51 protein-coding genes (2 of these 51 cut by a window edge) are annotated in these 57,671 nt (G+C 70.7%); 34 read left to right on the top strand and 17 right to left on the bottom strand.

The features are described 5' to 3' along the window. The 6 genes from D0T12_RS15605 to D0T12_RS15580 all read left to right on the top strand — a co-directional run. A protein-coding gene (locus D0T12_RS15605; protein ID WP_117400269.1) for an IucA/IucC family protein crosses the window boundary here: on the top strand, window positions 1-1,346 show its 3' portion. The gene continues 247 nt to the left of window position 1, outside the view; only the last 1,346 of its 1,593 coding nucleotides appear in the window; the start codon falls outside the window, past its left edge; the stop codon is at window positions 1,344-1,346. A gap of 47 nt (window positions 1,347-1,393) precedes the next feature. After that, window positions 1,394-3,055 (top strand): IucA/IucC family protein, encoded by a 1,662-nt coding sequence (locus tag D0T12_RS15600; protein WP_117400268.1) that lies wholly within the window; start codon window positions 1,394-1,396, stop codon window positions 3,053-3,055. After that, window positions 3,052-4,128, top strand: coding sequence for an alanine racemase (locus tag D0T12_RS15595; RefSeq protein WP_117400267.1), 1,077 nt, complete (start codon window positions 3,052-3,054; stop codon window positions 4,126-4,128). Before D0T12_RS15600 ends, D0T12_RS15595 begins: the two co-directional genes overlap by 4 nt. A 29-nt stretch (window positions 4,129-4,157) precedes the next feature. After that, on the top strand, window positions 4,158-7,838 hold the full coding sequence (locus D0T12_RS15590) for a CHAT domain-containing protein (protein WP_147339523.1): 3,681 nt from the start codon (window positions 4,158-4,160) through the stop codon (window positions 7,836-7,838). A gap of 33 nt (window positions 7,839-7,871) precedes the next feature. Then, window positions 7,872-8,243, top strand: a complete 372-nt coding sequence (locus tag D0T12_RS15585) for a hypothetical protein (RefSeq protein WP_117400265.1) — start codon at window positions 7,872-7,874, stop codon at window positions 8,241-8,243. Between the two features lie 191 nt (window positions 8,244-8,434). After that, complete coding sequence (locus tag D0T12_RS15580; protein WP_233526077.1) at window positions 8,435-9,931, top strand: AMP-binding protein; 1,497 nt, start codon at window positions 8,435-8,437, stop codon at window positions 9,929-9,931. Between the two features lie 71 nt (window positions 9,932-10,002). Here D0T12_RS15580 and D0T12_RS15575 read toward each other — a convergent pair whose 3' ends face one another. From D0T12_RS15575 to D0T12_RS15545, 7 genes are all read right to left on the bottom strand, one after another. Then, the gene (locus tag D0T12_RS15575; protein WP_117400264.1) at window positions 10,003-10,311 is read right to left on the bottom strand and encodes a hypothetical protein; all 309 of its coding nucleotides are present in this window, start codon (window positions 10,309-10,311) and stop codon (window positions 10,003-10,005) included. A 62-nt stretch (window positions 10,312-10,373) separates the two neighbouring features. Then, window positions 10,374-11,153: a class I SAM-dependent methyltransferase gene (locus D0T12_RS15570; protein WP_117400263.1), complete on the bottom strand. Its 780-nt coding sequence runs from the start codon at window positions 11,151-11,153 to the stop codon at window positions 10,374-10,376. 99 nt (window positions 11,154-11,252) lie between these two features. Then, complete coding sequence (locus D0T12_RS15565; RefSeq protein ID WP_117400262.1) at window positions 11,253-14,633, bottom strand: ATP-dependent helicase; 3,381 nt, start codon at window positions 14,631-14,633, stop codon at window positions 11,253-11,255. Between the two features lie 81 nt (window positions 14,634-14,714). Next, on the bottom strand, window positions 14,715-17,888 hold the full coding sequence (locus D0T12_RS15560; protein ID WP_117400261.1) for an ATP-dependent helicase: 3,174 nt from the start codon (window positions 17,886-17,888) through the stop codon (window positions 14,715-14,717). A gap of 81 nt (window positions 17,889-17,969) precedes the next feature. Further along, the gene (locus D0T12_RS15555) at window positions 17,970-18,278 is read right to left on the bottom strand and encodes an MGMT family protein (RefSeq protein WP_117400260.1); all 309 of its coding nucleotides are present in this window, start codon (window positions 18,276-18,278) and stop codon (window positions 17,970-17,972) included. Window positions 18,279-18,296: 18 nt separating this feature from the next. Continuing rightward, on the bottom strand, window positions 18,297-19,697 hold the full coding sequence (locus D0T12_RS15550) for a S8 family serine peptidase (protein ID WP_199487470.1): 1,401 nt from the start codon (window positions 19,695-19,697) through the stop codon (window positions 18,297-18,299). Window positions 19,698-19,708: 11 nt separating this feature from the next. Continuing rightward, window positions 19,709-20,590 carry a hypothetical protein gene (locus D0T12_RS15545; protein ID WP_147339522.1) on the bottom strand — a complete coding sequence of 294 codons (882 nt, stop codon included), beginning with the start codon at window positions 20,588-20,590 and terminating at the stop codon, window positions 19,709-19,711. A gap of 168 nt (window positions 20,591-20,758) precedes the next feature. Here D0T12_RS15545 and moeZ point away from each other — a divergent pair, with 168 nt between their 5' ends. The 3 genes from moeZ (at window position 20,759) to D0T12_RS15530 (ending at window position 23,140) form a co-directional block, all read left to right on the top strand. Next, window positions 20,759-21,940 carry an adenylyltransferase/sulfurtransferase MoeZ gene (gene moeZ / locus D0T12_RS15540; protein WP_117400258.1) on the top strand — a complete coding sequence of 394 codons (1,182 nt, stop codon included), beginning with the start codon at window positions 20,759-20,761 and terminating at the stop codon, window positions 21,938-21,940. Window positions 21,941-22,025: 85 nt separating this feature from the next. Continuing rightward, window positions 22,026-22,544 (top strand): hypothetical protein, encoded by a 519-nt coding sequence (locus D0T12_RS15535; RefSeq protein WP_117400257.1) that lies wholly within the window; start codon window positions 22,026-22,028, stop codon window positions 22,542-22,544. Between the two features lie 83 nt (window positions 22,545-22,627). Then, entirely contained in the window at window positions 22,628-23,140 is a 513-nt protein-coding gene (locus D0T12_RS15530) for a hypothetical protein (protein ID WP_117400256.1), read from the top strand. Window positions 23,141-23,143: 3 nt separating this feature from the next. On the opposite strand, the gene D0T12_RS15525 is transcribed toward D0T12_RS15530, so the two are convergent. Then, window positions 23,144-23,833 carry a sulfotransferase family protein gene (locus tag D0T12_RS15525; RefSeq protein ID WP_117400255.1) on the bottom strand — a complete coding sequence of 230 codons (690 nt, stop codon included), beginning with the start codon at window positions 23,831-23,833 and terminating at the stop codon, window positions 23,144-23,146. A gap of 92 nt (window positions 23,834-23,925) precedes the next feature. On the opposite strand from D0T12_RS15525, the gene D0T12_RS15520 reads away from it, so the two are divergent. The 7 genes from D0T12_RS15520 (at window position 23,926) to D0T12_RS15490 (ending at window position 32,624) form a co-directional block, all read left to right on the top strand. Then, window positions 23,926-25,449, top strand: a complete 1,524-nt coding sequence (locus D0T12_RS15520; protein ID WP_117400254.1) for a class I adenylate-forming enzyme family protein — start codon at window positions 23,926-23,928, stop codon at window positions 25,447-25,449. Between the two features lie 70 nt (window positions 25,450-25,519). After that, window positions 25,520-27,094 carry an NAD(P)-binding domain-containing protein gene (locus D0T12_RS15515; RefSeq protein ID WP_117400253.1) on the top strand — a complete coding sequence of 525 codons (1,575 nt, stop codon included), beginning with the start codon at window positions 25,520-25,522 and terminating at the stop codon, window positions 27,092-27,094. A gap of 5 nt (window positions 27,095-27,099) precedes the next feature. Further along, window positions 27,100-28,146: an alpha-hydroxy acid oxidase gene (locus tag D0T12_RS15510; RefSeq protein ID WP_117400461.1), complete on the top strand. Its 1,047-nt coding sequence runs from the start codon at window positions 27,100-27,102 to the stop codon at window positions 28,144-28,146. After that, a complete protein-coding gene (locus tag D0T12_RS15505) occupies window positions 28,140-29,546 on the top strand; it encodes a cytochrome P450 (RefSeq protein ID WP_117400252.1) in 1,407 nt (468 codons plus the stop codon). Before D0T12_RS15510 ends, D0T12_RS15505 begins: the two co-directional genes overlap by 7 nt. Further along, window positions 29,518-30,828: a cation:proton antiporter gene (locus D0T12_RS15500; RefSeq protein ID WP_117400251.1), complete on the top strand. Its 1,311-nt coding sequence runs from the start codon at window positions 29,518-29,520 to the stop codon at window positions 30,826-30,828. The genes D0T12_RS15505 and D0T12_RS15500 overlap by 29 nt, the downstream gene beginning before the upstream one ends. A gap of 120 nt (window positions 30,829-30,948) precedes the next feature. Beyond that, window positions 30,949-31,635: a response regulator transcription factor gene (locus D0T12_RS15495; protein WP_233526076.1), complete on the top strand. Its 687-nt coding sequence runs from the start codon at window positions 30,949-30,951 to the stop codon at window positions 31,633-31,635. Further along, window positions 31,632-32,624, top strand: a complete 993-nt coding sequence (locus D0T12_RS15490) for a sensor histidine kinase (protein ID WP_117400250.1) — start codon at window positions 31,632-31,634, stop codon at window positions 32,622-32,624. Before D0T12_RS15495 ends, D0T12_RS15490 begins: the two co-directional genes overlap by 4 nt. Here D0T12_RS15490 and D0T12_RS15485 read toward each other — a convergent pair. Further along, window positions 32,539-33,288 (bottom strand): TetR/AcrR family transcriptional regulator, encoded by a 750-nt coding sequence (locus D0T12_RS15485; protein ID WP_117400249.1) that lies wholly within the window; start codon window positions 33,286-33,288, stop codon window positions 32,539-32,541. The two genes, D0T12_RS15490 and D0T12_RS15485, sit on opposite strands and share 86 nt — an antisense overlap. A gap of 178 nt (window positions 33,289-33,466) precedes the next feature. On the opposite strand from D0T12_RS15485, the gene D0T12_RS15480 reads away from it, so the two are divergent. From D0T12_RS15480 to D0T12_RS15470, 3 genes are all read left to right on the top strand, one after another. Further along, on the top strand, window positions 33,467-35,656 hold the full coding sequence (locus D0T12_RS15480; RefSeq protein WP_117400248.1) for an MMPL family transporter: 2,190 nt from the start codon (window positions 33,467-33,469) through the stop codon (window positions 35,654-35,656). A 172-nt stretch (window positions 35,657-35,828) separates the two neighbouring features. Continuing rightward, window positions 35,829-36,131 (top strand): hypothetical protein, encoded by a 303-nt coding sequence (locus D0T12_RS15475; RefSeq protein ID WP_117400247.1) that lies wholly within the window; start codon window positions 35,829-35,831, stop codon window positions 36,129-36,131. A 143-nt stretch (window positions 36,132-36,274) separates the two neighbouring features. Further along, window positions 36,275-36,787 (top strand): superoxide dismutase family protein, encoded by a 513-nt coding sequence (locus D0T12_RS15470; RefSeq protein WP_117400246.1) that lies wholly within the window; start codon window positions 36,275-36,277, stop codon window positions 36,785-36,787. An 81-nt stretch (window positions 36,788-36,868) separates the two neighbouring features. On the opposite strand, the gene ku is transcribed toward D0T12_RS15470, so the two are convergent. Next, window positions 36,869-37,822: a non-homologous end joining protein Ku gene (gene ku / locus D0T12_RS15465; RefSeq protein ID WP_117400245.1), complete on the bottom strand. Its 954-nt coding sequence runs from the start codon at window positions 37,820-37,822 to the stop codon at window positions 36,869-36,871. 113 nt (window positions 37,823-37,935) lie between these two features. Here ku and ligD (D0T12_RS15460) point away from each other — a divergent pair, with 113 nt between their 5' ends. From ligD (D0T12_RS15460) to D0T12_RS15425, 8 genes are all read left to right on the top strand, one after another. Next, window positions 37,936-38,910, top strand: a complete 975-nt coding sequence (gene ligD, locus D0T12_RS15460) for a non-homologous end-joining DNA ligase (protein ID WP_117400244.1) — start codon at window positions 37,936-37,938, stop codon at window positions 38,908-38,910. A 21-nt stretch (window positions 38,911-38,931) separates the two neighbouring features. Beyond that, window positions 38,932-39,840, top strand: a complete 909-nt coding sequence (gene ligD, locus D0T12_RS15455) for a non-homologous end-joining DNA ligase (RefSeq protein ID WP_117400243.1) — start codon at window positions 38,932-38,934, stop codon at window positions 39,838-39,840. A gap of 109 nt (window positions 39,841-39,949) precedes the next feature. Continuing rightward, window positions 39,950-41,296, top strand: a complete 1,347-nt coding sequence (locus D0T12_RS15450; RefSeq protein WP_117400242.1) for a dihydrolipoyl dehydrogenase family protein — start codon at window positions 39,950-39,952, stop codon at window positions 41,294-41,296. Then, entirely contained in the window at window positions 41,293-41,520 is a 228-nt protein-coding gene (locus D0T12_RS15445; protein WP_117400241.1) for a hypothetical protein, read from the top strand. The genes D0T12_RS15450 and D0T12_RS15445 overlap by 4 nt, the downstream gene beginning before the upstream one ends. A 144-nt stretch (window positions 41,521-41,664) precedes the next feature. Further along, window positions 41,665-42,294: a TetR/AcrR family transcriptional regulator gene (locus D0T12_RS15440; protein ID WP_117400459.1), complete on the top strand. Its 630-nt coding sequence runs from the start codon at window positions 41,665-41,667 to the stop codon at window positions 42,292-42,294. A 320-nt stretch (window positions 42,295-42,614) separates the two neighbouring features. Then, window positions 42,615-42,839: a DUF3107 domain-containing protein gene (locus D0T12_RS15435; protein ID WP_117400458.1), complete on the top strand. Its 225-nt coding sequence runs from the start codon at window positions 42,615-42,617 to the stop codon at window positions 42,837-42,839. 109 nt (window positions 42,840-42,948) lie between these two features. Continuing rightward, window positions 42,949-43,257: a GlsB/YeaQ/YmgE family stress response membrane protein gene (locus D0T12_RS15430; protein ID WP_199487469.1), complete on the top strand. Its 309-nt coding sequence runs from the start codon at window positions 42,949-42,951 to the stop codon at window positions 43,255-43,257. Between the two features lie 542 nt (window positions 43,258-43,799). Next, a complete protein-coding gene (locus D0T12_RS15425) occupies window positions 43,800-45,269 on the top strand; it encodes a DEAD/DEAH box helicase (RefSeq protein WP_199487468.1) in 1,470 nt (489 codons plus the stop codon). A gap of 57 nt (window positions 45,270-45,326) precedes the next feature. Here the strand turns inward: D0T12_RS15425 and D0T12_RS15420 are convergent, their stop codons facing one another. Next, window positions 45,327-46,007 carry a glycerophosphodiester phosphodiesterase gene (locus D0T12_RS15420; RefSeq protein ID WP_117400239.1) on the bottom strand — a complete coding sequence of 227 codons (681 nt, stop codon included), beginning with the start codon at window positions 46,005-46,007 and terminating at the stop codon, window positions 45,327-45,329. A 69-nt stretch (window positions 46,008-46,076) separates the two neighbouring features. Between D0T12_RS15420 and D0T12_RS15415 the strand changes: the two genes are divergently transcribed. Further along, window positions 46,077-46,967, top strand: a complete 891-nt coding sequence (locus D0T12_RS15415) for an alpha/beta fold hydrolase (RefSeq protein WP_117400238.1) — start codon at window positions 46,077-46,079, stop codon at window positions 46,965-46,967. Here D0T12_RS15415 and D0T12_RS15410 read toward each other — a convergent pair. Continuing rightward, on the bottom strand, window positions 46,946-47,419 hold the full coding sequence (locus D0T12_RS15410) for a hypothetical protein (RefSeq protein WP_117400237.1): 474 nt from the start codon (window positions 47,417-47,419) through the stop codon (window positions 46,946-46,948). The genes D0T12_RS15415 and D0T12_RS15410 overlap by 22 nt on opposite strands. 93 nt (window positions 47,420-47,512) lie before the next feature. Between D0T12_RS15410 and D0T12_RS15405 the strand changes: the two genes are divergently transcribed. Next, complete coding sequence (locus D0T12_RS15405; RefSeq protein ID WP_117400236.1) at window positions 47,513-48,349, top strand: helix-turn-helix domain-containing protein; 837 nt, start codon at window positions 47,513-47,515, stop codon at window positions 48,347-48,349. Window positions 48,350-48,401: 52 nt separating this feature from the next. On the opposite strand, the gene D0T12_RS15400 is transcribed toward D0T12_RS15405, so the two are convergent. Continuing rightward, window positions 48,402-49,232, bottom strand: coding sequence for a S1 family peptidase (locus D0T12_RS15400; protein WP_117400235.1), 831 nt, complete (start codon window positions 49,230-49,232; stop codon window positions 48,402-48,404). Between the two features lie 311 nt (window positions 49,233-49,543). On the opposite strand from D0T12_RS15400, the gene D0T12_RS15395 reads away from it, so the two are divergent. Beyond that, window positions 49,544-50,008 (top strand): hypothetical protein, encoded by a 465-nt coding sequence (locus D0T12_RS15395; protein WP_117400234.1) that lies wholly within the window; start codon window positions 49,544-49,546, stop codon window positions 50,006-50,008. 399 nt (window positions 50,009-50,407) lie between these two features. Here the strand turns inward: D0T12_RS15395 and D0T12_RS15390 are convergent, their stop codons facing one another. The 3 genes from D0T12_RS15390 to D0T12_RS35350 all read right to left on the bottom strand — a co-directional run bounded on the left by D0T12_RS15390 (window position 50,408) and on the right by D0T12_RS35350 (window position 53,168). Next, a complete protein-coding gene (locus D0T12_RS15390) occupies window positions 50,408-52,246 on the bottom strand; it encodes an eCIS core domain-containing protein (RefSeq protein ID WP_199487467.1) in 1,839 nt (612 codons plus the stop codon). A 149-nt stretch (window positions 52,247-52,395) separates the two neighbouring features. After that, complete coding sequence (locus tag D0T12_RS15385) at window positions 52,396-52,887, bottom strand: ATP-binding protein (protein ID WP_267900406.1); 492 nt, start codon at window positions 52,885-52,887, stop codon at window positions 52,396-52,398. Continuing rightward, the gene (locus tag D0T12_RS35350; RefSeq protein WP_158581507.1) at window positions 52,884-53,168 is read right to left on the bottom strand and encodes a hypothetical protein; all 285 of its coding nucleotides are present in this window, start codon (window positions 53,166-53,168) and stop codon (window positions 52,884-52,886) included. The genes D0T12_RS15385 and D0T12_RS35350 overlap by 4 nt, the downstream gene beginning before the upstream one ends. 201 nt (window positions 53,169-53,369) lie before the next feature. On the opposite strand from D0T12_RS35350, the gene D0T12_RS15380 reads away from it, so the two are divergent. From D0T12_RS15380 to D0T12_RS15365, 4 genes are all read left to right on the top strand, one after another. Next, the gene (locus tag D0T12_RS15380; protein WP_117400231.1) at window positions 53,370-54,230 is read left to right on the top strand and encodes a helix-turn-helix domain-containing protein; all 861 of its coding nucleotides are present in this window, start codon (window positions 53,370-53,372) and stop codon (window positions 54,228-54,230) included. 27 nt (window positions 54,231-54,257) lie between these two features. Beyond that, complete coding sequence (locus D0T12_RS15375) at window positions 54,258-54,566, top strand: DUF397 domain-containing protein (RefSeq protein ID WP_117400230.1); 309 nt, start codon at window positions 54,258-54,260, stop codon at window positions 54,564-54,566. A gap of 124 nt (window positions 54,567-54,690) precedes the next feature. Further along, window positions 54,691-54,948, top strand: a complete 258-nt coding sequence (locus D0T12_RS15370) for a DUF397 domain-containing protein (protein ID WP_117400229.1) — start codon at window positions 54,691-54,693, stop codon at window positions 54,946-54,948. A gap of 85 nt (window positions 54,949-55,033) precedes the next feature. Next, a complete protein-coding gene (locus D0T12_RS15365; protein ID WP_117400228.1) occupies window positions 55,034-57,280 on the top strand; it encodes an NACHT domain-containing protein in 2,247 nt (748 codons plus the stop codon). A 3-nt stretch (window positions 57,281-57,283) separates the two neighbouring features. Here the strand turns inward: D0T12_RS15365 and D0T12_RS15360 are convergent, their stop codons facing one another. Continuing rightward, a protein-coding gene (locus D0T12_RS15360; protein ID WP_117400227.1) for a DinB family protein crosses the window boundary here: on the bottom strand, window positions 57,284-57,671 show its 3' portion. Its footprint extends 116 nt past the window's final position; only the last 388 of its 504 coding nucleotides appear in the window; its start codon lies beyond the right edge, outside the window — the gene reads right to left on this strand; its stop codon occupies window positions 57,284-57,286.

The following is a 57,671-nucleotide window of genomic DNA, read 5'->3' as shown; positions in this document are numbered from 1 at the left end:
CCGCGTTCGAGCGGGAGTGCCTGGACGCCCTGGCGACGATCAAACTGCACCGGGACGCGCGACCGGCGGTCCACCGGCGGCTGGCCCGCCTGCCGGACGAGTTGAGGACAGGCCCCGGGGCCTTCTACGAGACGCTGGCGGCCTACAACGACCATCCGGTACACCCGACCGGCCGGAGCCGCGCCGGGCTGTCCATGGCCGATCTGAGCCGCTACGCGCCCGAGTTCGGGCCGTCGTTCCCGCTGCGCTGGGCGGCGGTGCGGAACCCGACGCTCGCCGGGTCGCCGCCCGGCTGGTGGCCGGCGCCGTCCGACGTCGGCCTCGACCCGTCCGGCGCACCGTCCCCGGTCCGTCTGTTCCCCGTCCATCCGCTGGCGGCGCGGCAGGTGAGCGAACTCCCCGGCGTGACCCTCGCGCCCGACCCGTACCTCCAGGTCAGCCCCACGCTCTCGATGCGAACCGTCACCGCCGCGCCCCTCGACCATCTGAAGATGCCGTTGCCGACCAGCACGCTCGGCCTCCGCAACCGCCGCACGATCATGCCGGGGACCCTCCCGGACGGCGCGCTCGTCGAACGCCTTCTCCGCGACGTCCTCCGACGGGAACCGGACCTTCCCGTCCTCCTCGCCGACGAGCAGACCTACGGCCACGCACAGCACCCGCTCCTCGGCTACCTGGTGCGGCGCTTCCCACCCGAAACCGCGCACGCGCACATCGTCCCCATAGCGGCGTTGCTCGCCGAGTCCCCCGACGACGACGGTCACGTGATCGAACGCTGGGACGTCCCCTCCCTCTTCGACGCGTACCTGTCGGCGCTGTTCTCTTGGAACGTCACGCTGTTCCGGTACGGCATCGCGTTAGAGGCGCACCAGCAGAACGTCGCCCTGGTCCTGGACGATGGACCGCCTCGCATCCTGGTCAAGGACAACGACGGCGCGCTCATCAACACTTCGCGCCTCCGCGAGCACCTCACACCGTCCGCCGAGACGGACCCTCGCGACCTCATCGACCACCGCATGACGACCAGGGACGACGAGGCACTGGCCCGCGTGTTCGTCACCATCACGCTGCACCTGTGCGCGGCCGCCCCCGCCCTGGGCATGGCGGAAAGAGGACTGCTCCCCTGGCGGACCGGGTCGACAATGATCCGTGACCGGCTCGACGAGGCGCTCGGCCCGGACGAGGCGTTCCTGCGCTCCCGCACGCTGGACGCCGACACGCTGCCCGGCAAGGCCATGGTCACCGCCGGAACACTCGTCGACAAGGCCAGGACCGGCGCGGCCGACATCAACAAGCACTACGGCCCACCGGGCCCCAACTACCTACGGGACGCGACGTGCCCGTGACACGACCCGACCCTCCACACCAACCCGCGCTATCGACCGGATGCGACGTGCTGCTGTCACAACCCACAGAACTGACGGAACCGGCCATCTCCGCCGACGAGACGACCTCCACCGCGCTGCTCAACTGCCTGATCCGCGAGGTGTGCGCGCCCGAGCACCAACTGTGGCCGGACGACGCGCACCTGCTGGCGCGTCTCCCCCGTGCCGGAGTCATGCTGCGCACGGGCCTGGCCCGTCCACCGGTCGGCGCCACCCACCGTCTGGCGCCACCGTATGAGGAGCGCCGCGGCGACGACTGGATCCCCGCGCCCTGGGACAGGCTGGCGGATCTGGTGGCCGGTGAGCTGGAACTGGCGACCGGCCGTCCGAACCCGGAGTTCCTCGCGCAGGTGCACGACAGCCACTCCGCCCTGGCAGCGATCATCAACGCGCGCCGCGAACACAGCCCGTCGAACGACCTCTACATCGACTCGGAGCAGTCCCTGGTAGCGGGCCACCGCTTCCACCCGTCCCCGAAGTCCCGGCAGGGTTCACCGACCGACTGGCTCCAGTACGCGCCGGAGACCAGGGCCCGGTTTCGTCCGCTGTGGCTGGCGGTACCGGAGCACCTCGTCGCCGAGGAAGGGGCCGGGGAGGCGTTCACGGCTCTGGAGACCTACGGCCCCGGCGTCCCCCCTGGCCGCAGGCTGCTGCCCGTCCACCCGTGGCAGTTCTCCCTGTTGGCGGACAACCCCGCCCTTCAGCGGGCGTTGGCGCGGGGCCTGGTACGGAATCTGGGTCCGTCCGACCTCGAAGCGGTGCCGACGTCATCCGTCCGCACGGCGTATCTGCCGGACGCGGACGTGTTCTGCAAGTTCAGCCTGGACGTGCGCATCACCAACTGCGTCCGCAAGAACGCCTGGTACGAACTGGCCAGCGCGATGACCCTCAACGACCTGGTGCCGCCCATCTTCAGGAAACTGAACTCCGCCCTAGCACCGCACTCAAGCGACGGCGAGAGGTTCTCCTTCCTGACGGAACCCTCATACCGCAGCCTTAACCTCGCCGACCGTCGCCTGTACGAGGGTCTGGGTGTGATCCTGCGTGAAGGCATCAGGAACCTGCCCGGTACGCCTCTCCTCGCGGGCGCCCTCGCCGACCCCTACGGCACGTTCCTCGCGGACCTGCCCGCCCTCACCGCCCCCGACACCGCCCAAGCCTGGTGGGACGCCTACGTGGCGCACGTGGCGCCCCCGGTCCTGGGCGCCTACCTCGACCACGGCATCGTCCTGGAACCACACCTTCAGAACGTCCTCATCTGCGTGGACGCCGAAGGCATGCCCGTCCACGCCGCGTTCCGCGACCTGGAGGGCACGAAGCTCACGGCGGGCCACTGGGACCTGACGCACCTTCCGTCCCGCGTCGCCGAAAGCCTCACCTACGCCCCCGACCGAGGATGGAACCGCATCGTCTACTGCCTGGTCGTCAACCACCTCACCGAAATCGCGGCCGCGATAGCCGACCTCCATCCCGTCCTGGAGAAGACACTGTGGCGAACAGCGAGAAAGCATTTCACCGCGTACGACGACCATCCGCAGATAAGGGCCTTGCTGGCCGGCGTGCCGCTGCCCGCCAAGGCGAACCTCCGCACCCGCTGGTCGCGTACCCCCGACCGAGGCGCCACCTACGTCCCGGCCACCAACCCGCTCGCCGCTCCTCGACCGCTATGAACGAACACGCCATCGACCTCAACAGCTACCCGGCCTACATCTACGACCTCGCCGGGCTGGAAGACCACATCGCCGTGATCCGCGCGTCACTACGCTCCACGGACCTCTTCTACGCCGCCAAGGCCAATCCCGACGCCGAGATACTCCGCACGCTCGCCCCCCATGTCGACGGAATAGAGGTGTCGTCCGGCGGCGAACTCAACCACGTCCGGAAAACACTTCCCAAAACACCCACGGTCTTCGGTGGCCCCGGCAAGACGAACGAGGAACTCGCCCTCGCCCGCCGGGCCAGCCGGATTCACGTCGAGAGCCCGAGCGAACTGGCCCGCCTGGCCCCGCTGGGCTCCGCGGACGTCCTCCTCCGGGCGAACCTCCCGCTGCGGACGCCGAACGCCGCACTGACCATGAGCGGCCCTTTCGGCATGGACGAGGACGCCCTCAACGAATGCGCCTTCCTGCTGACCGACCACCCGCAAATCACCCTCCACGGTATCCACGCCCACCTCGCCTCAGGCCTGGACGCGCCCGCCATGCTCAAGCTGGCGTACCGCATAGCCGAATGGGCGCTCCCCTGGCTGAAGGCCCAAGGCGTGGACAACCCCGAATTGAACTTGGGCGGCGGAATGGCCGTCGACTACTTGCGGCCACACAACCGTTTCGACTGGGAAAGTTACGGCGCGGGCCTCAGCCTCATCCCCGCCAAGACCCGCATCGAACCCGGCCGGGCGATAACCGCCTACCACGGCTGGTACGTCACCGACGTCCTGGACGTCAAAACAACACACGGCGAGACTTACATCATTCTTCGGGGCGGCACCCACCACCTGAGAACGCCCGTGACGAAGGGCCACAACCAGCCTTTCAAGGTCCTCACGACAAGCGGCCCGGAAAGCCCCGCGACCCTGGTGGGCCAACTGTGCACGCCCAAGGACGTCTTCGCCCGCGACGTCCTCGTCCCGCCCCTGACCCCCGGTGACGTCATCGCCTTCACCATGGCGGGCGCCTACGCCTGGAACATCTCCCACCACGATTTCCTCATGCACCCCAAACCAGCATTCCACTACATCCGCTGAGCAAGAGGCGCGACCGGTAAAATAAGCCCGTGGTACTCGCGGAACACGACGATACGGGCGATACGGATCTTGAGGGGCGGTTGGGCCGGGCGGTGATTCGCGAGGTCGAAGGCGAAACGCACCGCGACATCGGCCTTCCGGAATTGATCGAAGAGTGCACCCGGAACGGGGAATACCCGCCGGGTGACGATCCGCCCGGCGATGGCGAGCGGGCCACGGCGATCGGCGCGGCCGCGCTGCGCGCGAGTCGCTGGTGCGCCGATCCGACCCTGCTCGACGCGATGGACGAAACGGAACGGGCCAAGGCCCTCATCGAGTTTCGCCACCTGCTCGGCTACCTGGCGCGACTTCGCGCGGGCCGCCTGGCCCCGCGGCCGGTGACGGCATATCCGGAGGTGATCGCCCGGCTCGGCGACGGTGCCGAGATGGCGCTCACCTGGGCGATCGCCGAGGCCGTCCTCGCGCAGTCCGGCGGGCCCGACGACCTCGCCGCCGTCCGATCCCTGCTGGAGGAGAAACTCCGCGGTGCGCCGCCCGGCACGGTCGAGGCGTTCCACGCGAAGGAGATGCGGATCGCCGCCGCCCCACCACTGGCGGTGGGCAGGGCTCTACAGAAAGAGGCGCACCAGGCCCACCGAAACCACCCCGACCTCAAGTCTCTGATCGAGGTCAGCCTTGGCGAACTCAACGAGCACGGCCCGGACGAAGAAATCGAGGAGGCCGACCACCTCCTCGACCTGGGCCATGCGGCCATGCTTTCCGCCGGCCTGTGCATCGAGCCCGGAACGCTCGACCGACTCCCGGAAGAGGGCCGTACACACCTGTTGCAGGCGTTATCGGCGTACCTGGAGTTCGTTCTCGTCAACAAGCTGTGGCATCTGGCCCCGCGTCCCCTGTCGGTCTACCGGGAGATCCTCGAAAGGTTCGACCGCGACGCCGACGTCGGACGGGCCTGCATGCACGCGGCGTCCGTCGTCAGAGACTGCGGCGAGTTGGAAGAGTCGCTCACCGTCCTGATGCTGACCGAACGCCACGTCGACGCCCTACCCGCCGAAGAGGTCACCACCTACCACACGCACGTCGCGAACACGCTTCGCGACCTGCGACGTTTCACCGAAGCAGGGCAGCGTTACACGGCCGCCGAACGGTCGGCGGAGACACTCGCCCCCGAAAGGCGCGCGATCGCCCTCCCAGAGATCGCACACCAGCGTTATCGCCTGTCGCTCTATATACGGGGCGAGGAGGGCCTCGCCGAGACCGATACGGAAACGGAATTCGATCCGAACCCGTTCCGGCCGGGCTCGATCTTCAACGATCCGGAGCGTTGGCGGAAACAGCCGTGGCAGCTACTGACCCTGGCCCAGGTCGCGGTGCGCAACGGTGACCATCTCACCGGCTTTCAGGCGCTGACCGAACTGGCCGATGTCGTCGCTCCGTCCGACTACGACCTGCTTGCGACACTGCACAACGAGGCGGCGGAACTGGCGCATCTGATCGGCGCGCCCCCGAGGACGGTGCGCTGGCACGGTTTCCTGTGCCTGTGCGCCACGGTCCTCAGTGGCAACAGCCGGGAGTTGGCGCCGAGGCTGTCCAGGCAGGCCTCGCAGTCGGCCGTCCAGGGTGACCATCTCACCGCGTTCAACCTGGCGCAATGGTCGTCGGCCGCCGACCGCGTGCCGCTGTACTCCTCCGGTGTCCTGGCCGACATCGGATACGTCCTCTACCGGAACGGGACCTTGGACGCCGCCGAGCGGAAGTTCGCGGAGTCCCTGGCGATCGACCCGGACGCCGGGCTGGTGCGGGCGCAACACGAGATGGTGACCGTTCTGCTGGGCGGGGCCTCCGGTTCGCGGGATCAGGGCGAAGGGTGGTCCGCGGTCGGGGAGGTGTCCACCGGCCGCTGGCACGCCGCCGCCCGGCTCCTGGCCGGCCCGGCCGACGACGTGGCCGCCTGGCCGGATCTGCTGCTGTACTCCAAAGGGCCGATGTCCGCCTGGTCACCGGCCTTGCAGCTGCTCGTCGAGAGCTTGAACCCGCTCGTCGAAGGCGACACCCCGAACATGTTCGGCAACGCGCCCATCGACAACGCCAAGGCCCGGCTGACCGAGCCCCTGTTCGCCTCCGGGGTGCTCGGAATGCTCGACAAGTTCTGGAGCGTCCCAGCGTGGGGCGGTGCGGCTTGGGCGCTGTCCGCTGGCACGCTCTCGGCCGCCGGACGCGAACAGATCGCCTTGGAGATCGCCGCCCCGACCCCCGGACGACCGTCCATGGCGACGCTGGAGGCGGCCGACGCGCCGAACCTCACCGACGCCCGGCGTCGCGAGATCGCCGCGCGGGTCGATCGGCTGCTCGCGTTGACCTTCCTGCCCGGCCGGGCATCGATCGACTTCGGGGACGGCACCGCGGCGGCCGAGGCACGAAGCTGGGCCGCGACGTTCGTGGCCACGTACGGAAAGAGGCTGACGTTCCGGCTCCGGGAGGGGTTCGGGCTCGGGATCGGCGACCGGACCGCCGAGGGACAGCAGCGGTTCCTGGAGGCCGCGGAACGGCTGCCTCTCGGGCTCCAGTACGCGCTGTCGGCGATGCAGTCCTACAAGCAGGCGGCCACCGAGCGGGGCCCGGTCCGCGACTTCAGGGAACTGGAGGACGTGTTCCTGGCCGCCCTCGACCCCGCCGACGCGCAAGAGCTTCGGCGACTGCTCGACTCCCGGGTCCGGACCAAGGACCTCCTCGTCTCGCGAACCGACGCGCTGCGCACCGAGGTCGCCTCGTGGTTCACCCGTCCCGAACAGGCCACGATGGACGTGGTCCAGGGACCAGGCGCCGCCCATGCGATCGTGCTCCGGCGCGGCGGCGACGGCCTCGATGTCCGCGTCGGCCCCATCGAGGTCGCGCGGGCGCGGGCCCAGGCGGCGGTGGCGGGCGCACGGCTCGGCGCGTCGTCGTCCGAGGAGGTGACCCGGTTCCTCGACGGCCTGCGGGAGGCGGCGGGCACCGCGCGGGAGGTGTCGCTCCGGTTGCGCGAACCCTGGGCGCAGATCCCCGTGGAGAACATCCCGAACACCGAGGGACGGTCGCTCGGCGACGAGCATGTGGTGGTGCGGTGGCACTCCCGGCGGCCCCGGTTCGGCGTCGCCACCACCCCTCTTCCGGATCGGGTCGAGATCCTCGGCGACCCCCGGGGCGCCACCGACGCGGACGGGCTGCCGGGGGCGCTCGACGAGGCGCACGGTGTCGCGGAGGTGTTCGGCACCGTCCCCGCCGTCCAGGACGAGGCGACCTGGGACCGGCTGCGCTACGCCGCCCGTGTCGCGGAACTGCTGTGGATCTCCGCGCACTGCAAGCCGATCCCCGATCTGGGCGGGGCCGCCGCGCTCCAACTGCGGGACCGCTGGGTGCTGCCCTCCGAGCTGGCGGCGCTCGACGTGAATCCGGGACTGGTGGTGGTGCTGACGGTGTGCGCCGGTGGGCGAGGCGTGAGTCTCGGGTACGTCAGCGAACCCCCGACGGCCACCGCGTTCCTCACCGCGGGCGCGGAACTGGTCATCTCCCCGATCCGTCCGATCGATGACATCACCTGGGGCCCGCTGATCGTCGCCGCGCTGCGCCAGGCCATGGCGGTGGACGCGACGCCCGTGGCGCTCGTCCGGACGTTGAACGCCATGACGCCCGAAGCGGAGCGTCCCGGCCCCTGGGTGATGCACGCCTGACCGGTCCGTCACGGGAGACATTGGGGAGTCGTCATGCGCTACGAGGTGGAGAACAGTGGGCTCGACCCGGAGGAACTCAAGGAACTCGGCGACTTCGAGCGCGCCGACCGTCCGACCGGGGAGCGCGGCCCCGCCACCGACGTGCTGGTGGCGGTCGCCGCGAACGTCGCCAGCGTCGGCGTCACCGGGGCGCTGACCGCGACCTGGATCGCCTACCGGGGACGCCGTGAACGCGCCCTGCGTCCCGCCGCATCGGGCACCATGCGCGTCGAGATCGTCCATAACGACGGTTCGGAGACGTCGACGATCGTCCATGTTCAGGGGCACGGAGCCGTCGAGCTGCACGGCACCACAGACCTCGACGACGTCCGCATCCTCAGAGTGGTCTTCCCAGAAGAGCACTGAAACGTCAGGCCCCCGGGTATTCCGTATGCCGTGCCCCGCCCGAGCGAGCGGGCCCACACCGCAGATTCACGACCTTCAGGGAACGTCCAGTGCTGCTCGATCGGATGCGTCGCTTCACGAGTCTCGGAGTACGGGCGACCCGCGCACTGCATGATGTCGGGGTCGTGCGACCGATACGACCGGATCGGGCCGTGCGACTGCTGTTCCCCTACATCCGGTACGGGCCTGTTCCCGCGACGATCGGCGCCATGTCGGCGTTGCGTTTCCCTGACCGGACGGCGTTGATCGACGAACGCGGAGCGCTGTCGTACCGGGAACTCGAACGGCGGGCGGCGTCACTCGCCACCGCGCTGCACCATCGGCTGGACGGCGACAGAGTCGGAATCCTGTGCCGTAACCATCGAGGATTCGTCGAAACGGTGCTCGCCGCGTCCCGGCTGGGCAACGACGTGGTGCTGCTCAACACCGACTTCTCCGCCACACAACTGGGCCAGGTCGTCGAACGCGAACACATCGGGTTGCTCGTCCACGATGAGGAGTTCGGCCCGACCGTGGCCGAGTCGGGCTTCACCGGGCAACGACTGCTCGCCTGGACGGACGGCGACGCGCACGAGTCGGTCGACGCGCTCATGGCCGACACCGACCCCGAGCCGCTCAACCCGGCGAAGCCCAGCCGCGTCATCGTGATGACCTCGGGCACCACCGGCACACCGAAGGGCGCCAGGCACGACATCTCGATCTCGGCGCTGCTGCCCGTGGCGCTCAGCCATCTAATGCGCGTTCCGGTCCGGTCGGGCGCGCCCATCGTGATCGCGCCGCCGCTGTTCCACATCCTGGGTTTCGCCTACACCTCGGTCGGGCTGGCGGTGGGCATGCCGCTCGTCCTGTTCCGCCGCTTCGACGCGCGGGCGGTGATGGAGGCGATCGCGGACCACGAAGCGGAGACACTGGTCGCGGTCCCGATGATGCTCCAGCGCGTTCTCGACCTGGAGGAGCGGCCGGGAACACCGTCGCTCCGCACCGTCGTGTGCGGCGGTTCGGCACTTCACCCGCACCTGTCGGACGCGTTCATGGACGAGTTCGGCGAGGTCCTCATCAACGTGTACGGCGCGACCGAGACGGGTTGGGCCACGATCGCGACTCCGGAGGATCTTCGGGAGGCGCCCGGCACGGTCGGTAAGCCGACCCTCCACCTCACCGTCAAGATCCTCGACGAGAACGGCGAGGAGCTGTCGACCGGTGAGACCGGCGAGGTCTACACCGGTGGGGGTCTACGGTTCGCCGGGTACACGGGCGGCGGGCAGAAACGGCTGCGCGACGGTCTCACCGGCACCGGTGATCTCGGGCATCTCGACGAGGCGGGACGGCTGTTCATCGACGGACGAACCGACGACATGATCGTCTCGGGTGGCGAGAACGTGTTCCCCGGCGAGGTCGAGGCCCTGCTCGACGGCCACCCGGACATCGCCGAGGTGTCGGTCACAGGCGTGGACGACGAGCGGTTCGGTCAGCGTCTCGCCGCGTACATCGTCCGGAAGTCGGCGTCACGGCTCACCGAGGACGAGGTCAGGGCCTACGTGAAGAAGCACCTGGCCCGATACAAGGTGCCGAGGGACGTCACCTTCGTCGACGAGCTTCCGCGCACCAGCACCGGCAAGGTGAAGGCCGGCACCCTGCGCGCCCATTGAAAGAGGGAACGTCCGGGATCAGGGCCGCTCGACCCCGGACGCCCCGCGTGCAGGGAGCGAGTGAGAACGGGTCAGGCGACCTCGACGCGGCCCTTGGCGGCCATGCAGATGCGGGCGAGGTCGTTGAGGGCGTCGGCGCGCCGCTCGTCCAGGGTGCGGCGGTCACCCGGGCCCGCCTCGGCGAGCGTGTCGATGACCAGGGAGAACACGGGCCATTCGGCGGGGCCGATGGCGCCCTGGAAGTCGATGCCGTCCTCCAGGTCGTCCACGTCGAGGTTGCGGGCGAAGGTCGCGAGGGCGGCCTCCGCCGCGACGACACCGATGCGCATCGCCAGCGCGGCCGGTTCGCGTTCGAGGGTACGCACGTTGGTAGAACCCATGTTCGACAACCTAGACCACGCGGGCGACGCCCGTCGAACGTTTGATCGAATCGTTGTAGGTACTACTCGGCGATCGACTGCTGGAAGAGGTACGAGTGCGTGAAGTGCAGGACACCATCCGTCCTACTCGGACGCATCCCGGTCGCGGGGCCGCCCGCCAGTTCGTCCTCCAACTCCCGCCTGATCTGCGCGGCGACGTCGTCGGGGGTCTGCGAGAACTCCAACCACGGGTCGAGCGGACGGACGTGGTCGAACCGCTCGGTCCGCTTCACCTCCGCGCCCGCCGCCGTGACGAACTCGGCGATCTGGGACTCGGTGAGCGTGGTGCCGTGCGAGGGGTCGCGCAGCCGCTCGATCCGGTCGGGGTCGCCGTCCAGCCCGTCCGGACGGACCAGATCGGCGATGATCAGCGCCGCGCCCGGCCGGCTGACCCGGACCATCTCCTGGACGACGGCCTTCGGGTCGGCGACCTGGTGCAGCGAGAACCGGGTGACGACGAGCGTGAACGACCGGTCGAGGTAGGGCAGCGCGGTGGCGTCGCCGTGGGTGAAGGTGACGTTCGTGAGCCCGGCGTGGTCGGCGCCGCGTTTGCCCTCGGCGAGCATCGCCGGTGTGAGGTCGAGGGCCGTGGCGTGACGGACGCGGGGGGCGATGGCGCGGGAGACGAGCCCGGTCCCGGCGGCGACCTCCAGCACGACGTCCTCAAGGTCGAGTTCGGGCTCCATGAACCGGACGAGCCGGTCCAGGTGACGGGTGAACGCGACGTTCCGCCCGGGATCGGCGAACCCGGGCGCCTGCTTGGAGAACTCCCGTACGACTCTTTCGTCATGCGTCACAGTCACGTCGCCTCCTCGGATGTTTGTCCCGGATCATCCCCGAAACGCCCCCCGCTGAACAGAGGCGAGTGAGACTCCTCACCTGTGGTGAACACAACGCTGATCTCAGGCGGCGGGCACGGTGTCGAGCAAGGCGGCGAGGCCTTGGGCGTCTAGGAGGTCCGCCGGGCGGACGGTGAGGTTCGCGGCGACGTAGTGGAAGGCGGCGCTGACGCGGGCGACGTCCACCCCGGCCAACTCCGCCCAGGCCAGGCGGTAGGCGGCGAGCTGGACCGAGGCGAATCTGGCCTCGTCTCCGGAGGGTGGGGCGCCGGTCTTCCAGTCGACGATCTCGTAGTCGCCGTCGGACGAGCGGAACACGGCGTCCATGCGGCCCCGGATCAGGCGGTCGCCGATGATGGTCTCGAACGGGACCTCGATGTCCAGGGGTTCCCGGGCCGCCCACTCCGACTCCTCGAAACGGGCGCGCAGGCGGGCGAGTTGGGCGTCGTCGGCGGCGCCCTCGTCGGCGGCGCCGGGGAGTTCGTCGGGGTCGAGGAGGCGCTGCTGGCCCCAGCGGCTTTCCAGCCAGGCGTGGAACGCGGTGCCGCGCCGGACGTACGGCGCGGGTGGGCGGGGCATGGGGCGGCGGATCTGGCGGGCCAGGGCGGCGGGGTCGCGGGCCAGCGACACCAGTGACGACACCGTGAGGTTCGCGGGCAGTTCGACGAGTGTTCCGTCGCCGCCGCGGCCTCGGTCGCGTTCGGCGAGGAGGAGTTCCACGTCGCGGGCCCAGGCGGTCATGAGGGCTCGGTCCGCGTCGGAGAGGCCGGCGTGCCCGGCCCAGTGTCGGGTTCGCCCGGCGATCTCGTCCTCGACCATGCGGGCGGCCTCGACGACGGCCTCGTACCGTTGGCGGGCGGTGATGTCGCTGCCGCCGCGTTCGCCGGGTGCCACGGGCCATTGCGCCTCGTCCGCGTCGGCGAGCAGGGGGTTCGGGGCGTTCTCCTCGGGTGGGTCCGCCCACTCGACGACGGTTCCGGCGCCCGCCATGCAGACGGTCCGGATCTCCTCCAGGTACGGGGACGGTCCGAGCGGACGCCCCGACGACCCCCACCAGTAGCCGGTGGCTATGAGCAGGCTGGACGCCCGGGTGACCGCGACGTAGGCGAGCCGCCGCTCCTCCCTCAGGTCACGTTCGGAGCACGCCTCGTCGAAGGCGGTGAGGTCGTCCTTCTCCAGGCCGTTCAGAGGTGGGAGGTCGGCGCGGTCGCCGCGCAGCATGAAGGGGAGGACGCGCGGGTTGGCGGTCCAGCGGGTCGCGTTCTGGGGCGGCGACGGGAAGATCGAACCCTTGGCGGGCGCGCCGTTCTTCTGCGGGACGTAGGAGAGGCCGGGCACGATCACGACCGGCCATTCCAGGCCCTTCGACGCGTGGACGGTGAGGAGTTTGACGCTGTCGGTCTCGCCGACGCGTCCGGCCTCCAGCCCGAACTCCTCCGTCTCGGCGGCCTTGAGGTAGGCGAGGAAGGCGCCGAGCGTCGGGTCTTCGGCGTCACCGGCGAAGGTGGTGGCGGCGTCGATGAAGGCGTCCAGGTCGGCGCGGGCGGTGACGGGGTCGAGGCCGGAGCGGGCGGCGACCTCGATGTCGAGGCCGAGGGCGCGTTCGACCTCGTTGACGAGGTCGGGCAGCGGAAGGCCGACCTGGCCGCGCAGCGTGCGCAGTTCGTCGCGGAGGCGCCGGAGCCGCCCGTATCCCTCCGGTGAGTAGGCCTGCGGGGGGCCGAGGTCGTCGAGGGCGTCGACGAGGCTGCCCGTCTCCTGGTTCAGTTCGCTGACGAGTTGCCGCAGCGGGTCGGACGACGGGTCGTCAGATGGCGGGGTTTCGGATGGCGGGTCGTCTGGGGGGCCCTCCGGTTCCGAGGTTTCCGGGCGGGTGATGTCGCGGGCGGCCTCCTGGGCGAGGGTGCGGGCGCGGCGGCCCAGGGCGACCAGGTCTCGGGGGCCGAGGCGCCAGCGGGGACCGGTGAGCAGCCGGGCGAGGGACGCTCCGGCGGTCGGGTCGTGCATGGTCCGCAGCGTGGCGACGACGTCCTGTACCTCGGGGACGGTGAGCAGCCCGCCGAGGCCCACCACCTCCACCGGGATGCCGCGCGCCTCCAACGCCCGTCTGATCAGCGGGAACTGGGATCGTTTCCGGGCGAGGACGGCGATGTCGCCGTACCGGAGCGGTGTGGAGTGCGGGCCGCCGTCCGGGGCCGTGTCGGGGTCGGCGGCGGTCATGAGGCCGGCGATGCGCGCGGCGATGCGGTCGGCCTCCTCCTCCACGGTGGTGAACAGTGCGCATTCGACGCGTCCGCGGCCTTCGCGTCCGGAGCCGGGGATGAGGCGCGGCACGGCCTTCGTCTCCGCGCGCAGCTCGTCCTGAACCCGGGCGGCGGCTTCCAGGATCTTCTCACCGTTGCGGAACGACCGGCTCAGTTGGACGACCGGCGCGGGTGTCGGACGGCCCCCGGCCACCCCGGGCCGCAGCGGGAAGTCGTAGGCGAACCGCAGCAGGTTCCCGGCGCTCGCCCCGCGCCACCCGTAGATCGACTGGCAGGGATCGCCGACCGCCGTCACCGGGTGCCCGCCCGCGAACAGCGACTTCAGCAGGACGAGCTGAGCCTGGGACGTGTCCTGGTACTCGTCCAGCAGAACCACCGAGAACCGGGACCGTTCGATCATTCCCACGTCGGGATGGCGGTGGGCGATCCGGGCGGCGAGGGCCATCTGGTCGCCGTGGTCGACGACCTCCCGGTCGGCCTTGGCGCGCCCGTACGCCTCGATCAGCGGGAGGAGCTGCTCCCGGACGGCCTGTCTCGCGAGAATGTCGCGCTGCGCCTTGAGCGGCTTCTTCACCGCGGCGAACCGTTCGCCGAGCCAGGTGCCGACCTTGCGGACGTCGTCGGCGGTCCGCAGATGCTCCGACAGGTCACCGGCGAGTTCCATGACGGCCTTCGTCACGGTGTCTGGCTGCCATTCGACGAGGTCCATGGGCCCGTCGTAGGCGTCGACGACCCGCGAGCAGATCTGCCACGCGACGGCCGGTGAGATCAGCCGCATCGTCGGTTCCAGGGCCTCGCGGAGCGCGTGGTCGCCGAACAGCCTCGCCGCGTACGAGTGGTACGTCGACACCATCGGCTCGCCGTCGAACAGGGACTCCCCGCCGAGCCGCTCCAGCTCGTCGTCGGGCAGGACCTCGCGGAGCGTGTCGAGCCGCTTGCGCACACGCGCGCCGAGTTCGGCGGCGGCCTTGCGGGTGAACGTGAGGCCGAGTACCCGCTCCGGCCGGACGAACCCGTTGGCGACGAGCCACACCACGCGGGCGGCCATCGTCTCGCTCTTGCCCGACCCGGCGCCCGCGATCACCGCCATCGGCGCCAGCGGCGCCTCGATCACCCGGGCCTGCTCGTCGGTCGGCTCCGGGATCTCCAGCAGCCGGGCCAGCTCTGCCGGCGTGATCACCTCGCTCCCCCCGAGCTCGTCGATCCCTGCGGCCCGCTCGTCCGCGACCCCGCGTCGGCAGCAGCGTAGAGGACCCGGCGGTCAGCCGCCGACCTGACCGCCCTCGTCGTGGACCGGGCAGCAGGAGCGTACGGGGCACGTCCGACACTTGTCGTTCGCCCGCGCCTGGAACACCTCGCCCGCCATCCCGGTCGCGACGATCTCGACGAGCTTCTTGGGCCACTCGGGGTCGGCGTCCTCGGCGGGCGGCGGCTGCTCCTGCTCGCGCGCCCTGGCGGCGAACGCGGCCTTGCCGACCTGCACGAGCTTCGCCCCGCCCGGCTCGATCAGCCCGTGCCGTTCGAACGCGCCGAGCATCACCGCGTACTGGTAGACGCCGAGCTGCGGGTGCCGGCCCAGTTCGTCCTTCGGGACGGCCGTCGAGGACGTCTTGATGTCGATGATGACGGCACGGCCGTGCTCGTCGCGTTCGGCGCGGTCGATGCGGCCCTTGATGACGACGCGGCCGAGGTCGACCTTGAACGACTCTTCCAACGCGACGACCTCGTTGGGGTTGTCGCGGTGCCAGGCTAGGAACTTGTCGACCATCCGCGACGCCTGTTCGCGTTGTTTCTCCGAGTACCAGGAGCTGCGGAAGTCCAGGTCCTTCCAGATCTCGTCGAGTCGTTCGGCGACGTGCACCTCGTCGATGCCGTCGTCCGCGCCCGCCATTTCGGCGACCGCGTGGACGACCTTGCCCATGGTGCTGTACTCGTTCGGACCGCCGTCCTGCGCGCCGACCGCGGACGCCAGCAGCCACCGCAGCCCGCACGTCGTGAAAGCCTCGACCTGGGACGGCGAGATGGTGATGGACTCGTCCTCGCCGAACGCGGGCCCGGTGTCGGACAGCGCGGTGATGGCGTACCAGTTCTCCGGCTTCGCGCCGCGCACACCCGCCCGCGCCAGACGCGCCAGGTGCCCGGCGGCGGCGCGTCGAAGCGGTTCCGGACGGGACGGGTCGGCGACGACGGAACGCAGGTCGGCGACCAGCGCCGACAGTGAAAGCCACCGTGTCTTCTCGTCCAACTGCGATCGTTCGATGGCGCCCGGAAGAAGCTCGTTCAGGAACCGGGACGGCCGTTCCTCGGTGTCGTCGCCACCCACCGCCGTCACGACGAGCCGTTTACGTGCGCGCGTCACCGCCACGTAGAAAAGGCGCCGTTCCTCGTCGAGCATCTTCGCCGCCATCGACGCGCCGGCCGCCTCCTCACCTTCCGGCTCAGCACCGGCGGCGTGCTCGATCAGCTCCTCGATGCCCAGCAGCGACCCGCGCAGCCGCACGTCCGGCCAGACACCCTCTTGGACGCCGGCGACCACGACGACGTCCCACTCCAGCCCCTTGGAGCGGTGCGCGGTGAGGATCCGGACCGCCTCACCGTCCGGCGACTGTTCGGCGAGCGTGTCACCGGCGATCTCCTGGGACGCGATGTTGTCGACGAACAGGTCCGGCCCAGCTTGAGGCAGCCGGTCGACGAACCGTGCCGCATGGTCGAACAACGCGACGACCGCGTCGAGGTCACGGTCGGCCGCCGCGCCCCGGGTCCCGCCCTTTGCGCTCTGCTCCAGCAGGACGTCCGCCTGCCCGCTCTCCTCCCACACGGCCCAGAGGACGTCTTCCGCGGAACCGCCGTCGTGAACGCTGCGCCGCGCCACCTCGATGAGGCGGGCGACCCGTTCGGCCGGTGCGCGGACCTTCTCATGGATCAGAACCAGCTCGCGTGGGTCGTCCAGAGCGGCGACCAGCAACTCCCCTAGCGGCCGGTCCCCTCCCGACAGTTCCTCCAGGTCGCGCAGGGCCCGTTTCAACCGCCGCATGGCCAGCGCGTCGGCGCCGCCCAGGGGGCCCGTCAGCAGGTCTTCGGCGACGACGCCGTCCAGGAAGCCCTTCTTCAACGCCGCCCGCAACAACACCAGGAACGGACGGACGGCAGGCTCCCCCATCAGCGGAACCTCGTCACCCGCCACGACCACCGGCACGCCAGCCTGGGCCAGCGCACGCCGCAGGGCCGGGACCTGCCGCACGGCGCTGCGCACGAGCACCGCCATCCGTGACCAGGGGACGCCGTCGAGGAGATGCGCGCGACGAAGTTCGTCCGCGACGAGCGCCGACTCCTGGCTTTCGGAGTCGGCGATGACGGCGCGCACTTCACCGTCCTCAAGTGTCTCCAGGGGAAGCAGGGCCCGATGCTCCGCCGCCCCGGCCGACCCGGCGGGCAGGCGCCGCGCGATCCGCCGCGACGCCTTGAGGATCTCCGGCCCCATGCGGCGGCAGGTCCGCAGCGCCACGACGGGCGCGGGGTCGCCGTCCAGGGTGAGGAACCGGTTCGGGAACTCCTGGATGCCGCGCACGTCGGCTCCCCGGAACCCGTAGATCGACTGGTCCGGGTCGCCGACGACGACGAGGTCGCGTCCGTCGCCCGCGAGATGGTGCAGCAGCACTTCCTGCGCGGGGTCGGTGTCCTGGTACTCGTCCACGAACACGACGTCGTAGGCGTCCTGCTCCCGGATCCGGGTCTCCTCGTCCGCGAGCATGGCGGCGGCCACGTGGATCAGCTCGCCGTAGTCGTACGTCGGGACGGGATCGAGCGCGAACCGGTCCGCGTACCGTTCCATGAACTCGCCGATGGCGGGCCAGTCGTCGCGTCCGCGCATACGTCCGAGCGCGACGAGTTCGTCCCCGACGACCAGCCGTTCCGCCGCGCGCAGGGCGAAGTCACGAAGCTCTTCGGCGAACCCGCGTGTCGCCAGGGCGGCTCTCAACCGTTCCGGCCAGGCGCGTGCGCCGTCCGCCAGCTCCCCTTCCAGGAACCTCCGCACCTCCAGGAGTTGCTCCGGCCCCGACAGCAGCCGGGGTGCGGGGTCCTCGTCGAGCACCGCGTCGCGTCTGAGCAGCGCGTAGGCGTAGCTGTGGAACGTGAGCGCCAGCGGGGTCCGCGTCGTCCGCCGCAACCGCCCGGTGATCCGCTGCCGCAGCTCCCCCGCCGCCTTGCGGCTGAACGTGAGGACGAGCACGCGCTCCGGGTCGACGCCACGGTTCTCGATGCGGTCGACGACGGCCTCCACGATCGTCGTCGTCTTCCCGGTGCCGGGTCCCGCGAGCACCAGCAGCGGCCCGCCCGCATGGTCGACGACCCGCCGCTGCTGCTCGTCGAGCACAGGCGGAACGACCCGCGCGGGACCGGCGCGGCGAACGAGACGGTAGGAACCTGACGGCACAACAGGCTATTGGAACAGATCAGCGGGGCTGTTCTGGCCACAATGCACGCATGTCGTCAGAGAAACCACCGCGACGGCGGGTTACGACCGCCCGTCCCACCGGGCGCGCGCCATGTCGACACGGCGACCGTCGGGGCGCAGCGGCGTCCTCTCGGCGCGGTAGTTCTCGTGCGCCTCGACCTCGTGACCGCTCGCCGGGCTGCCGTCCGCCCGGACCACCCGCCACCACGGCACCGCGCCCCCGTAGAGGGCCATCACACGTCCGACCTGCCGGGGTCCACCGCGCCCGACCAGCTCGGCCACATCGCCGTAGGCGAGAACGCGGCCAGGCGGGATGCGCTCCACCGCGTCCAGGACGGCCTCGGCGTACTCATCGGGTTCCGACAACATCCGGAGATTCTCCCGCGCTCAGGACGTCCCGTCGGGCGGTCGGAACATCGGCGGGCGTCCCATCGGCGGCGCCCCCGGCGGAGGCGGACCCATCCGAGGCGGCGGAGGCGGCCCAGGCCGGTAACCGCCCATCGGCGGCACCATCGGCGGCCCCGGCGGCGGACCCATCGGCCCCATCGGCGGGCCGCCCGCGACACGCGGATGACGACGGCGGAAGGCCATCGCGACCGCCCCGCCCGTGACCGTTCCACCGAGCCCGACGAGCACCAGCCCGACGATCAGCGGCCGGACCCAGGCGGGTCGCGGAATGATCTGCACCGGCCCGGGATCGTCCCGCCCGAACCGCTGCCCGGCGGACTTGCCGCGCGTCCCGCCGGAGGCCCCGGCGAGGGCACCGGCCGCCGACAGCGCGCGGGCCGCGTGGACCTCGCCGAACCCGACCTCCGAGTCGTATCCGCCGGACGGCCTGTGCCGGGTGCTCTGGATCAACGCCTGCGCGACCAGCGCCGGGGACAGCTTCGGATACTTGGCGCGGACCAGCGCGGCGACGCCGGACACGAGCGCGGTGGAGTCGCTGGTGCCACGGCTGGCGAAGTACTGGCCGCCGGGCGCCGCGACGGGCACGTCCATCCCGGGAGCGGACAGCACCACCGAGTAGTTCCGGTTGGAGAACGGCGCGCGGGCGTGGCCGGGCTCCGTCGCCGCGACCGCGATGACCCCCGGATAGGACGCCGGGTACGAGTACGGCGCGTACCCGTCACCGTCCAGCTCGTCGGGATCATCACCGTCGTTCCCGGCGGCGGACACCACGACGACGCCCTTGTCGACGGCGTAGGCGATGGCCGCCCGCTCCTCGGCGACCTCGTGCTCCTTGCCGAGCGACAGGTTGATGACGGCGGCGCCGTGGTCGGCGGCGTAGCGGACGCCGCGCGCCACCGCCGTGTCGGCCCGTTCGGACCTCCGGTAGCGGGCGAAGCTCCGGTCCTCCGGCTCGCCGATGGCCCGGATGGCGAGGATGCGGGACTCCGGCGCGATCCCGATGATTCCGGAGCGGCGCCCGGGGCCGTGCCCGCGACCCGCGATCAGCGACGCCATCCCGGTCCCGTGCAGCCGCGCGGGCCTCGTGCCCGCGTCGATCTCGGCGAGCATGTTCGGGCCGGTGGTGACGGAACCCGCGAGGTCCGCCTGCCCGGCGTCGACACCGGAGTCGACGACCGCGACGGTCACGCCCCTCCCCCTGGTGACCTTCCAGGCGGCGTCCATGCCGAGGACGTTCAGGATGGGCTTCTGCCGGTCGCGGACGATGTCGGCGTGCGCGGGCACGGGCATCAGCCACGTCCCGGCCACCGCCACCGCGAACGCGCCGCCCGCCATCCGGACCGCACGCCGCGTCCCGGCCCCCGCCTCACGCCCCCGCATCCGTGCTCCCGTCAGCATTCCCACTCGGGACTGTCGCAGTCCGGCAGGGCCTTCGCCGACAGCGACCGCGCGACCGCGTGCCCGAGCTGCGGCGCCCCGACGAACGGCTCACCCGGCCGCTTCTTCTTGATCGCCGCGGCCGGGCGGCCGTCGGTCTGGCCCGACGTCGTCAGCACCACGTACGGGCCGCCGCGGTCGATGGTTCGGTCCTGCCGCGCCTCGTCGGTGAACCGGGCGGCGGCCGTCCCGGGGAACGCCGCCGCGTGGAGCGCCGGGCGGACCGTGCCCGTCCCGTCCGGGCCCTGCGCGCCGGGCAGCTCCTTGTATGCCCGGTCGGCCCTCCACGGATCGGGGAACACCACCACGCCGACCGTGGTGACGATGCCCTGAAGCTGGTCGACGTAGGTGGCGCGCAACACGGCGCGGCACCCGTGCCTGCCGATCGTCGTCACCATCTCCGTGTCGACGCCCTGCGCGCAGGCGGTGTCGGGGACGATGCCCATCCGCGTCGCGTACTCGCTGTGTCCCGTCACCGGCCGGTAGCTGATCCGCTCGGGGAAGATGCGGCTCGCGGGCCACGCCTGCCACCGGCGCGCGACCTCCTTGTTCGCGGCCTGTTGCAGCTCGGCGTTCGTGGGTTCGCGGTTCAGGGTCGCCCAGGCACCGGTGAGGGAGATTCCACTGGCGACCAGGTAACAGAAGGCGACGACGATCGCCACGACCATCCACTGCCGTCCCCGCAGCCCGAGCACCGTCGGCGGCGGCGGGCCCATGTGGGGGCCGGGAGGACGGGGCACCACACCGGGCGGGCCACCGGGCGGCCCGGCGGGCATGCCGAACTGCTGCGGGGGCCGCGGCGGATGCGGCTGCTGGGAGGGGGGCAGGAATGCCACAACAGCCAAGATTATCTGTGCTTCGCGACATTCCGCCCTGACATTGCGGTGAGGGGACGGTCCGGTGTGGGCGACGCCCGGGAATGCCGCAGCACATGGCAAGGTTGTGCGGTGAGAAGGACGAAAGACGTCCCCGCCCCAACTCGCGTCAGCACAGGAGCACCCACCGTGTCGTTGCCACCTCTGGTCGAGCCCGCAGCGGAGCTCACCCGCGACGAGGTCAACCGCTACTCGCGGCATCTGATCATCCCCGACGTGGGCATGTCCGGGCAGAAGCGCCTCAAGAACTCCAAGGTCCTGGTCGTGGGCGCGGGCGGCCTGGGCTCCCCCGCCCTGCTCTACCTCGCCGCCGCCGGAATCGGCACCCTCGGCGTGATCGACTTCGACGTCGTGGACGAGTCCAACCTCCAGCGCCAGATCATCCACCGCCAGTCGTCCCTCGGAAAGCCGAAGGTCGAGTCCGCCGCCGAGACCGTCCGTGAGATCAACCCGCTGATCGACGTGGTCGTGCACGACACCGCGCTCGACCGCGACAACGTCATGGACATCTTCTCCGGGTACGACCTGATCCTGGACGGCACCGACAACTTCGCCACCCGCTACATGGTGAACGACGCCGCCGTCCTGCTCGGCAAGCCGTACGTCTGGGGCTCCATCTACCGCTTCGACGGCCAGGCGTCCGTCTTCTGGGCCGAGCACGGCCCGTGCTACCGCTGCCTCTACCCCGAGCCCCCGCCGCCCGGGATGGTCCCGTCCTGCGCCGAGGGCGGCGTCCTCGGCGTCCTGTGCTCGTCGATCGGCTCCATCCAGGTGAACGAGGCCATCAAGCTCCTCACCGGCATCGGCGAGCCCCTCGTCGGCCGCCTGATGATCTACGACGCCCTGGAGATGAGCTACCGCTCGGTCAAGGTCCGCAAGGACCCGGAATGCGTCCTGTGCGGCAAGAACCCGACGCAGACCGAACTCCTCGAAGACTACGAGGCGTTCTGCGGCGCCATCTCCGACGAGGCCGCCGAGGCCGCCCAGGACTCCACGATCACCGTCCTCGACCTGAAGGCCATGCAGGACCGCAACGACGACATCTTCCTGGTGGACGTCCGCGAGCCCAACGAGTACGAGATCGTCTCGATCCCCGGGGCGACCCTCATCCCCAAGGGCGAGTTCCTGAACGGCTCCGCGCTGGAGCGCCTCCCCCAGGACAAGAAGATCGTCCTGCACTGCAAGTCGGGCGCCCGCTCCGCCGAGGCCCTGGCCGTGGTGAAGAACGCGGGCTTCTCCGACGCCGTCCACGTGGGCGGCGGCGTTCTGGCCTGGGTCAACCAGATCGACCCGTCCCAGCCGTCCTACTAGCCCCTTCGGCCCCCGGACCCCGCCAGGGACTCCGGGGGCCGACGATCATGTCGCCACGGCCCCAAGCGCCTGACAAAGTGGCCATGTGTCGAGAAATCCACAGACGTTCGGTGGGCGCCTCGCCGCTTGGCTGGTCCTCGGCGCCCTCACCTTCGGCGCCGGTGCGATCGCCCACTCGATGTACAACCAGGCGAAGCTGCGTCACCAGGTCGGACAAGGATCGGCGGGCACCCCTGGCACGGTCCACATCGACTACTGGATGAGCGGCAAGTCCTCGGGTTGCTACGGACGCTTCCGCCCCGGCACAGGCGAACCCCCCTCATCGACCGTCATCCGCATCAACGGCTTGAAACGCGACGCCTGCAAGCGCAACACCACGGCCCCCGCCCGCCTCCTCAAGGGAGACGGCGGCGGCTTCCTCAACACCAACGACCGCGACGAGGCGTTCACCGCCAACAGCAACGGCACCTGGCTCACCCACGCCAGCGTCGCCACCGTCTTCGCCATCCTGACCCTGATCCTTGGAATCCCCTGGGCCCTCCTCACCATGATGACCCCCTTGGCCGCCCTGACCAAAATCACTCGCAAAACCCGCGACCATTGACCGTTATCGCGAGGTTTCTCGACGGCCAACTGGCCGCGGACGCCAAATACGGCGGACAAATCGACTTGGACGAATGTCCTCCGTTGACACCGGCGCTCGATCGGCATCTGCGTTCCTGCGCGCGGCATGCGGCCCGGCCCCACGTCAACCAGGAGATCCGGGCCCGCGGCGCCCAACGCCCGGCGTTCCTCCGGCTGCTGGCGTACGTGTACGCCGCGATGCCCGGCTACCGGCCGTCCTGGCAGCCGGTCTTCACCGAACGCCGCGTCTCCGCCGACCCGGTCACCGGCCTTCTGCTGGAACGGTGGCGAACCGAGGAACGCCTGGCCCGCGAGGCCGCCGCCGAGTCCGGCCTGGATTTCTCCTGGCGGGAAGTCGACTGCCAGGACGGCCAAGGCCTGGTCATCGACGGTGAAGGTCGTCCTCTCTGGGAGGTCGCCGTCTATCCGGATCACGGCTTCGCGATCTCCCGATACGGCCCCGGACGCGTTCTTCGCGAATTGACGGCCCGCCGCGAGATACTGGCAAGTCTCGACCTATCGACAAAGGCCGACAAAGCCATTCTCCGACTCCTCGAAGAACCATATGGCGAGTAGTGTTCAGCGGCCGTGGAGGAGTATTTGGAGGAGGCGGCGGGGGCGTTTGCGGTGCCAGGTGGTGCGTTCGTTGGATTCGGGGAACGGCTCGTTGGGGGTGGGGACGTCGAGGAAATCGCAGAGTGGGGGCCAGCCCTGCCTGACGTCGAAGATCAGGAGTCGGTCGGGTGGGATTGCGGCCTTCACCTCGGCGATGTGGCGGTCGAAGACGGTGAGGACGTGGTCGCGGTCGTCGATGCGGCCGTCGAAGACGCGGTCCATGATGGTCGCTCGGGCCATGCGGGGGTAGAGGGCGAAGTCCGGTGAGCGTCGCGCCACCAGCCACCGGACGAGTCGGCGATGGAGTGGCGGTCGGTGGTGTTCCGCCAGGGCGCGGGCGAAGATGGTGGACGCGACGCTGTCGTACCAGCGTTCCCTGTCTCGGATGGTGAGGATCACCTTGGCGTTCGGGTAGTGGGCGGCCAGTTCGCGCCAGTAGGAGGCGGCGGGCCAGTCCAGGGCCGACTGGAAACCGGTGAAGATCTCGTCCCAGTCGGGTGGGCGGCACTCGCCGATGTCGAGCCACTGGCGGACGCGGTGGGGCTCGGCGATGACGGTGGACATGTGGTAGCAGGGGCCGAGGTCGAGTCGTTCCAGTGCCGCCTTCAGTGAGGCGGTGCCCGTCCGGCCGAAGCCTGCGCCGATCACCTGCATCAGCGTCTCCGTTTCTCTTATCGATTTCTTATGAGGGCCGCCTAGCTTGAGGTGGGACGACCGAATTGTGAGCGGAATCGAGGAGCGGGGCAATGAGGCTCTTTCCCGGATCTCTTCTGGACGCGCTACGGGAATCGCCCGGATCGGCCGCGTTCGAGCACGGCGGCCGAGTGGTCACACGCGCCGAGTTGTCGCAGCTCATCGGCAGGTTGGCGGCGGGGATGCGGGATGCGGGCCTCGGGCCGGGCGACGGTCTCGCGATCCGTACTTCGGTGTCGCCGGAGGCGTTCGCCGCGCACATCGCGGCGCATGTGGTCGGGTGCCGCGTCGTGGGTGTGCGGCCCGGGTACGCGGCGGGGCAACTCGCGCATGTGCTCGGGATGGGCGTCGACGCCGTGCTCGTCGACGCGGAGGCCGCGACGGCCGGTCTGTTCGAGGCGGCGGGTCCGGTGCGGCTGTTTTCGCTCGGGCCGTGCGAGTCGGCGCGCGACCTGTTGGACGGTTCGAGTGAGGGGACGCTCGACATCACGGCTCGTCCCGACGATGTGGCCCTGCTGGCGTTCACGAGTGGGAGCACGGGACGGCCGAAGGGGTGCGCGACCACCTACCGGGCGCTGAGTGAGCACTGGGCGTGGCAGCCGCGCGTGTGGGGGCCGGTCGCCGCGGGCTTCGCGGAGGCGTTCGAGCGGTATCTGCTGTTCGGCACGCTGGCCAGCATGGTGGTGTTCGAGTTCCTGGCGCCGTGCCTGCTCGGCGGCGGCACCGCCGTGATCCCCGAGGACGATGGGCGTCCCGTGTTCCCGTACGCGATCGAGCGGCACCGGATCACCGGGTCGATCATCACCGTGCCGAAGCTGGGGCGGATGCTCGACCTGCTGCGGGACGACCCGGTCGACGTGCGGAGCCTGCGGGCGCTGATGGTGTCGGGGTCGCCGCTGAGCCCGCCCCGGCTGGCGGAGGCGGTGCGGCGGCTCGGGCCCGTCGTCCACAACGGATACGGGCAGACGGAGACCGGTTCGGTGTCGATGCTGACGCCCGCCGACATCGCGGCGGGCCGTCTGGCGTCGGTCGGACGCCCCCACCCGGGTGTGGAGATCCGCGTGCGGGACGAGCGCGGCCGGGTTCTCCGGCGAGGCCGGACGGGCGAGATCTACGTCCGCGCCCCGTACGCGATGGCGGGCTACTGGGGCGACCCGGTGGAGAACCGGGACACGGTACGGGACGGCTGGGTGCGCACCCGCGACCTCGGCCACCTCGACCGGAACGGGTACCTGCACCTCGACGGCCGCGCCCGCGACGTGATCATGGTGAACGCGATGGTGGTCTACGCGGGCCCGATCGAGCGGGTGCTGGCCCGGCATCCGGACGTCGCCGAGGCGTTCGTGGTGGGAGCGCCCGACGAGCGGACCGGGGAGGCCGTGCACGCGTTCGTCGTCCCGGCGGTCGGCCGGTACCCGGACGGGACGGCGCTGAAGGAGATGGCCGCGCTCGTCCAGGAGGAACTCGGCGAGGACTCCGTCCCGCAGACGATCACCGCCGTGCCGGTGGTGCCGACCGCCGCCAACGGCAAGCCCGACAAACGGGCCCTGCTGCACCGCCACCGTCCGGGTTTCTGATCAACCTCTGAGAATCGGGGCCTTCACTTGGGTTGAGCATTCAATCATCTCGTCGCCTGCGGAGGGTGTCATGGCGAGTCGATCCCTGGACCACCTGATCATCGGCGCGGGACCGGCCGGTCTCCAACTGGGCCACCTGCTCCAGAAGTCCCGGCGCGACTATCTGATCCTGGAGGCGGGCGACGCTCCCGGCACGTTCTTCCGGACATTCCCCCGCCACCGCACGCTCATCTCCAGCAACAAGAAGCACACCGGGATGGACGACCCGGAGCTGAACCTGCGCATGGACTGGAACTCCCTCCTGTCCGACGACCCGGAGCTGCTGTTCACCCGCTACAGCGACCGGTACTTCCCCGCCGCCGACGACATGGTCCGCTACCTCGGCGACTACGCCGAGCGCTGCCGCCTGAACATCGCCTACGGCATCCGGGCCACGCATGTCACCCGGACCTCCAAAAGTCGGTTCCGGGTCACCTGCGACACCGGCGACACGTACGAGGCGAAACGGCTGATCGTCGCGGCGGGCTTCACCCGGCCGAACGTCCCGCCGATCCCGGGCATCGAGACCGCCGACCTGTACGGCGAGCACTCCACCGACCCCGCCGAGTACGTCGACAAGCGGGTGCTGATCATCGGGAAGGGCAACTCGGCGTTCGAGACGGCGGAGAACCTGATCGAGTCGGCCGCGGTGATCCACGTGGCCGGGCCCCGCTCCCTCCGGCTCGCGTGGCGGACGCACTTCGTCGGGCACGTGCGCGCCGTCAACAACAACTTCCTCGACACCTACCAGCTCAAGTCGCAGAACGCGATCCTGGACGGCGAGGTCAGACGCATCGAGCGGCGGCCGGACGGCGGCTACCTCGCCACGGTGGCGTTCGTCCGCGCGGACGAGGTCACCAAGGACATCCCCTACGACCGGGTGATCGTCTGTACGGGCTTCCGGGTGGACGCCTCGATCTTCGACGAGTCCTGCCGCCCGGAGCTGACGATCAACGAGCGGTTCCCGGCGCTCACCCCCGCCTACGAGTCCGTGAACGTCCCGGACCTGTACTTCGCCGGGACGCTGACGCAGTCCCGCGACTTCAAGCGCGGCACGAGCGGCTTCATCCACGGTTTCCGGTACGGGACGCGGGCGCTGCACCGCGTCATGGAGTACCGCTACCACGGCGCCGAATGGCCGGGCCGGACGCTCACCGCCGACCCGCGGGACCTCTCGGACGCGGTGCTCGCCCGGGTCAACCGCAGTTCGGCGCTGTGGCAGCAGTTCGGCACGCTCGCCGACGTGATCGTCCTGGACGCGGCGGGCGGCGCGCGCTACCTGGAGGAGCTGCCCGCCGACTTCCGGGACGCGCCCGTCTCCGACGCCGGTCCCGGCGGCCACTTCACGATCACCCTGGACTACGGGCCGGACCACGACAAGGTCGACCCGTTCGACGTGTCCGTCACGCGGATCTCGCAGCGCGACGCGGGCCGCGCGCACGAGGGCCACTACCTGCATCCGATCGTCCGGCATCATCGGGGCGGCGCGGTGACGGCCGTCCATCACGTGACCGAGAACCTGGAGAACGACTGGACGTCCGAGGACGTCCACGCCGGGCCGCTGCGGGAGTTCTTCGCCCGGCGGACCGCGTCCACCCCGGTGTGACCGCCATGCGGTCACCCGCCGACGTGCGCGGGTTCGAGGCCGTCGCCCGCGAACGCCTCGACCCGGCGCACTACGACTTCTTCGCGGGCGGCGCCGGGGACGAGATCACGCTGCGCGCCAACGAGGCCGCGTTCGGACGGCTCGCGCTGCTCCCCCGCGTCCTGCGCGGCACCGACAAGCCGGAGCTGGACGTCACGCTCCTCGGCTGCCGCGCGTCGCTGCCGGTCCTGGTGGCGCCGACCGCGTTCCACCGGCTCGCCGACCCGGAGGGCGAGCGGGCCACGGCACGGGCCGCCGCCACCGCCGAGACGATCATGATGGTGAGCATGGCGTCGACGGTCGCCGTCGGGGACGTCGCGGCCGCCGCGCCCGGCGCCCGATTGTGGTTCCAGCTGCACGTCCAGCCGGACATGGCTTTCACCGAGACGCTCGTCCGGCGCGCGGAGGCCGCGGGATGCGGCGCGCTCGTCGTCACGGTCGACGCGCCGGTCTTCGGCAGGCGCGGCCGGGACGAGCGCAACGGCTTCCACGACCTGCCCGACGGCCTGTGCTGCGAGAACATGCGGGACGGCGACCGTGTCAGGCCCATCGAGTTCTCCCCCGCGATCTCGTGGGAGCACATCGGCCGCCTCACCGAACTGACCTCGCTCCCGATCGTGCTGAAGGGGATCCTGCATCCGCGGGACGCCCGGACGGCCCTCGACCACGGCGTCTCCGCGCTGATCGTCTCCAACCACGGCGGACGGCAGCTCGACACGGCCCCCGCCACGGTCGACGTCCTGCCGGAGGTCGCCGCCGCGGTCGCGGGGGCGGTGCCGGTGCTGCTGGACGGCGGCGTCCGGCGCGGCACCGACGTGTTGAAGGCGCTGGCGCTCGGCGCGGACGCCGTCGCGGTCGGGCGGCCGGTCCTGTGGGGCCTTGGCGCGGACGGCGAGAGGGGGGTCGTCCGCGTCCTCGACCTGCTACGGGCCGAGATCGAGGACGCGCTGGCCCTGTGCGGCGTCGCGTCCGTCCACGACCTCGAACCGGGCATGGTGAGGCGGGCATGGTGAGGGGCGTAGCGCTCGCCGCGCTCGCCGGGGCCGCTGGTCTGGTGAGCCTGCCGTGGTGGCTGCCCGACCGAATCGTGGCGTTGCGCGGATGGCTGTTCGCCCGCGTCAACGGTAACGAGGGCATCGCCGTCCCCGGCGACCTGGTCGGCGTCGAGGAGTTCAGGGACGTCTACTCCCACCCGGCGGCGGGTGGCCGCAGCAGGGGCGCCGCGCTGTCGGACCTGTTCTGGTACTGGCTGTCGCCCGGCGCGCACGTCCACCAGGAGCATCTGGAGGCGGGCGACCGGTACGACGAGGTGGCCCGTGCGACGCGCCGGTTCCTCGCCGTCCCGCGGGCGGAGGCCGAGGACCTGACGGTCCGCTGCGTCACCCGCGTCCTCCGCGAGCGGCTCCCGCGCGGGGACGCGGCGCGGCTCGTCCGGCTCCGCGACCTGATGATGCCGGTCTGGGCGGAGTTCTACTACGAGCTGGTGTTCGGTGAGCCGTGCCCGCGCCCGGCACGCGACCTGATCGTCGGGAACGCCGACGACGTCGTCACCGCGCTGAAGTGCTGCGGGCTCCGCCACATGGAACGCCGCCACCGGCTGACCCGCTACCTCGCCGGGCGCCTCACCGACGTCCGGCATCCGCTGCCCGCGGGCCTTTCGGACGAGGAACGCGCCTACTACCTGCAAGGAACGTTCTTCAACACCGCGGTCGTGCAGATGTCGGAGGCGATGGCGCACCTGCTGATGGTCCTCGCCCGGCACCCGGAAGCGGCGGCGACCGCGCTCACCGGCGACGAGCGCGCGTTCGACCGGGTGCTCCAGGAGACGATGCGGCTCTACCCGCTGTTCGGGGTCGCGCACCGCATCACCACCGGGGACATCGGTCTCGCCGACGGGACGACGATCCCGGAGGGGTCGGTGCTGTGCTTCGGCTACCCCGAGTTCCACCGCGCCGGGTTCGCCGACCCGGACCGGTTCGACCCGGAGCGGTTCCGGAACGGTCCCGCCGCCAAGGACCTGAACCACATCCCGTTCGGCGTGGCGGCGAACCGGCCCTGCCCCGCCTGGCGGCTCGCGCCGATCACGATGCGGGTCGCGGCGCGGGAGATGCTGCGCCGGTACTCGCTCGCCACGTCCGCGTCGCACACCAGGTCGATGCCCAACCGGGGGCCGTGCCTGCTCGTCCCCCGCCACACCACGCCCCGCCAAACCACGCCCCGCCACTCCTCGCACCGGCGCGCGGCCCTGCTGTTCCTGCGCGCCCGCGACCGGTTCGAGGACGTGTGGCGCGGCGTCGTCCAGCTCGTCCTCGGCACCTACATGGTCTGGGACGCGCGCAGGCAGCGGCTCTGCGAACGCCATTTCGCACACTTGGAGGACAGTCATGCTCCCTCTCGCAGCGGCCCCCGCTGAGGACCCCAACCTCGCGCTGACCCTGAAGGTGCTCCCGGCCCTCGTCGTCATCCTCGTCGCCGCGGGCGTGTGCGGGCGCCTGGCCCGGACGGTCGGGCAGCCGCGCGTCCTCGGCGAGATGGTCGCCGGGGTCCTCCTCGGCCCGACCCTGTTCGGGCAGGTGTGGCCGGACGCGCAGGAGAAGGTGTTCCCCGGCGAGGTCGTCCCCGTCCTGTACATCGTGAGCACCATCGGGTTGACGCTCTACATGTTCCTCGTCGGCGCGGGCCTGGACCACGGGTCGCGGACGCCGGGCGAGGGGCGGCGGGCGCCGGTGCTGGCGCTGGCGGGGATCGTGCCGTCGCTCATGCTCGGCTTCGCCGTCGGCGCCGCGCTGTGGGGCACGCTGTCCCGCGACGACGTCGGCCGGTGGGAGTTCGCGCTGTTCGTCGGCGGCGCGTTGTCCCTGACCGCGTTCCCGATGCTGGCGAGGATCCTGTACGAGCGTGGCCTGGAGAACGCGCCGCTCGGGCGGCTGTCGCTGCTGGCCGCGTCGATCGACGACGCGGCGGCCTGGTGCCTGCTCGCCGTCCTGTCGGCGTGGCATCTCGGCACGGGCCCGGACGCGGCGCTCCGCACGATCGTGCTCGCGGGCGTGTTCGCGGCGGTGATGCTACTGGTGGTGTCCCGGCTGCTGCGTCCGCTGGGCCGGGAGGTCGCCCGGACGGGTTCACTCGGCCCGACCGCGCTGTACATCGTCGTCATCGTGCCGTTGACGGCGGGCTGGATCACCGACTGGATCGGTGTCTACTCGGTGTTCGGCGGGTTCGTCGCGGGTCTGGCGATGCCCCGCGACCGGGCGTTCCGCGAGGCGCTGCACGCGAAGACGATGGGGATCGTCTCGACGCTGCTGCTGCCGGTGTTCTTCGCCTTCTCCGGGTTGAACACCGAGCTCGGCGGCATCACCGGCGCCACCATGCTGCTCTCGTTCGCCGCGATCATCACGGCGGGTTTCTGCGGGAAGTACTTCGGCTGCGCGCTGGCGATGCGGGGGCTCGGGTTCGGGTGGCGTGACTCCTACGCGGTCGGCGGGCTGATGAACGCACGCGGCCTGATGATCCTGATCTTCATCAACATCGGGCTGGCCCAGGGCATGATCACGCGGGAGCTGTTCGCGATGCTGGTGCTCGTCGCCGTCATCACCACCGCGGCGGCCGTCCCGCTCTACCGGCTGGCGCTGCCGGACCGGCTGGAACGCGCCCGCGTCCCCGACGACCCGGAACCTGTTCCCCGGGCCGCCTGACGCGGGGGGCGACGCTGGTGCAAGACGAGCGATCCACCGATTCGGTTCAAATTTAAAGAAAGTTGTCCACTAGTGTCCGCGTCTCTGGTGGGACGGGGGCGACGGTGGGAGCGTGGGATCGTGGCCGATTCAACGGGCCCCGGCGACCCGCCACGCCGGCTGTTGATCGTCGAGGACGACCGCGAGCTCGCCCGGATGCTCGCCGCCCTGTTCGTCGAGCAGGGTTACGCGGTCGAGCTCGCCGCCGAGGGCCAGCGCGGACTTCACCTCGGGCTGAGCAGGAACTACGACGCACTGATCATCGACCGTGGGCTGCCCGTGCTCGACGGTGTCGAGCTGGTCCGCCGCCTGCGCGGCCGGGGCGTCACCGCGCCCGCGCTCGTGCTGACCGCGTTCGGTTCGCTCGCCGACCGGGTCGCCGGGCTCGACGCGGGCGCCGAGGACTATCTCGTCAAACCGTTCGAGATCGACGAGTTGCTCGCCCGGGTGCGGGCGCTGCACCGCCGCCATCTGGACCGCGCGCAGGTGCTGCCGCTCGGCGCGGGACGGCTCGACCCGCGGTCCCGGCTGGTGAGCCTGCCGACCGGCGAGCATGTGGCGCTGTCGGGACGGGAGGCGCGGCTGCTGATGGCGCTCGCGACCCGTCCGGGGCAGGTGCACACGCGGGCGTCGCTGCGGCAGCGCGTGTTCGACGAGGCCCGAACGGAGTCGATCGTGGACACCTACGTCTACTACTTACGCAGCAAGCTGGGCGCGGACGTCGTGCGGACCGTGCGCGGCGTGGGCTACCGGCTGGGCGAGCTGTGAACGGCCGTCCCGCCCGGGACCCGGACCGGCGGCTGCTGACCGAGGCCCGCGGCGACGTCACCGTCCAGGTCGCGGGCGCCGCCGTCCTGCTGTTGGGGACGCTCGGCACGGTCGTCTACCGCACGGCGGCGACCGGCCTGGACGCGCCCGCGCGGCGCAGGCTCCTGTGGACGCTCGCCGTGGCGGAGGCCGCGGCCCTGCCGGTCGCGCTGCTGACCGGCCGCGCCATCGCCGACCGGACGCTCGCGCCGCTGGACGAGGCCCTCGCTCGGCGGCGGCGGTTCGCGGCGGACGTCGGCCACGAGCTGCGCGCCCCCCTGACCCGCCTGCACACCCGCGCGCAGCTCACCGCCCGGCGGCTGCGGAGCGGAACGGACGTCACCGCGGACGTGGACCGCCTCGTCACCGGCACCCGGCAGCTCGGCGAGGTCGTCGAGGACGTGCTGGCGTCGGCGCTGCCGCCGGGGCGGGGTCCGGCCGTCCTCGCCCCCGTCGACCTCGGCACGCTCGCCCGGGAACTGGCCGCCGCTGAGTCGGCACGGGCGCTGGAACGCGGCGTGACGATCGAGGTCACCGGGCCCGACCGGGGGCCCGTCGTCCTGGGACGGGAGACGGCGTTGCGGCGCGTGCTGTCCGCGCTGGTCGACAACGCGCTCGGCCACACGCATCGAAACGGGCGCATACAGATGGCGCTGTCGCGCACACCGGCACTGGTGGAGTTGACCGTCCGCGACGACGGCGACGGCTTCGACCCGCGCGACGCGGGGCGCCTGTTCGACCGGTTCGCCAGCGGGCGGAGCGGCGGTCACGGCCTCGGTCTCGCCCTGGCCCGGGAGGTGGTGGAGGGCCTCGGCGGCGCCCTCACCGCCGTGGGCGGCCCGGGTGCCGGAGCGGCGTTCACGATCAGCCTTCCGACCGACCCGCGCGGTCGGACGGGTGGTGCTCGGGCGGACTGTAGGTCAGGCCGAGCGTGCCGGAGACCTCTCTGAGCATCAACTCGAACATGGGCTCGGCGTCGTCCAGCGAGAAGTCCAGGTGGCCGAAGGCCTCCAGGCTGACGCCGCCCTGCAACCTGATCCAGCACTTGAGGAACTGCTGAATCACGCCGAGCGGCAGCTCCACGCCGATCTCGTCGCGGTAGCGGCGGAGCTGCGGCCTCAGGACGGGGTCGATCTCGTCGTCGGCCGGGATGGGGAACGGCTTCTTCCTCCACAGCTCCAGGAACAGGTTCATGAACGTCCAGCCGAACCTGCGGGCGCACTCCTCGGCGAAGTCGGCCCTCTCCTGGTCCGTCGCGCGGCCGCGCACGGGCGCCCCGAACAGCAGCCCGTACTCGCGGGGATGCGACAGGGCCCAGCGCCGGAACTGGCGTGACACGGCCAGGAACTTGCCGCTCATGTCGCCCGGCGTGACCTGGTGGATGGCGTCGTGCAGCTCGCCGGTCAGCTCGGTGAAGATGTCGCCGACGACGTGCCGGAGCAGTTCGCCGTGGCTGTCGAAGTAGCGGTAGAGCGCCGGGGCCGTCATGCCCATCTCCCGGGCGATGGCCCGGAGCGTCACCGCCTCGGGGCCCTGCTCGACAAGGATCCGCCGGGCCGTCTCGGAGATCTCCCTGACCGTCGCCGCCCGCAGCCGGTCACGCCGGGATTCCACAGCGTCGCCCCTCCTCTCGTGGTCCGCGGTTCCGCTCACCGGTCCCCCCGCATGATTCCTCAAGAACACCCTTGACGACAGCGAACGACGTATGCATAGTTAACAGCGTTCTCAGTTTACATCGTTCACTACGGTGACGGGAAGTCACACTGCGTGCCGAACAGGCAGGAGGAACGGGATGTTCGAGCGATGGGGACGATGGGTCCATCGGCGCCGCAGATGGGTCCTCGCCGTCGCGGGCGCGGCGCTGGTCTTCGCCGGCGTGTGGGGAACGGGCGTCTTCGGCGCGCTGGCGTCGTCCGGCGGCTTCGGCACGCCCGGCAGCGAGAGCGCCGCGGCGGCCGAGATCGCCGAGCGCGACCTCGGCCACGACGCGGCGGACGTCGTGATCCTCTACCAGGGCCGCAGCATGACCGTCGACGACCCGCGGTTCCGCGCCTCGGTCGAGCGGGCGCTCGGCGCCCTGCCCAAGGACAGGATCGCCGGCACGGCCACCTACTGGTCGACCGGCTCGCCGCAGTTCGTCAGCGACGACAAGACGGCCACCTACGCGGTCCTGCGGCTCGCGGGCGCCGACGAGGCCGCCCGCCAGGACGGCTACGAGGCGATCAGCGACGATCTCACCGACGTCGGCGGCGGGCTCACCGCCAAGGTCGGCGGGAGCATCGGCACGGAGACCGCCGTCAACGAGCGCGTCTCGTCCGACATCGCCCGCGCCGAGAGCCTGGCCATGCCCGTGCTGCTCGTCCTGCTGGTGCTAATCTTCGGTGGGCTGGTCGCGGCGAGCCTGCCGCTGCTGATCGGGGGCTTCGCGATCCTCGGCTCGTTCACCGCGCTGCACGCGCTCACCTATGTGACCGACGTGTCGATCTTCGCGGTGAACATCACCACCTTCCTCGGGCTCGGCCTCGCCATCGACTACGGGCTGTTCATGGTGACCCGCTTCCGGGACGAGTCCAGGAAGGCCGGCGTCACCCCCGAGGACGCCATGGCCACGACGATGGCCACGGCCGGACGCACCGTCGCCGTCTCCGGCGTCACCGTCGCCGTGTCGCTGTCCGGGCTGCTGCTGTTCGACCAGGCCTTCCTCGTCTCGATGGGCTACGGCGGCATCGCGACCGTGATCGTCTGCATGGTCGGCGCCCTGACCGTGCTGCCCGCGATGCTGGCCGTCCTCGGCCCGAAGGTGAACGCGCTGTCGGTCCGCGGGCGCCGGGGCCGCCGCGCCCGGGCCGCGGGTGCCGAGAGCCGGTTCGACGCCTGGTGGGGACGGCTCGCGCTCAGCGTCATGCGCCGCCCGATCACCTACATCGTCGCCACGTTCGCGCTGCTCATCGCGCTCGGCCTCCCGTTCCTGCACGTCAACTGGGGCGGCCTGGACGCCAGGGTGCTGCCCGAGGGAACCGACGCCCGGGTCGTCGCCGAGACGCTGGAGACCCGGTTCCCGCGCAACTCCACCACCCCGATCGAGGCCGTGGTGACGGGGACGTCCGACCAGGCCGCGGTTCAGGCGTACCGGGGCCGCCTGGACGCGGTGCCCGGAGTCACCGCCGCCACCGTGACCGGCGCCAAGGACACCACGACGCGGATCGCGCTGCGCTACGACGTCGACCCGAACTCCGACGCCGCCCGCGACCTCGTCCAGCGGGTGCGGGACGTGCCCGCCCCGCCCGGCGCGCAGGCCCGGGTCGGCGGCGACACCGCCGAGGTCGTCGACCAGCTCGACAGCATCGGCTCGACCCTGCCGTGGCTCGCCCTGTTCGTCGGCGGCGCGACGTTCGTCCTGCTCTTCCTGGCGTTCGGGTCGATCCTGCTGCCGCTGAAGGCGATCTTGATGAACATGCTGTCGCTGTCGGCCACGTTCGGCATCGTCGTGCTGATCTTCCAGGACGGGAACCTGTCCGGGGCGCTGGACTTCACCGCGACCGGCAACCTCAGCCCGGCCATGCCGATCCTGATGCTGGCCATGCTGTTCGGCATCTCGATGGACTACGAGGTGTTCCTGCTGTCGCGGGTCAGGGAACAGTACGACAAGACCGGCGACAACACGGCCTCGGTCGCCGCGGGCGTGCAGCGGACCGGCGCCATCATCACCAGCGCGGCGTTGCTGTTCATCATCGTGATCGGCGCGTTCTCCACGTCCGGCATCACGTTCATCAAGATGACCGGCGTCGGCATGGCGATCGCGATCCTGCTAGACGCGACCGTCGTGCGGGCCCTGCTCGTGCCCGCGACGATGCGGGTGATGGGCCGCGCGAACTGGTGGGCGCCCGGACCGCTCGGCAGGCTCTACAGCCGGTTCGGCATCCGTGAGGGCGGCGACGCGCCCGACCCGGCGCCGCGACCCCCGCTGGAGCCCGTGGCCTGACCCGGACGTCCGCACGCTCATCTCCGCATATCAGTGCCCCGGTCCTCGCGAGGGCCGGGGCACCGATATGCGCAAACCGCTTGTGATCCGCCACACCCGCCAGGACACTGAATCCAATTCCACCCCCCGCCGCGCCCTTTTTTGTGCGCGCTCTTGTGCATTCGGAGGAGTCATGTCCGCGCAGGTGATCACCGAAGGGGAGGAGGCGCTCGGGCACCTGGAGCGCCTCACCGTCGAGCTGCGTGACCGCGGCTGGACGGTCGAGGTCGCCGCTCCCCACGACCGCCGCCCGTCCGCGATCGTCGCCGACCCGCGGACCCCGAACCTGAACGACGGCGTCATCGCCGCGCAGGAAGGCCCGGACGGCTCCTGGGCGTACTTCTACGCCTGGGGCGAGCGGATCGCGTCCTGCGCCGACCCGTCCGCCGCGGCGACGGCGCTCGGCCGCGTCCGCGACGCACGCCGCGACGGCTGAACCGTTCGGCGCACCGGAACGACCTCTCACCGCACCCGTGGGTGAGATGTCCGGCCCGGTGGGGATGATCGTGAGTCACCGACCGCGGGGGACCGGTCCGCACCGGTGCCCCGCGACCGCTCCCGCAACAGAAGAAGGACGTCATGCGAACAACCGCCCTCGCCGCCCTCAGCCTGGCGGCGGCCGGAGCCGTGCTCGTTCCGCTCGCGACCCCCGCCTCGGCCCGTCCCGACAAGATCGTCGTCAATGGCCCGACCTACGTCTACGACCAGGCGTACAAGGACGTCAAAACCAAGATCACGGTGCAGCGCACGAAGGACACGACGAGCGTGCTGCTCCAGGCGTCGGGCTTCCCCGCCGAGGCCGCCGGCAAGACGTTCGGCGTCCACGTGCACGTGAACCCGTGCGGGCCGAAGGGCGAGGACGCGGGACCGCACTACATGAACCCCGACGGCTCCCACGACCTGCCGATGGAGCAGATGGAGATCTGGCTCGACGTCACGGTCGCCAAGGACGGCACCGGCCACTCCGGTGACACCGTGCCGTGGAGGGTCGCCAAGAAGGCGGCCGGTTCGGTCATCATCCACGCCCTGCCCACCGACCCCAAGACCGGCGGCGCCGGGGCACGGAACATCTGCACCACCGTTCCGTTCTAGCGGAGCCCGTCGAGCCGCCGCGGTCCTGACCCTCGCGGCGGAACACGTCGACGCGCGGCCGCGGGGCGACCTGTGGCGGGGTCAGGCCGACTTGCGGCCGCGGCTCTTCGCCGGCTCCTTCTTCGAGCCGGACTTCGACGACGACCCGCGCCCGGCGGGCTTCTTCTCCCCCGACCTCCCGGACGCGGCCCCGCCCTTGCCGCCCTTGCCACCGCCCTTGGCGGTCTCCCTGGCGGTCTCCTTGGTAGCGTCCCGCTCGCCGCGGCTCTTCTTCGCCGCCTCGACACTGGCGCGCAGCGCGCTCAGCAGGTCGGCCGCCGGTTCCTCCGCGGCCTCCTCGGCGGGACGCGCGACCTCCCGGCCCTCGACCTTGGCGTCGATCACCGCCTGGAGCGCCTCCCGGTAGGCGTCCTTGTACTCCGACGGGTCGAACTCGCCCTCCATGGACTCGATCAGCGACGTCGCCATCGACAGTTCCTGCTTGCGGACCTCGATGTCCTCGTCCAGGAACGGGAAGTCGGGGGTGCGGACCTCGTCCGGCCACAGCATCGTCTCCAGCACGAAGACGCCGCCGCGCACCCGCAGCGTCGCCAGCGACTCCCGCTGCCGGATCGCGATCTTGACGATGGCGACCTGCCCGGACTCCTCCAGCGCGTCCCGCAGCAGAACGTACGGTTTGGCGCCCTGCGCGTCGGGCTCCAGGTAGTACGACTTCGCGAAGTAGATCGGGTCGACCTCCTCCTGCTCCACGAACTGGAGGACGTCGATACGGCGGCTGGACGACAGCGGCAGGTCGGCGAAGTCCTCGTCGGTGAGCACGACCATCTCACCGCTCGGCAGCTCGAACCCCTTCGCGATGTCGGAGTACGGCACCTCCTCGCCGTCGGCCGTGCACACCCGCTTGTACTTGATGCGCGCCCCGTCCGTGCGGTGCACCTGGTGGAAACTGACGTCCCTCTGCTCGGTCGCCGAATACAGCTTCACCGGTATCGTCACCAGCCCGAACGAGATGGCGCCCTTCCAGATACTGCGCATGACCAGTCCCTACCCAGCGGGTTCCTGCCCCTAGCCTCGCGATATCGCCCGATTTCGCGCCACCGGGGCTCCTTGATCCTTTGCCATGCGGCGGTATCGGGTAAGACGGCGGTATGACCATGCCGTGGCCCGTTGAGCCGATGATGGCCGCCACCGGAGACCTCCCCTCCGACGGCGAGAAATGGGGTCTGGAGCTGAAATGGGACGGCGTCCGCGTCCTGTCGCACGTCTCCGCGGGGGGCGTGCGGGCCTGCGGGCGCCGCGGCGGGGACGTCACCGGCCGCTATCCCGAGCTCTCCGCCCTGGCCGACCTTCTCCCCCACCACGACGTGATCCTGGACGGCGAGGTCGTCGCCTTCGAGGAGGGACGACCCAGCTTCGAACGACTCCAACGCCGCATGCACGTGGCCCACCCCGACCCGAGACTGATCCGCGAGGTTCCCGTCCGCTACGTCGTCTTCGACGTCCTCTACCTGGACGGGCACTTCCTCTACGACATGCCGTACGCGCAGCGCCGCACCGTACTGGCCGAACTCGACCTGGCGGGCTCCGGGCCCGTGGAGGTGCCCCCCTACCTGCACGGCGGCGACACCGCCCAGGTGGACGAACTCCTCGACTTCACCCGCGAGCAGCACCTGGAGGGGCTGCTCGCCAAACGCCTGAACTCCCCCTACCGTCCCGGCCGCCGCGTCGACTTCTGGCGCAAGGTGAAGAACTTCCTGACCCGCGAGGTCATCGTCTGCGGCTGGAAGCCCGGCAAGGGACGCCGCGAGGGCGGCGTCGGCTCGCTGCTGCTCGGCGAGTACGACGTGAAGGGCCTGCTCGGCTTCGTCGGGCATGTCGGCACCGGTTTCAGCGACCGTGCCCTCGACGAGCTGTACGAGACGCTGTGGCCGCTGCGCCGTCCCACCAGCCCCTACGACGAGCCCGTTCCGCGCGAGTTCGCCCGCGACGCCCAGTGGGTCGAGCCGCGGCTCGTCGGCGAGGTCGCCTACAGCGCCCGGACCAGGGACGGCCGCCTGCGGTTCCCGTCCTGGCGCGGTCTTCGCGACGACAAGGACCCCCTGGAGGTCACCAGTGAAGAGTGAGCCTGAGAGTGAGAGTGACGCGTGACCTCGAAGCGCACGAACGTGGAGGTCGATGGACGGCAGGTGTCGCTGTCCAACCTCGACAAGAACCTGTATCCCGAGTTCACCAAGGGCGAGGTCATCGACTACTACGCCCGTATCGCCCCCGTGATGCTGCCGCATCTGAAGGACCGCGCCGCGACCCGCATCCGCTGGCCGGACGGCGTGGACGGCGCCAAGTTCTTCGAGAAGAACGCGCCGTCCCACACCCCCGACTGGGTCCGGACGGCGACGATCCCGACGCCCGGCAGTTCCACGGGCCGCGACACCCTCGACTTCGTCGTCGTCGACGACCTGCCCACGCTCGTGTGGTGCGCCAACCTCGCCGCGCTGGAACTGCACGTCCCGCAGTGGAAGGTCGGGCCGCGCGGCGGGGTGCGCAACCCCGACCTGGTCGTCTTCGACCTCGACCCGGGCGAGCCGGCGACGATCGTGGAGGCGTGCGAGGTGGCGCACCTGCTCCGCGACCTGCTCGCCGAGGACGGCCTGGAGTCGTATCCGAAGACCAGCGGCAAGAAGGGCCTGCACCTGTACGTGCCGATCAAGGAGCCGTCGAACGCGGAGCGGACGTCGGAGTACGCCAAGGCCGCCGCGCGGCGCCTCGCCGACGAGCATCCCCGGCTCGTCGTCGCGAAGATGGAGAAGCGGCTGCGCAAAGGCAAGATCTTCGTCGACTGGAGCCAGAACAACCCGGCCAAGACGACCGTCGCGCCCTACTCGCTGCGCGCGGCCCGCCGGCCGTCGGTGTCGACGCCCGTCACCTGGGACGAGCTGGAGTCCTGCGCCGACGCCGCCGACCTGGTGTTCACGCCCGCGGAGATCCTCGACCGCGTCGACGAGCACGGTGACCTGCTCGAACCGCTCCTGAAGGACCACCGGCCCCTCCCCTGACGGCCCGCCGCCGCGACACCGGAAACCGGTGCCCCATGTAGTCGAACCGGCACGCTCCGGCGCCGCCGTCCGCCACCATGGTCCGCGGGGACCACGATGGTTCGGAGGGATGAACGTGTCGCAGAACCACCACTACGACGCCGTTGTGCTGGGCGGGGGAACCGCGGGAGAGCCGGTGGCGTCGGGTCTCGCCCGCGCGGGCCGGGACGTCGCGCTCGTCGAGTGCCGCCTCGTCGGCGGCGAGTCGCCGTACTTCGCGTGCGTGCCGTCGAAGTCGCTGCTGTCGTCGGCGCGGCGCGGCGAGACGTGGGAGATGGCCGTCGCCCGCCGGGACGAGCTGACCCGGCGCCGCTCCGACGACCCCGCCGTCGCGCGGATGGCCGAGGCGGGCGTGACCGTGCTGCGCGGCCGGGGCCGCGTCCTGGAACCCGGCCGGGTCGAGGTGGACGGCGTGGTGCACGGGTATCGCGACCTCGTCGTCTGCACGGGCGGCGAGCCGGTGATCCCGCCCGTCGACGGCCTCGCCGACGTTCCGCTGTGGACCAGCGCCGAGGCGCTGTCGGTCCCCGACCTGCCGCGCCGCCTGGTCATCCTCGGCGGCGGCCCGGTCGGCTGCGAGATGGCGCAGGTGTACGCGGCGTTCGGGTCGCAGGTGACGGTGATCGAGGCGTCCGGGCGGCTGCTGACCGCCGAGGCGCCGTTCGCCGGGGAGGTCCTCGCCGACACGCTCCGCCGGATGGGCGTCGACCTGCGGCTCGGCGCGGCGCTCTCCGGCGTCGAACACAAGGACACCGGGCTGCGGCTGTGGCTCTCGGACGGCGGGACGCTCGACGCCGACCGGATCCTCGTCGCCGCCGGACGCCGCCCGCGCGTCACGGGCCTCGGGCTCGAGAAGCTCGGCGTCGCCGTCCGGCCGGGCCACGGGCTGCCGGTGGACGAGACCTGCCGGGTGCCGTCCGAGGCGGGCGGCGTGTGGGCGGCCGGTGACGTCACCGGCGTCGCCCGGACGACGCACGCGGCCCGCTACCAGGCGCGGGTGGCGCTGTCCAACCTTCTCGGGCACCGCCGCGAGGCCGACTACCGCGGCATCCCCCGCGTCGTCCACACCACGCCGACCGTCTACTCCGTGGGCGTCTCGCCGACACGGGCCGCCGAACTCGGCATAGACCTGCTCACCGCCGGGTACGACCTCGCCGCGACGACCCGGGCGGCGGTCGAGGCGGACGAGCGCGGCCGGGTGGAACTGTACGCCGACCGCGACCGCGGAGTACTGATCGGCGCGGCCGCGGCCGGAGTGGGCGCCGCGGAGTGGATGGGCGAGATCGCCCTCGCCATCCGCGCGGAGACGCCCCTCGGCGTGCTCGCCGACGTCGTCCACCCGTTCCCGACCTACGGCGAGTCCGTCGAGGCGCCGCTGCGGGAACTGGCCGGACACGTGCGAGGAGGATCCGAATGAGCGAGATCGACGACCTGGAACCCCCGGTGCCGGGCGACGCCGACCCCGCCGAGGCCGCCGAGATCGGCCGGGCCGACGAGGCCGACGCCGCCGAGCAGCTCGCCGCGATCGACGAGGAGGAGACGCCACGCGAGTGGTTCGCGCAGCTCCCCGACGACGTCGACGAGGCGGACGCGGCCGAGCAGCGGCGCGTGGTCCCGCTCGACGAGGACGACTACCGGTGACCGCAATACACTGACCCGCGTGGTCGACCCTCGGCGGCCGTTGTCCGTGACCGACGGAGTTACCCGCGCGTAGGATGGTGGGATTGTTCCCGCGCGGCGGACCCCCTGATCCGCCCCGCCCCGAACGGCTGATCGGAGAGTGTGGTGACCGCGACCCCGGACGCACGCCCCCGCGGCACTAGGCTGCCGCGGCTGGCGCGCCGCAGGCAGCTGCTCGGCGCGGCGCAGGAGGTGTTCGTCGCCCAGGGGTACCACGCCGCGGCGATGGACGAGATCGCCGAACGCGCGGGCGTCAGCAAACCCGTGCTCTACCAGCACTTTCCCGGCAAGCTGGAGCTGTATCTGGCGCTGCTCGACGAGCACGCCGAGGCACTGGTGAAGATCGTCCGGGAGGCGCTGGACTCCACGACCGACAACAAGCTGCGCGTCCAGGCGAGCATCCGGGCCTTCTACGACTTCGTCGCCGGCGAGGGCGAGGCGTACCGGCTGGTCTTCGAGTCCGACCTGCGCAACGTCGCGCCCGTCCGCGCCCGCGTCGACCGCGCCAACCAGCAGTGCGCCGAGATGATCGCCCAGGTCATCGCCGAGGACACCGACGCCCCGAGCGACGAGGCGCACCTGCTCGGCATGGGCCTGGTCGGCATGGCCGAGGTCAGCGCCCGGTACTGGCTGTCCCAGCACCGCGCCATCCCCAAGGACACCGCCGAGAAGATCATCGCCCGGCTGGCCTGGCGCGGCATCTCCGGCTTCCCCCGATCCGGCGACCTCTCGTAGCTGTGTTGATTGCAGGACCGGCCCACTTCGCTCGCCTGGCGGCTCGCTACGTGACCGTTCCTGGGCGAACGCGACATCGCTTAGCGATCCGCCCGGTTTCGCTCGCCTTCGGCTTCGCTACACCGGGCGGGGCACGCGTTCGTGTGGGCGGCTGAGGCCACTTCGCAACAGGCCTTCGACCCGGCGCGCCGGACGGACGCCGGTTTCACCCTCGGCCGAACCCCGGGACGGCGGATCCGGCCGTCCGCGTGCGACCATCGGAAGGGCCCGCCGGTGGTCGGTGGGACATGTGGGTCTTGTGGGACGAGGGGAGCATTCGCGTGCAGGTTCGCATCGGCGTGCAGAACATCGCGAGGGAACTCACGGTCGACACCCGGCAGTCGGCCGACGAGGTGCAGGCCGCGCTGTCCGACGCGCTCGCCAAGCCGCGCGGGGTGCTCGTCCTCCACGACCGCCGCTCCGGACGCGTCGTCGTCCCCGCCGAACAGGTCGGCTACCTGGAGATCTCCGAGGACGAACAGCGCAGCGTCGGCTTCGGCGGCTAGCCCCCGCCCGGGCGTTTCGATCGGGATTTGACCCGCTTTTTGTTTGATTCTTGCACGGTGGGCACAACGATCTCCGACCACGGGCTTCGGCCCCACGGAAGAAGAATGGATGATCGACATGCTCACGACGATCCTCTGGTTCATCGTGGTCGGTGCCGTCATCGGAGCCTTGGCACGACTGCTCGTCCCGGGACGGAACCCGATCGGAATGCTGCTCACGGTGCTCGTCGGGATCGCCGGCGCCATCGTCGGCGGTGTGATCGCGGGCGCGCTCGGCGCGGGGAGCCTCGTCGCCTTCGTGTTCGCCGTGCTGGTCGCGGCGCTCGGTGTCGTCGCGCTCACCTCGGCCAACACCCGGGGCCACGGCAGGCGCGGCGGCTGGCGGGGCGGCTGGCGACCGCGCCGTCGCACCTACTGACCCACCGGTCCGATCGACGGTCTGACGCGCACTGAACGGGGAGACCCCCGCCCCTGAACGGCGGGGGTCTCCCCGTTGACGCGTACCATGTCCGGAAGTGGCCGTCGCCGGAGGCGGTGTCCGACCCGCCGCCCGCCCGCGTTCCCGCCATGGAAAGGCCCTGGCGGGCAAGGCTTGGAATAGACCGAACCACACGAACGTTAGGTACGGAGATCGGCTATTGGTGTATGCAATCAACGGTCGGTACACTGCGTCGCGGAGTGTGACCGCACGCAGCCACAGCGAGTGACTGCTTTCAACCCCTGACTGCGGTCGCCGAGAGATTTGAGCAACGGCTGGTCCCTCCCGCGCGAGCGCGCGGCCGAAGGAAACGATCGGCGGGCGCGACCGTACGGCGAGATCCGTACGACGACCGCCCACCGCCGTGCCGCGCCGCACCCGGGAGCGGAGACCCCGCACATTGGAGGCTGAAAGCCCTGACTACCTTTCGTGAACTCGGGGTCGTCCCCGAAATAGCAGATGCCCTCGAAGCAGAGGGCATCGTGGAAGCGTTCCCCATCCAGGAGCTCGCCCTGCCGATCGCGCTGGGCGGGCACGACATCATCGGCCAGGCCCGCACGGGCACCGGCAAGACCCTCGCGTTCGGCGCCGCGCTGCTCCAGCGCATCGAGCACGGCGGCCGTGAGCCGCGTGCTCTCGTGGTCGCGCCGACCCGTGAGCTGGCCCTCCAGGTCACCGACGACCTGCTCGTGGCGGGCGGCAAGCTCGGCACGCGCGTCCTGTCGGTGTACGGCGGCCGGGCCTACGAGCCGCAGATCAGCGCGCTGCGCGACGGCGTCGACGTCGTCGTCGGCACGCCCGGACGGCTGCTCGACCTCGTCAAGCAGAAGCACCTCGACCTCTCCAAGATCGGGATCCTGGTGCTGGACGAGGCGGACCGGATGCTCGACCTCGGGTTCCTGCCCGACATCGAGCGGATCGTCGAGCGGATCCCGGCGCAGCGGCAGACCATGCTGTTCTCCGCGACCATGCCCGGCGAGATCGTCGCGCTGTCGCGCCGGTACCTGACCCGGCCCACCAACGTCCGGGCCGAGTCGCACACCGAGTCGGACGCGACGCCGCAGGTCGTCCAGCACGTCTTCCAGGCCCACCAGATGGACAAGCCGGAGATGCTGGCCCGTCTGCTTCAGGCCGAGGGCCGCGGTCTCACCATGGTCTTCTGCCAGACGAAGCGGGCGTGCGACCGGGTCGCCGCCGACCTGGAGCAGCGCGGCTTCGACGCCGCCGCGGTCCACGGCGACCTCGGGCAGAGCCAGCGCGAGCGGGCGCTGCGCGCGTTCCGCAACGGCAAGATCGGTGTGCTGGTCGCCACGGACGTCGCCGCCCGCGGCCTCGACGTCGACGACGTGACCCATGTCGTCAACTTCGAGTGCCCCGACAGCGCCGACACCTACGTGCACCGCATCGGCCGGACGGGCCGCGCGGGCAAGGAGGGCGTGGCCGTCACGTTCGTCGACTGGTCCGACCTCACCCGGTGGAAGCTGATCAACGGCACGCTCGACCTGCCGTTCGCCAACCCGGAGGAGACGTACTCCACGTCCCCGCACTTCTTCGCGGCGCTCGGCATTCCCGAGGGCACGAAGGGCCGCCTGCCCGCCGACCAGCGGAACGGGCGCGCCGGGCTGGCCGCCGAGGAGCTGGAGGACATCGGCGAGACCGGCAAGGTCCGCAGCCATGTCCGCGAAGACCGGGAGCGCCCGCGGCCGCGCCGCCGCAAGCGCAACCGGGCCCGCACCCGCGCCGGAAAGCCCATCGAAGCGGGCGCCCCGGCGAACACCGCGGCGAACACGGGGCAGACCGACAAGGCGACCGCTTCGTCCGACGACAACGTCGTCGACGCCGTCGCCACCGAGCGGAAGCGCAGCCGTACCCGGCGCCGCACCCGCTCGGGCAAGCCGACCGGCGCACCGGCGGCGACCGCGGCCGACACGGCCGAGTCGCAGAGCGCCTGAGGGCCGACCGCGAGACTCCCGTTCGTCTCGCGGTGGCCCGCCCACCTCGTTTCCGACCTACCCGTCCCGCAGCTTCAACGCGGTGGCGGGATGGTCGGTGACCAGCACGGCGACGCGCGGGTCGCCCAGGAAGCGTTGCATCACGGGCTCGGCGTTGACCGTCCACACCATGGCGGGGATCCCGGCACGCGCGCACTGCCGCAGCACGCCCACCCGCGCGAGGCGGTGGTTCACGGCGACCATGTCGGCGCCCGCCTTCCGGATGAGGCGCAGCGGCGCGAAGTCGTGCGCGGCGCCGCGTTCCCACAGGTTGCGGCCGACCGACAGCGCCGTCCGCACGCCCGGGAAATTCTTCTTGATCTCGACCAGGGAGAGCACCTCCCGGGTGGTGACGACGAAACGGTCCCGTCCGAACGCCTCGACGGCCATCGCGACGGTCTCGTGCTCGCAGCCGCGTTCCTTGAGGTCGAGGTGGCCCATCGCCCGGGTCGCGATGATCTGCATAGCCTCGCTGACCAGCGGGACCGGGCGCGGCGACAGTTCCTGCGCCCGCTCGTAGGTGAGGCGTTTCAGCGGGAGCCCCGCGAGGTCGGGATCATGGTGGACGACGAGCCGCCCGTCTCCCGTCCGCCGGATGTCGATCTCCACGTACTCGGCACCGGACTCGACGGCCTCGGTGAGGCCCGTCAGCCCCGCTTCGTCGCGGCGATGCGCGGAGACGGCAGGCTTCGGACGCACCCTGCGACGCTACCACCGGCGGGTTTCCGGCATGGGTCCGCCGCGGGGCTTTGAGTATGGTGGTCACCTGTGAGTACGCCCCGGTTCCTGAAGCTGCCTCCCGGCGTTCGCCGGACCACCATCGAGACCTCCCGCGGCGCGTTCGCCGTCCTGGAGGCCCTGCCGGGTTCCGGCGTTTCCGAACGCCGTCCCGCGCTCCTCGTTCCGGGTTTCACCGGCAGCAAGGAGGACTTCCTCGGCGTGCTCCAGACGCTCGCCGCGTCCGGCCGCCGTGTCGTGTCGATCGACATGCGCGGCCAGTACGAGTCGATCGGCGGGGACGACCCGTCCGCGTACACGCGTGCCGCCCTGGCGGAGGACCTGGCCTCGCTGCTCGACGCGCTCGGGCCCGAGCCCGCCCACCTGGTGGGCCACTCGTTCGGGGGCCTGGTGTGCCAGGAGACCGTCCTCGCGGCCCAGGCCCCGGTCTCGTCGCTGACGTTGATGAGTTCCGGGCCGTCCGCCGTCACCGGGCAGGCCGCCACGAAGGCGCAGATGCTCCGCGACGCCATCCCCGAACTCGGCATGCCGACGATCTGGGAGATCGCCCTCGGGCCCGACTACGGCAAACGCGGCCTCCAGGACGAGATCGTCGCGTTCATCCAGGCCCGCACGCTCGGCAACTCCGAGATGGGCCTGATCGGCATGGCCAACGAGATCCTCACCGCCGCCGACCGCGTCGACGACCTCGTCAAGCACTGCGCCGACACCGGCCTGCGCACCCTCGTCCTGTACGGCGAGGACGACGACGTGTGGACGCCCGAAGCGCAGGCGGCGATGGCCGAGCGGCTCAACGCGTCCAAGGTCGTCATCCCCGGCGCCGCGCACTCCCCCGCCTGGGACGCGCCCGAGACGACGGCGACGGCACTGACGACGTTCTGGAACCGGTGCGAGAACCCTCAGACGTCGTCGTCGCGGTAGGCGACCCCGGCGAGCGCCTCGGCGTCACCGAGCATGTGCAGGACCACCGGCCTGCCGCGCCGCAGGCCCTCGCCCGCCACCTCCAGCGGATCGACATGCCGTTCCTCGCCGTCCCCGCCGGTCACCGTCACCACGTACCGGGGGCCGTCGTCGGTGGCCGCGACGTCCCAGCGCCCGCCGTGCTCCTTCAGCAGGACGAGCGCGATGAACGCGGCGATCCGCGTCTGGAGCCACACCCGGTCGTCGTCGTCGAACTCGCCGAGGGGGAGGCTCGACAGGAACCCGTCCCAGGGGCCGAGCAGGACCAGCGGGTCCTCCTCGACGTCCCGCGCGGGCACCCCGAGCTCCTCGGCCATCGACAGCGCGGCGTCGCGCCGCTCCCGCGCCCACTCCCCGAGCCCGGCCCGCGCCTCGGTCAGGCGGTCCGGCCTGTCGCTCGCTAAGTCACCCATGCCTCTCCTTCGCGATCAGACCATTGTCGTCGCGATCACGTTCGGCTATCGAAAGACCGCGCACCGGAGCCGAATTCGCCCTAGGCTGGCCGCATGCCGGTGGATTACCGAGCCCCGAACATCAATGCCCGGAGCCTGGGGCAACAACTGCGAAAAATCCGGGAGATCCTCGAACTGTCCTACACCGACGCGGCGTCGCTCCTCAACCGGAACGCCGACTGGCTCGCCCGCGTCGAGACGGGCTTCGGGCACGTCACGCCCGACGAGGTCGGCACCATCCTGGACGCCTACGGCGTGCCGCTCAAGCTCCGGAGCTTCCTGGTCGACCTCGCGTCCCGCCCGGACGGCCCGCCGTGGCTGGCACGGCACGTCGGCAGGCTGAAGGCGCTGGTCCGCGACATCTACACCGTCGAGTCGGAGTCGCCGCTGATCCACACCTTCGGCATCGCGCGGATTCCGGAACTCGTCCGCTGCGAGGCGTACGCCCGGCTGATCTTCGAGCACCACGTCCCCGAGCTGGACGTCGACGAGGAGTGGGACCTGCTCGCCCACCGCCAGCTACACCGCCCCGGCGGAGAGCCCCGCGCGCTGGACGTGATCCTCGACGGCTACATGCTGGAGCATCACGGCGGCCCGCCGGAGGTCATCCACGCCCAACTGACCCATCTGCTCGACGTCGGCGCCGACGGCCGCTCGACGGTCCGCGTCATCCCCACGTCCACGGGTGGCCACGCGGGGTTGAACGGTTCCTTCGACGTCCTGGACTTCCCCGGCGTCACCGATCGGGTCTCGATCGTCCACACGGCCCTCGGCATCGACGCGGCCAGCGCCGACCTGTGGGACACGTGGACCGACCTCGAAGCCGTCACCCTCACCCCCGCCGATTCCCGCGCACTCCTCGAAACCCACCGCGCCGCCCTGAACGTCTAGCGGACGGCGAGGCCGGTCCGGCCCCCTCTCCGGACCGGCCTCGCCCCGGCCGCTACGAGCCGGAGATCACGCTCTCCATCCATTCCCGATGCACGGTCACATCGGTGTAGATGCCCAGTCCCGTCGAACAGTCGGGGATGTGGTCCTCGCGCGGGATCTCGACGCGGCTGAACGCGCCGAGCAACCGCCAACCGGTGGCGGTCCGGCGTAGCAACGGCCCACCGGAATCTCCGAAGCAGGGGCCGGCGGCGTCGGTGTCGTCCGCCGGGTTACCGGTGCACAGCTCGGTGTCCTTCTCGATGGGCGCTCGCACGTTCACGCATTCCGCGACCTGGTGGACGGTCGAGTCGAGCTGCTGCAACATCTCGGGCCTGTCGTTGGGGCAGCCGTCGACGTCCCTCTTGGGCGCGGTGCATCCCCATCCGAGCATCCGGACTGGGGTACCGGTGGGCGGCCGGACGTCCAACGTGACCGGGGCGTACGAGACGGGCTCGTCGAGCCGGATCAGCGCGATGTCGAAATAGGCGGGGTCGCCCTCGGGGTGCAGGACGATCCGCTCCGCGCCGCGAAGGCTTCCGCCTTCCGACTTGTGGGGACTGCCGATCCGGAGCCGGACGTCCTCGGGTTTCGTACCGAAATCCACGCAGTGATAGGCGGTGACGACCCATTCGGGGTCGATCAGGCTGCCTCCGCAGAAGTGCCCCACCTCGTCGTTCTGCAACGAGGCCATGAACGGGTACGGTTCGGTCGCGTCCCGCCCACCAATGATCATGGTGGAGGGGCCGCCGCCGGGCTCGGGTCCGGCCAGCGCGGCCGGCGTCGCGAGGCTGGGCCCCAGCAGCGTCACGGCCCACGCGAGCAGCGCGAATCGAAGTTTGCGCACGATGCGTGTCCTCCCGAAGTCGAAGAGATGATCTCGCGCTTCGACGCTAGGACCCGCCGACCACAGCAGACGATCCAGCCACCACGTCAACTTTGGTACAGCGACCTGTACTCGCGGGGCCCGGGGAAAGACCGTCGGCGGGCGTCGGATCGCCGGTCCCGTGCGGTTCGCAAGCCCCGAGCCCAATCCTCTTTCGCGAAGATCGGCCGGATTCGGTCTGGATCATTGTGGGTGACTGGGGGCCGGACCGATGAAAGTGTGCACCAATAGGTTCTGTCCCGTGCGGGCAGGAGGCGGAAAGGAGGCGTCCGGTGACGGGGACCGAGTGGGTGGCGGAGACCGCGGTCGGGTTTCTGGTGCGGAGGCTTCGGCGGGCGGATTCGGAGGCGGAGCGGGCACTGGACGCGGGGATGGACGCGGTCCATGACCTGATCGTCGCCCGGCTGGGCGCGGATCCGGCGGTGACGCTCCTGGCCGAGCAGGCGATGGTCGGGCCGGTGAGCGACCGGACGGTGCGGCGGGTCACGGACGCGGTCGCCGAGGAGGCCGACACCGACCCCGACTTCGCGGAGCGGTTGCGGTGGCTGGTGGAGGATCTCCAACGCGACGAGCGCGCTGTGACGGCGTCGGGTGAGCGGTCCGTCGCGATCGGAGGCGACAACTCCGGCGTCGTCTCGACCGGTGACGACGCGACGAACGTCTCCCAGCGTGCGACGGCGTCCGGCGACGCCCGTGTCTACCAGGCCGGACGGGACCAGACGTTCAACGACCGATGACCGGCACCCCACCGGCGGACGGCGTGCGCCGGCACGCGGTCGCCTCGGGGTTCGCGATGGTGTTCCAGGCCGCCGGAGACCCGACCGTCTACGAGGGCGCGGAGCCCTGTCGCCGGCGACTCGGCCCGTCCACGCGCCCGCGAACCCGGCCCGGCTCGCGGGCGTGGGAGCGGCCGGGCGTGCTGCTGCGGGCGTCCAACGCGCTGGTCGGGTTCACCGGCCGCACCACGAGGAACGGCGGCGATCACGGAAGTGGCGGGACGAACCGGCGCCGCCGGCGGTGCGATTCGTGCGCGGGCCCGGCGGGCAGGGCAAGGCCCGGCCGGCCGGGCAACTCGCTCACGAGGGGGCGGCGCGGGGATGACGCGCCCTCCGTCCTCGGGCGGCGGGTTCGTGTCGTCATGGTGCGGGGCGGTACCGGACGCGGATCTCCGGGTAGAGCAACGACTTGTCCTTGATGACGAACTCGTTGGTGCCCGTCGCGCCCAACCGGGCCGGGTGCTTCTTGAGGCCGGGGCTCACCACGGAGGTGCGGAGGTCCTTCATCGTCTTATGGTCCTCGCCCCGCCTGTTGTGCCCGAGGTGCGCGAAGTCGGGTGAGCCGACGAGACCGCGCATCAGCATCAGCTCTCGGGCCGGGTGCGTCGGGTCCTTGCACTCGTGATCCTCGCACTGGGGGCAGGCGAAGTACGTCTGCGCCTTGGAGGCGTTGTCGGCGACGTAGGTGCCCTGGCCCAGCACGCCGTACTGCGGCTTGTCCTCGGTTCCCTTGTTGCGGCCCTTCTCGGGCGCCACCCCGCCCGCGTCGATCAGGTCCATGATGTCGGAGCCGGTGCCGTGCCAGAGGAAGGCCTCCCCGGCGTCCTGGGGTACACCCGGCGGCAACTCGGCGGGGCGGGGGTAGCCGGGCTGGATCGAGGTCGCCGCCGCGCCTTCCAGGTTGGGTCGGCTGCCCGTGGACCAGGGGATCCGATCGCTGCGGTCCTTCCCCGAGGCCTTCAGTCCCTTCTTGCCGTGTGAGATCAGCGACTGGTGGTAGAGCTGCCGGTTGGTCGCGTACTTCTCCCACAGCGTGGGGTTGGCGCAGACGACGATCTGCACGATGTCCATGAGGGCGCTGCTGGGCGGTGGCGGGCCGCCGGGCTTGCCCTCCTGGAGTCGGCGGGTGTGGGACGCGCGCTGCTCGGCGGTGATCCCCGGGTCGGTGAGTCGCTTGTGTGACTCCGCCATCCGGGTCGCCTCGCCTTTCGGTGCTGTGACGGGCGCGAGTTGCTGGGACAGCCGGGCGTAGTTCTCGATGGCCCGCCACACGGCATGCCCCCGGGGCAGGGAGGCCGTGTGGTAGCCCCGCCCGGTGTCGGTCCACTGGAGGTCGTTCCAGTAGTCCGGGACCTCCCTGCCGAGCGCGGCGTTGAGGTCCGGCGGCAGCCCGACCTGCGGCGCGGCCGGGGCGGGGGCCGGAGTGGGGGCGGGGGCCGGCGTGGGGCTGGGACTGCGGGAGCCGGTGGGGCTCGGGTTGCCCGACGCCCGCTGGACATGCTTGGCGGCGCGCTGGACGCGCCCGCCGCCGGTGGCGCGGCCCCCGGGCAACGTCAGGTCGGGGGCCTCTCCCCGCGCCATCCGCCGCCCGTTCTCGGAGGCCTGCACCTCGAACGGGTCGCGGGGGCTGGAGATCTTCGTCCCGGTCCCGTCGTCGGTGCCGGCCACCTCGCCCATGGCCTGCTGCCAGACGTGTCCGGCCTCGTGGTACAGCGTCTCGTCGTCGAGGCTCGACCGGCCACTGATGATGTGCGAGCCGGTGGTGTAGGCCATGGCGCCGTGGTCGTCCGCCGAGCGCTGCGCGACGGGACCGTCATGGATACGGACGTGGCCGAACTTCATCGGGTACTCCTGCTCCATGCGCTCGACGATGCGCGCGGGCAGCGGCCTGCCGGGGGTGGCGATCGCCTCGGTCGGCGACACCCGGCGCTGCACGGGTGTCTCCCCATGGCCGCATCCCGGACCGTGCTCGTGCAGATCGGTGTCCACGCGGCGCTGCACCGAGGGAATCGCGTGCCCGCACCCGGGACCGTGCTGGTGCCGGGCCTCGGCGATCGCGCCGGAGACGGCCGCGTTCCCGGCCAGCCGCTGGAGCGAGAGGAACTGGCCCGCCAACCCGGGCGGCTGAGACGGACGGGGCCGGTGCCCCGTCGGCTCGTTGCCACGGTCCCGGTCCTTGCCAGTGTCCTGCGCGCGCACGAGCGCCCCCTCCAGCGTGGTTGCACATCCGTACGACATCGTCCTCCGGACCGCCCGGCCCGAGTAGGGCCATGAGGGCACCCTCGGGGGCAGAGGGACTGCCCCGGAGAACGCTTCGCCGGACGCGGCGCACGCGGTGTTCCGGAAGCTCACGGGCATGGATTTCCCGGCCTGGTCGAAGGAGCCATCCCCGCCCGGATGCCCTCAGGTTCACTGACCGGACGACCGTTGTCGTGGACACCAGAGACAAGTGTGTGCGGGATTTCGAACCAGACGCGGAGGCTGCCTTCGGCCAGGTGCTCGAAGCCCCACGACCTGGCGAGCGCCGCCAGGATCGGCAGGCCGCGCCCGGACTCGCCGTCCGGGTCGTCGCGATGGTGCGGGAGGGTGCTGCCGCCCTCGTCGGTGACCTCGATCCGGACGTTGAGGGCGTCCACGAAGACGTCCACCCCCACGAGGTCGCCGGTACCGTGGACGATCGCGTTGGTGAGGGTCTCGGAGAGCAGCAGAACGCTCTCCTCGCAGACACTGTGCTCCGGGCCGAACAGCGGTTCGAGCAGAGTCATCAGCCACCGGCGACCGTTCGCCACGTTTTGGGGCGCGGCCGGGACGATGCACGCCCCCAGGTGACACCGCTTCACCGGACGCCCGCCGTCCACGCCACCCGTGCGGCGGTCTCGGCCACGTCCCCGGCCGCGCACCACTGGCCGCCGAAGGTGTAGAGCCACCGGCCCCGGTAGTCGACCGCCGCCACCCCCAGCCATCGCCGAGGCCATGCCGCTCCCGGCACCCACAGGACGGACTCCCCCGCCTTCGGGTGGACGAGCATGGACGTGCACCGCTGCCGCTCCCCCAGCCGGTAACAGAGATCAGCCAGGAGGCCGAACCGCACGTCGTGCGGTCGCTGATCCACAGACATCATCGGACGCCCCTTCTCCAGGCACGCGGGCACCAGAAGTCACGGATTTTCTTCCGTGATCACCCACCTACCGTGCGTGATTGTCGCTACGGTCAGAGTGTGAGCCGACGCCGTCCAATCCGCAACAGAAACGAACTGAACTATCGCAGTTTGTTTCTTGAATCTTGATCACAAGGCACCACAAACAAGCCCAAGGAGGACAAAGTGGCCGCCCGTCGAAGCCCCACCGTCCGCAAGCGCCGCCTCGCCGCCGAACTTCGACGCCTCCGCAAGGAATGCGGGCTGACTCGGGAGCAAGTTGCCGAGCGCATCGGGTGTGCACCCGTAACGATCACTCGCATCGAGACGGGTCAGAGTGGCGCCCGAGTGGGCGAGGTCTCCCTCATGCTGGAGGTGTATGGCGTCACCGGCGACGCACGCGACGCCCTGCTACAGGTGGCTAAGGACGCGCGCAAGCGGGGCTGGTGGCATACGTACAGTGGCACCATGCCGGGTTGGTTCCAGGTTTATGTCGGGCTGGAGGACGAGGCGGCCTCGATTCAGGACTATCAACCAGAGGTCGTTCCAGGAATCCTTCAGATCGAGGCATACGCCAGGGCTACCTACCTCGCCGAAGCCATGGTCCCAAGCGAAGAAGAGATCAACCGGCAGATCACGCTGCGACTAGAGAGACAGCGGCGACTTCTCGAAGCCAAGGACGCCCCTGAGATGTGGTTTGTGTGCAACGAGGCCATGATACGCCGCCAGGTAGGCGGACGAGCCACCATGCAAGATCAGTTGAAACGCCTTGTTGAACTCTCCCACCGACCGAACATCACGCTCCAAGTACTCCCGTTCACGGCGGGTGCTCACCCAGGGATGCAGGGTGGCTTCAGAATCCTTGGCTTCCCTGAGCCCGCCGACCCGGCGGTGGTGTACGTCGAGTACCAACAGGGAAGCTTGTACTTGGAGAAAGCCGACGATATAAACAGTTATACAACCATGTTCAACCACCTGCGAGCGCAGGCCCTCAGCCGCGAAGAGTCGTGCAACCTCATCACATCAGCGGTCGAAAGCATGAGCTGACGCCTTCAACCCAGAGGAGAGTGGTCCATGGAAACAATTTACATCATCTGGCGAACGAGTAGCCATAGTACCGGCAACGGTGGCGAGTGCGTAGAGATAGGTTCCTGGCACAAGAGCAGCCACAGCGCCAAAGAAGGCGAGTGTGTAGAGGTTGGCCCCTGGCGGAAGAGCAGTTGGAGCGGCGAGCAAGGAAACTGCCTTGAGGTGGTAGCGGACGAGGCGGTGGTGTTGGCGCGGGACTCCAAGAATCCGGACGGACCAATACTCGGATTCGGCACCGAAGCCTGGTCCGCCTTCCTCACCACCGTCAAACGCGGCCAACTCGATCTACCTTAAACCGTACCTCGACACCCCCGGGTCCGTACAGCCCGTGGGCGTCAACCTGCGAGAACGACTGACCTTTCCGGTAAGGCTCATCTCAGTACACGACGCTGGCTGGGTGATGAGAAAGGTGTGAACCATGACCGTGGATCTCTCCCACGTGATCTGGCGCACGAGTCGCAACAGCACCGACGAGGGAAACTGTGTCGAGTTGAGTGCATGGCGGAAGAGCAGCCGGAGTGCAAACAACGGTTCCTGCGTCGAGGTTGCTGGCGACGAGGCGATGGTGTTGGCACGGGACTCCAAGGATCCGGACGGGCCGGTACTCGGCTTCAGGGCCGAGGCCTGGGCCGCCTTCCTCACCACTGTGAAGAGCGGTCACCTCGACTTGCGTTAGGGCCTTGGTGGGCGGCTTTTCGTGACGGCGTCGGTCGTTGTTGGGATGCTTGGGGGATGGGTCCGACGATGCGCCGGGGCGGCTGATGGCGTGGAGGCGTAGGTCAGACGTCGTCGCCAGGTTCGAGAAGCAATCGGTCGCCGAGAACCGGGTGGGCGGGGACGTCGCGCTCGTTCAGCAGGTCATCGTGGACGGGCGGTCGCCGGAGGACCGGGCCGTCCGGCTTCTTGCTGAGTCTGTGGATCGGCAACTGTCGGCGGAAGTGCAGCGGCAGCAGTTGGAGCGTCCGGCGCCGATCGTGTTGCGGGTGCGGGAGACCGAACGTCCGGTCGGGCCGCTGCCGGGGGCCGTGTCCGGTGAAGTGCGGCTGGACGGGGACACGACCCGGATGGTGGACCTCTTCCAGGGGTTGCCGGATCGGCAACTGGTGATCCTCGGGGAGCCGGGGGCCGGGAAGAGTGTGCAGGCGACGCTGTTGGCGCACGGGTTGCTGCGTGCGCGAGAGCCCGACGGGCCGGTGCCGGTGCTCTTCCAGATGTCGTCGTGGCGTCCGCACACCATGCCGCTTGAGGCGTGGATGGAGAAGCGGCTGCTTGAAGACCATCCGCTGTTGGGCGACCAGGAGATGGCGCGGCGGCTCGTCCAAGGGCGGCGTGTTCTGCCGGTGCTGGATGGGCTGGACGAGATCACGGCGGAGTCCTTCCGTGACGTGATCATGAAGCTCGATCAGGCGCTCGACAGGGGGACGCCCTTCGTGCTGACCTGCCGGGCGAAGCAGTACGAGGACGCTGCGGTCGAGTTCGGGCAGCGTCTTACCCGGGCGCCCGTCATCGAGATTGAGCCTGTTCAGGGCGATGACGCCATTCGTTATCTGGAAGGCGCCGTTGGGGATGACGAGCGCTGGCGTCCCGTGCTCGACCATCTGCGTGCCGAGCCTGGAGGGACGCTCGCCGAGGCGCTGACCACGCCGTTGATGTTGTTCCTCGCGCGAGTCGCCTACAGTGCCCCGGGTTCGGATCCGAGGGCCTTGTTGTCCTTCACCGATCCGGCGGACGTCGAGAACCATGTTCTGGAGGCGTACCTTCCGGGTGTTTACGCGGAGTACCTGTATCCGCGTTATCCCGAGCGGAAGGCTCGCCGGTGGCTCGCGACGTTGGCGAGCGGGCCGCGAGAGATCCGCTGGTGGAACGTGTCCTCGCGTAGTGCCGAGTTCGCGTCCTGGCTGCTGTACGCGCTCGGGACCGCCTGGATCGTCTGGCTCGGCTGGAACATCTGGTTCGCGATCATGGCCGCCGTCGCCGTGCTGGTCGCCAACGGCTGGTTCCACGTCGGGCTTCTCCTGGACAAGGTCGAGATCGTCGCGACCGAGCGCGAAGCCGCCGATCCACGGTCTCATCTGCGGCGTTACGGCCTGTTCGCGGCTCTGTTCTCGGGGGTGTCCGGGGCCGCGGTCGGCGCGGCCATGGGCGCGTGGTTCGGCGGTGCCTCGATCGACGCGGACTCCGCCACGGCCCGGGGGTACGCCCTCGCCGCCGGGCTTCTCTTCGGCACCGCCACACTGATCAGCACGGCCTGGGGACGGTATCTGCTGGCCCGCTGCGAGTTCGTCCTCCGGGGAAGGCTCCCGGTGCGGCTCGGCGCGTTCATCAAGGACGCCGGGGAGCGCGGTGTGCTGCGCCGTCCCGGCTCGGTCTACCAGTTCCGCCACGCGCGGGTCCAGGACGTGCTGAGAGCGGAGGGCCCGGCACTCCTGGACGACGAGCCGTACACCGTGCTCCCGCCCGGCACGCCGCGGGCCCGCCAGACGGCCAAGCTCATCGCCGTCCCATCGTTGCGGTTGTTCGCGCACGCCTGCACGGTCGGGGTCACGTTGGCCGTCCTCGGCGGGGTGTTCGCCCAGGTGGGGGTCGACTTCGAGTCCGGTGTGAAGCCCAGGGGCGGAACGAACACCTATTGCCTCAAGGACGGCTGCGCCAACGTCGACTACCTCTCCTGGTCGCTGCCCCGAGGCGGCTCGGCCACGACCGTCTTCCGTCCGGGCTCCAGCTTCCGGAACGCGCCGTTCGACGGGCTCGACGGCCAGGTGAGGATCTCCGGGTGCGACGACGCCGAGATCTCCATGGAGGTCAGGGCGGAGGGCTCGTCCCCGCGCCGCCGGACGATCACGGAAGGCCGCTGGCACGGCGTCCGCGACTGGCCGCTCCCCGCATCCTTCGAGCACCTCACGGTCACCTTCCGTCGTCTCGACACCATGCCTTGCACGGCCAGGCTGGTGTGGGAGAGGGCGGGGCTGACCACGAACCAGTACTTCCAGATCAAGGAGCGGCTCTGAGCCTCACTCGCCGGTGGCGCCGTCGATGCGTTCGCGGAGGAAGTCGGCGTGGCCGTTGTGGCGGGCGTACTCCTCGATCATGTGGGTGAGGATCCAGCGGAGCGAGAAGTCGCTGTCGCGGTGGCGCATGGTGGCGTCGAGGGAGTCGGCGGCGTCGACGATGGCGCGGGAGCGCGCGCATTCCTCGTGCCAGGCCGCGAACGCCTCGTCGGGGTCGGCCGTGTCGACCTCGAAGTCGGTGTCGTCGCCGGAGCCCTTGATCCAGCGTCCGGGGAGGGGCTCGCCGTTGAACCTGATCCGGAACCAGGACCGTTCGACCTCCGCCATATGCCGGATGAGGCCCAGCAGGGTGAGGTTCGACGGCGGGACGGCCTGCTGTTTGAGCTGCTCG

It is taken from the genome of Actinomadura spongiicola (assembly GCF_003432485.1).
GTDB lineage: Bacteria > Actinomycetota > Actinomycetes > Streptosporangiales > Streptosporangiaceae > Spirillospora > Spirillospora spongiicola.
Note: the sequence above shows the minus strand (reverse complement) of the source record. Positions and strands in the feature narration are given on the sequence as shown.

Excerpts from the sequence above, each read along its gene's own strand:
- D0T12_RS15595 (WP_117400267.1), top strand. The coding sequence starts at position 3,052 with ATGAACGAACACGCCATCGACCTCAACAGCTACCCGGCCTACATCTAC.
- D0T12_RS15585 (WP_117400265.1), top strand. The coding sequence starts at position 7,872 with ATGCGCTACGAGGTGGAGAACAGTGGGCTCGACCCGGAGGAACTCAAG.
- D0T12_RS15575 (WP_117400264.1), bottom strand. The coding sequence starts at position 10,311 with ATGGGTTCTACCAACGTGCGTACCCTCGAACGCGAACCGGCCGCGCTG.
- D0T12_RS15555 (WP_117400260.1), bottom strand. The coding sequence starts at position 18,278 with ATGTTGTCGGAACCCGATGAGTACGCCGAGGCCGTCCTGGACGCGGTG.
- D0T12_RS15550 (WP_199487470.1), bottom strand. The coding sequence starts at position 19,697 with ATGCGGGGGCGTGAGGCGGGGGCCGGGACGCGGCGTGCGGTCCGGATG.
- D0T12_RS15525 (WP_117400255.1), bottom strand. The coding sequence starts at position 23,833 with ATGCAGGTGATCGGCGCAGGCTTCGGCCGGACGGGCACCGCCTCACTG.
- D0T12_RS15520 (WP_117400254.1), top strand. The coding sequence starts at position 23,926 with ATGAGGCTCTTTCCCGGATCTCTTCTGGACGCGCTACGGGAATCGCCC.
- D0T12_RS15515 (WP_117400253.1), top strand. The coding sequence starts at position 25,520 with ATGGCGAGTCGATCCCTGGACCACCTGATCATCGGCGCGGGACCGGCC.
- D0T12_RS15510 (WP_117400461.1), top strand. The coding sequence starts at position 27,100 with ATGCGGTCACCCGCCGACGTGCGCGGGTTCGAGGCCGTCGCCCGCGAA.
- D0T12_RS15505 (WP_117400252.1), top strand. The coding sequence starts at position 28,140 with ATGGTGAGGGGCGTAGCGCTCGCCGCGCTCGCCGGGGCCGCTGGTCTG.
- D0T12_RS15500 (WP_117400251.1), top strand. The coding sequence starts at position 29,518 with ATGCTCCCTCTCGCAGCGGCCCCCGCTGAGGACCCCAACCTCGCGCTG.
- D0T12_RS15480 (WP_117400248.1), top strand. The coding sequence starts at position 33,467 with ATGTTCGAGCGATGGGGACGATGGGTCCATCGGCGCCGCAGATGGGTC.
- D0T12_RS15475 (WP_117400247.1), top strand. The coding sequence starts at position 35,829 with ATGTCCGCGCAGGTGATCACCGAAGGGGAGGAGGCGCTCGGGCACCTG.
- D0T12_RS15470 (WP_117400246.1), top strand. The coding sequence starts at position 36,275 with ATGCGAACAACCGCCCTCGCCGCCCTCAGCCTGGCGGCGGCCGGAGCC.
- ku (WP_117400245.1), bottom strand. The coding sequence starts at position 37,822 with ATGCGCAGTATCTGGAAGGGCGCCATCTCGTTCGGGCTGGTGACGATA.
- ligD (WP_117400244.1), top strand. The coding sequence starts at position 37,936 with ATGACCATGCCGTGGCCCGTTGAGCCGATGATGGCCGCCACCGGAGAC.
- D0T12_RS15450 (WP_117400242.1), top strand. The coding sequence starts at position 39,950 with ATGAACGTGTCGCAGAACCACCACTACGACGCCGTTGTGCTGGGCGGG.
- D0T12_RS15445 (WP_117400241.1), top strand. The coding sequence starts at position 41,293 with ATGAGCGAGATCGACGACCTGGAACCCCCGGTGCCGGGCGACGCCGAC.
- D0T12_RS15430 (WP_199487469.1), top strand. The coding sequence starts at position 42,949 with ATGATCGACATGCTCACGACGATCCTCTGGTTCATCGTGGTCGGTGCC.
- D0T12_RS15410 (WP_117400237.1), bottom strand. The coding sequence starts at position 47,419 with ATGGGTGACTTAGCGAGCGACAGGCCGGACCGCCTGACCGAGGCGCGG.
- D0T12_RS15405 (WP_117400236.1), top strand. The coding sequence starts at position 47,513 with ATGCCGGTGGATTACCGAGCCCCGAACATCAATGCCCGGAGCCTGGGG.
- D0T12_RS35350 (WP_158581507.1), bottom strand. The coding sequence starts at position 53,168 with ATGATGTCTGTGGATCAGCGACCGCACGACGTGCGGTTCGGCCTCCTG.
- D0T12_RS15375 (WP_117400230.1), top strand. The coding sequence starts at position 54,258 with ATGGAAACAATTTACATCATCTGGCGAACGAGTAGCCATAGTACCGGC.
- D0T12_RS15370 (WP_117400229.1), top strand. The coding sequence starts at position 54,691 with ATGACCGTGGATCTCTCCCACGTGATCTGGCGCACGAGTCGCAACAGC.
- D0T12_RS15365 (WP_117400228.1), top strand. The coding sequence starts at position 55,034 with ATGGCGTGGAGGCGTAGGTCAGACGTCGTCGCCAGGTTCGAGAAGCAA.